Here is a 53,108-nt window from a genome sequence, read left to right as displayed (position 1 = left end):
CCTCCCCACCGGCCACGGCCTCAACGCCGCCACCGGCGAGTACGTCGACCTCATCGCCACCGGCATCATCGACCCGGTCAAGGTCACCCGCTCGGCGCTGCAGAACGCCGCCTCCATCGCCGGGCTGCTGCTCACCACCGAGGCCGTGGTGGCCAACTCCCCGGAACACGCCGCGGCCGACGCCGCCGCGGTGGACGCCGCCATGCACCAACAGGGTTTCTGAGCCCTCGCTCAGGACCGTCGGCGGCCGACCTCGGTGGGCCGCCGACGGTCTCCGATCGCCCCCTCACCTCGCCGCGGCGCGTCGGGCCGGCCGTGGCCACCGCTGCGCGGAAGCACTGACACCACAACTTGACGGTAGAATCAAGTTCGTGGTCACGCAACCACAACATGAACTAGCCACAACATGAACTAGCCACAATGCGAACTAGTCACAACGTGAACCATTCCTCGCACAGTGAATGGGGGCGAGTAGCGGTGCCCGAGGCAGCCGGCTGCCCGCGGCTGCGCGCCGACGCGCGCCGCAACATCGAGAAGCTGCGGCAGGCCGCGGCGGACGCCTTCTCGGAACACGGCCTGGACACCCCGCTCGAGGTGATCGCGAAGCTGGCGGGGGTGAGCGTTGGCACGATCTACAACCGCTTCGGCAGCCGTGACGCTCTGCTCGACGTGGTCGTCACCGAGCTCGCCGACCGTCTGGTCAACCGCGCCTTGGCCGCCACCGAGACGCGGCATGGCCCGTGGGAGAGGCTGCTGACCTTCGTCGAGACCACCTGCCAGAGCCAGGCCGCCGACCCGGCGTTCAACGATGCGATCTCGCGGCGCTATCCCAACGCCCCCGCGCTGAAGGCCGTGTGCGACCGGTCGCTGGCGTTCGCCGCCGAACTGGCAGCGGCGGCCCAGGCCGAGGGGACGCTGCGCGGCGACGTCGGCGCCGATGACATCGGCCGCATCTTTCAGGTCAACGGTGACCTCGTGCGCGCCGGCGAGGACCTCGGCCGCCGCCGCGTCCTCGCGCTGCTCGTCGAAGGCCTGCGCGCCCGCCCCGAGGCTGCGCCCCTACCTCTGTAGTCCGCGCCCCCGGCAGCCCGGCCGCCGCCGCTACGCCGCCGTGGCCTCGCGGGCGGCGGACTCGGCGTCCTCCAGCGCCTGCGCCCGGGACCTCTCCCCGAGCGGGGCCAGATGCTCCATGCCCGGAATCCGCGCCGCCAGCGTCAGGTCCGCGACGATGAACCGCGGCTCCATCTCGAAGATCACCGACAGGACCGACTCCAGGTAGTTCAGCACGTGCTCGTGCGGTGCCCGCGGCGTGCCCGGCGCGTAGGAGCCGCCGCGGCTCGTCACCACCGTCACCGGCGTGCCCTTGACCTTCGAGTCCGGCGCGATCCCGGTGCGGCCGATCAGGATCACCTGGTCCAGCCACGCCTTCAGGCTGGAGGGCACCGTGAAGTTGTACATCGGCGCCCCGATCACCACCGCGTCGGCGGCCTCCAGCTCCTCGATCAGCACGACCCGACGCGCGAACGCCGCCGCCTGCCCCTCGGTGTGCACGGCCGGGTCCACCGCACCGGCGGTGTAGGCGTCCTCGGTGATGTGCGGCACCGGCTCGGCGGCCAGGTCACGGTAGATCACAGTCCCGCCCGGATTCGCCTCCGACCATGCCCGGCGGAAGGCCGCCGTGACGGCGCGGGACGTGGATGCCTCGCCGGCGAACGCGGACGAGTCGATGTGCAGCAGGGTGGCCATCGCGAGCTCCAGGGCAACGAAGGGCAGGGGCCGGGCGCGCCCAGGCACACCCGGGGCGAGGTCCACGGGGCCCCATATCTTGAAGGCACCATCAACTTCCGCCGAAGTGTACGCCTAACTTGAAGGGGCCATCAAATTAGGCCCCTGCCCTGAGCGTGCCAGTCCCCTGGATCGGCCGCGTGAACATGGTCGAGAGCGGCTCGCTCGTGATCAGCGCCGTGGCTACGGCATGGTGACACCGGCGTCGACGGGCAGCGTGATGCCGGTGACGGCACGGGCGTCGTCCGAGACAAGCCAGACGATCGCGTTGCTGACGTCGGAGGCGTCCAGAATGTTGATCGGCAGCAGTCGCGGCGACACGTTCAGGATGGCCGCGTTGTCCGGGTCCGCGTAGAGCGCGGCGAACTGCTCGTTCATCACCATCGGCGTGGCGACGCCCATCGGGTGGACGGTATTGACCCGGATCCGGTGCGGCCCGAGCAGCTTCGCGTAGCCCCGCATCAGCCCGACGACGCCGTGCTTCGACGCACTGTAGCCCGCGACGCCACCGGTGCCGTCATGCAGGCCGGCAAGGCCCGCGGTCGAACTGGTGATGACGATCGAGCCGCCGTCGCCCTGGTCGACCATGGGCTGGGCCGCGACTCGGATGGTGTTGAAGACGCCGGTCAGCATGACACCCACGGCATCGCCCCAGTTCTGGGTCGCGTCGTCCAGGGTTTCGTTCGGCCGGGCGATGTGCAGGATGCCCGCGTTCGCCAGCACGATGTCGAGCCGGCCGAACTCGGCGATGGTCTCCTTGACGGCGGCGTCCAGGGCGTGGATGTCGCGGACGTCGGCCACGACGGCCTTGCACCGACCGCCGGCCGCCTTGACCTGCGCGACCGTCTCATCAAGATCGTCAGGGGTGGCCATGGCGTAGGGAACGGAATCGATCTGGGCCGCGATGTCGAGCGCCACGATGTCGGCGCCCTCCCTGGCGAGCGCGACGGCGTGCGAGCGTCCCTGGCCGCGCGCCGCACCGGTGATGAACGCGACCTTGCCCCGCAGCTTGCCGGTCTTCTCAGTCATTCCTGTGCCTTTCTACGGATACCGGACGCCTATCCCAGAAGTTGATAGAAAGTGGTGATCGAGGACAGGTTGGGCGCCGTGACGAGCGGACGGCGGCCACCGGGTCAGTCGGCGAGCGCGGTGAGGGCGTCGTGGTCGGCGGCGGCGGTGCCGAGACGCTCCAGCAGCGCCGAGGTGATGGCCGGATCAACCTTGATCGTGATGCCCCACAGGTAGAAGCCGTGCAGGATGCCCCGACGCAGGCACGGCCAGGCCTCGTCCCAGCTCGGCGCCGGGGCACCGTACGCGCGCAGGCGCTCCAGGTAGTGCGTGAGGAGGTCGCGCTCGCGGTTTCGGCGGTCGGCGACGGTCAGCACCGAGGCGAGGTGATAGCCGACGTCGATGTACCAGGGCCCGCGCTGCGCGAGCTGCCAGTCCAGGAACGAGGGCCGTCCGGCGCCGTCCAGGTAGAGATTGCCGACATGCGGGTCGCCGTGAATCACGTTCCACGGCTCGGCCTGGGCCGTCCACGCGGCAAGCTCGCGGTACCTCGCCACGAGCCGCTCGGCGTCGCGCACCTCGGCCGGCACGCCGGCGCCGATCCACGAGTCGAAGTTGCCCGCGATCTCGCGCACGCCGCGCACCGCCAGGTAGACCTCAAGCCGGCTGCGTAGCCAGTCGACCTCGGCGAGTGATGGTGCGGCCCAGGTGCGGGCGTGCAGGAGGGCCAGCTCGTCGAGACTGGCGGCGGCCTGGTCCGGGGTGTAGTCGCTCGTCCCATCGAGGAAGACCGCGCCCTGGGGCACCACGTCCTCGGTGATGATGATGTTCTGGCCCGTGGCGGGGTCGACGTCCGCGTAGACGCAGCGCAACGTCCGGATGCCCGTGTGGTCGGCGAGATCGCGATAGAAGCCCGCCTCGGGCACGCCAGCCGGGCTGGCCTGCCGGGCGACCTCGCCGAAATAGCCCTTGACGCAGAGGTTCGGGGAGAGTCCGACGGGAATCCCGCCAGCACTCTCGATCCGGAACCGGGCGTTGGTCGAGACCCGGCTGACCACCGGACCAGGGGTGACCGCGGTGATCCCGATCCCGGGGAAACGGGTTCCCAGCGCCCGGCTCAGCCAACCGGGCGAAAGCGCGCGATCGAGATCGGCGGGTAACCCGATCTCACGGTCGGTCGGTGTCGTCGGCACGATCGGTTCTCCCAGGTCAGGCAGTTCTTCCCAGTCGGGCAGTTCTTCCAGGTCAGGCACCTGAGGCCGCCGATTCCGGTCGGCGGGCCGATGCCGGTTGGCGGTAGGTGCCGAGGTAGGCGCTCTCAAGCTGCTCAGGGTGCGCCGCCAGCTCCGTTGCCGGGCCGCGCAGCACGATCCGGCCACGGTTCAGGACGGCCGCCTCGTCGGCGGCGCCCAGCGCCAGGCCCACGTGTTGCTCGACGAGGACGACCGCACAGCCATGGTCGGTGGCGATCCGGGTGATGGCCGCGAACAGCGACTCGACGATGAGCGGCGCGAGACCCATGCTCAGCTCGTCCACGAGCAGCACCCGCGGCTGCTGGATCAGCGCGCGGGCCAGCGCCAGCATCTGCTGCTCACCGCCGGACAGCGCGCCGGCCTGGACCCGCCAGCGCTTCTCCAGGTCGGGAAAGGCATCCAGCATCGCCCGCGGTCTCGGCCCTCGCCGTCGGGTGGCGACCCGGAGGTTCTCCTCGACCGTCAGGCTGGAGAACAGCGCCCGATTGTCGGGGACAAGCACGAGGCCGGCCACGTTCGCCGCCGTCGGGCGGCCGGGGCGCAGCGGCGTGCCGTCGACGCTGATCTCGCCGGCCTGCGCGCGCAGCAGCCCCGCGAGGGTCAACAGCAGCGTGCTCTTGCCGGCGCCGTTCGGCCCGAGCAGAGCGAGGACCTGGCCCGTGCCAAGCGTCAGGTCGACGTCGTGGAACACCGCCGTCGTCCCGCGGCCGCCCGCGAGCCCCTGGCAGGCGAGCCGGGGCCGGTCACCCGCGGCGGACGAGGCCGGGTTGGCCGTCGTGGTCAGGCTGGTCATGAGATCACCACCGTCGCATCCGGAAGCTGAGCGGTTCCGTCCACGCCCATCGCAGGCTCGCCCGCGCCACCCGCGCCACCCGCGTCACCCGCGCCACCCGCGCCACCCGCGCCGCCGGTGCCACCCGCGCCGCCGGTGCCGTGCACCTGGCCAAGGTAGGCATCCGCGACGGCGCGGCTCGACCGGATCTCGGCCGGACTGCCCGCGGCGATGACCTTCCCGAAGTCGAGCACGTAGATGTAGTCGCAGATGTCCAGCACCAGGGCGACGTCGTGGTCAACGAGGAGCACGCCGACGCCGCTTCCGGCGATCCCGCGGATGCGCTCCCCCAGCCAGCGCGACTCGCGGGTGTCGAGGCCGGCCGCCGGTTCATCGAGCAGCAGCACCGACGGGTCGGTGGCACAGCCGCGGGCGAGCGAGACGAGCTGGCGCTCGCCGTGGCTGAGCGCGGCGGCCGGCCGCTCGGCGCGGTCGGTGATACCGAGCAGGCGCAGCGCCGAGGCCAGCGGGTCGGAGTGCCGGTGCCGGCCGGAGATCGCCGCGCTGACGTTCTCCGCGACGGTGAGGTCTTCGTAGAGGTCGAGGGACTGGAAGGTACGGGCGAGGCCGCGGTGGACGCGGGCGTGCGACGGGATGTCCTCGATCGGCGCACCGCCCAGGACGACCGTCCCGCTGGCCCGGGTGAAGCCGGTGATGGCGTCGATGACGCTGGTCTTGCCGGCGCCGTTCGGGCCGATGAGTCCGACGACGGAGCCGGGCGCCACCCGCAGCGAGACGTCGGAGACGGCGCGGACACCGCCATAGCGCACGGTCAGGCCGCTGACCTCCAGCGGCACACCCGCGCGCGGGGAGGGAACCACGCCGGGCGAAGCCGTCAGGACCGTGGCGGCTTCCTGCTCGACATCAGCGGCGCCCGGCGCGGGTGCGGCCGCTCCCGCGGGCCGCCGTCCCGCCCGCCAGGTCGCGATCCGATCCGCGAGCTCGTGGCCGGCGCTGGCCAGGCCCTCGGGGTGCCCGATCAGCACGAGGATCACCGAGAGGCCCGACAGGACGGGGAACCACTGGCCGAGGTGCGCCCAGCGGTCGACCGCGAGGAAGGTGATGCCGGTGCCGGCCATGACACCCGCGTTGACGCCGCCGAAGACCGAGGTCACACCGGCCAGGTAGGCCGTCGACATGAGGCTCAGGCCGCCGATCGCGGTATAGGCGTCGTAGGTGACGACACCGTTGCGGTAGGCCAGAAGGCTTCCGCCGAGGCCGGCGATGAAGGAGGCAAGAGCGAAGCTTGCGACCTTGACGCGGACGACGTTGATGCCGATTCCGGCGGCCGACCGCTCGTTCGCCCGAACGGCCAGCATCTCGGCGCCGAGCCGACTGGTGCGCAGCCTGGCGACGCCGAGGGCGACCAGCACCAGGACGATCAGGCACAGCAGACCGAACTGCAGCCGCGGGAACGCGTGCCCGACACCGACGCTGAGGTCAAGACCGAAGATCTTCGGCTGCCGGACCTGGCCGCCGGCGGTGCTGACGAAATCGGTGTTGCGGAACCAGACCGCCTCGATCGCGTAGGCCAGCGCCAGGGTGACGATGCCCAGGGTCAGACCGCGTAGGCGTAGCGCGGGCAGGCCGATCACCACGCCGAGCACCGTCGCGACGAGGGCGGCCAGCAGCGGCGCGAACGGGAACGGGATGTGCCAGCTCGTCGTGAGGCCGCTCAGGGAGAAGGCCGCGGCACCGGCCAGGGCGAGCTGCGCGAGCGAGACCTGGCCCGCGTATCCCGTCACGACGACGAGCGACAGCCCGATGATCGCGGCGATGAAGCTGCCGATGACGGCGCCGCGCCAGGTGCCGTGCGTGACGAGCAGGGCGACAACGCCGAGGACGGTGCCGCTCACCGTCGGTACCAGCAGGGAGCGTGGTCGCGGCGCGCGGCCGAGCGGCTGGCGCACGAGTCCGCCGCGGGCCGGGATCCCCCGGCCCGAGATCAGCAGCGCGACCAGGATGACGAGCAGCGGGACGAGCTCGGAGGTGCCCGTCGTCGGCAGCCAGGTGTGCTTCGCTGCCAGCGAGACCGCCTCGGACTGCAGCATGCCGATGGCGAGGCCAGCCGCGACGGTCGGGACGAGGCTCTGGAAGTTGCCGACGACCGCCGCCGCGAGGGCAGGAACGACGAACAGCGTGTAGGTCGTGGGGACGAGCGGGCTCAGCGGGGCGATGAGAATTCCGGCCGTGCCCGCGACGACACCACTGATCATCCAGTTGAACAGGGCGATCCGGTCCGGGGACACCCCGCTCACGTAGGCGCCGGTCGCGGACTCGGCGGCGGCCCGGGTCGTGAGGCCGAACCGGGTGAAGCGAAACACGGCGGTCAGTACCAGCGTGAGCACCAGCACGGTCACGGCCAGATAGAACCGGTCGGACAGCAGCCGCACGGAACCGGCCTGCCAGCGATGCGCGGGGAAGATCGTCGAGACGGAGACCGGCGCGGTCCCGATCCGGATCGCCACCACCGACTGGATGACCACCAGGACGCCGAGCGACGCCACCGCCCTGGCGAGCGGCGGCGCCTCCCGCAGGGGCCGGAAGACCAGCAGGTACAGCAGAACTCCCAGCACCGCGCCGAAGACGAGCGCGAGGAGCAGCGCCGGCACGAAACCGACATCCCCGCCGATGCCGACCGACACCGGTGGTCCGGGGAGAAGGAGCAGTAACTCACCTTGGCGCAGATAGGCATAGACATAGGCGACGTAGAGGGCGACCGCGCCGGTCGCGAAGTTGATGACGCCCGAGCTCCGATAGGTGAGCACGAGGGCCAGCGCGAGAGCCGCGTACACACCTCCGTTGCCAAGCCCGAGCAGGAGCGCACCGACGTGTTCCATCACGATCTCCCGTTGTCCAGGTCAACGCCGCGGCCAGGCAGTGGTCGACGCGGCGGGGCTGGCGCGAACGCGCGGGCTGACTAGGTGGTGCCGCCGACGGTGTAGGCCGCCGGATTGCCCTTGCCGTCGAGCTTGCTGATCAGTCCGCCCTTGACGCAGGAGGCCGGGTCACCGGCGACCGCGGCACCGTTGCACTGGAACGTCAGCCCGCCCGCGCCCGGGAGCTCTGTGCGCGGCATCGCCTTGAGCGCCGCGGTGATGCTCGCCGGCGTGACGTCGCCCTTCAGGGCCGCTGTCCCGGCCTGCAGGCCGGAGAGAGCCGTGAAGATGCTGAGGCTGGCGTCGCGGGTCGTGTCGATGTCCTTGCCGTAGGTGCCCGCGACGGCGTTCCAGAGCTGGGTGGACGGGTTGTCCGTGCCGAGCGGGACGGTGGCCGCGATGCTGATGCCGTCCAGCACGCTGCCTGGGACGGAGGTACGGGTCGCGTCGCTGATGCACTGCGCGATGGCGGAGATCCCGCCGCTGAACCCGACGGCCTGCAGGCCCTTGAAGGCGCTGATGCAGAACGAGTCGTTTCCGAGGACGAACACGTCCCCACCGCTGTTCGCCACCTGCTGCATCTGCGGCGTCATGTCCGCGGCGCCGGGGGCGATGGCGAGCAACCTGTACCCGATGCCGGCCTTGCTGAACAGCGCAGGGGCCTTCTCCTGCAGCAGGCCCTTGGCCGCCGGCACGTCGATGACGACCGCGGTGATCTGCTTGGCCTTGTCCTTCTCCGCGAGCTGCAGCGGGAGGCCGATGAGCGCGAAGGTCGGGTCGGCGAGCACGAAGGTGTTCTTGCTGTCGGCGAGCATCGAGGCTGTGCTCACCGAGTAGAACACCGTCGGGATGTTCGCGTTGTGCAGGGGCGTCCAGGCGCTCTCCTGCGCGGACACGCCACCGATCACGACGGCGGCCACGTCCTGCTCGATCATCTGGTTGGCACAGTCCGTGGTCTTCGACACGTCGGACTGGGCCGCACAGGTCACCAGCTGGATCGGGTGCCCGGCGATGCCGGCCTTGTGATCGTTGAGGTAGCCGGCGGTGGCCCTGCCGGCGGTGAACTCGATCGACTGATCGACGATCGACGACTTGCCGTCGGAGATCAGCCCGATCTTCACGGGGGTGCCGGTCGCCTTCGACAGCGGGCCCAGCACGTTCGCGGCGGGCGTCGAGCTCGCGGTCGAACCGCCGCCGGCGCTGCCGCCACTGCCGCAGGCCGACAGGACGAGCAGGCTCGCCGCCAGTCCACCGGCCAGGGCACCTAATCGGACGGCCGAGCGTGGAGCCACCAGTCTGCGACCAGGAGCCTCGGCGCGGGAGCCGTACTTCCGCATGAGCGGATACCTCGATTCGTTGGTTTGTCGCGACCCTCATGATCAATTGTCGATTGATGACCAAGATCTCCCGCCCGGAGCATGGGTGGCGACGATCCGGCGGCCATGCGACGCGATGCCGGTGAGCTCCGCCGACAGCCGGGCGGAGTGGCTGTGAGGAGGATCGCAACACCATCTAGAGAAGTCAACGTTCTACTGAAAACGAGATTAGGTATTCCCAAGCCAGGAGCCGCGACTTACAGTCAGTCGGGCGGTCTCGGGATCAGCCCGGCGACGCAACGGGCCGAGGTCCCACCGCCGACGGCATGGCCGCGCATGGACCGCGCCCGATCGGACGCGGTCGTCATCGATCAGAGGGAGGAGGGTGCCGCATGGGAAAGGGTGCATTCGACGGCTTACGCGTGGTCGAGCTCGCCCAGTGGGTGTTCGTGCCGGTGGCCGGCGCGTTACTGGCCGACTGGGGAGCCGATGTCGTCCGGGTCGAACGGCTCGAGGGCGACCCTTATCGCGCGCTCGCGACCCAGGGCATCGGCACCGACGGTGGCGGCGTGAACCTCTCGGTCGCGCTCGCCAACCGAGGCAAGCGCTCGATCGCCCTCGACCTGCGCAGCGACGCCGGACGAGCGGCGCTCGACAAGCTGCTGGCGACCGCCGACGTCTTCCTCACCAACGTCCGGCCCGGCGCCCTAGCCCGCCTCGGCCTCGACGCGCAGGCGCTGACCGCCCGCTTCCCCCGCCTCGTCTACGCCCACGGCCACGGCTTCGGCGTGCGCGGGCCGAGCGCCGACCGGCAGGGCTATGACTCGTCGGCGTTCTGGGCCCAGGGCGGGATGGCCCACGTCCTGACCCCGCCGGACCGCGACATGCCGATCGGCCAGCGCGGCGCGATGGGCGACCGCAACGGCGCGATGGCGCTGGCCTTCGGGATCGCGACCGCGCTGCTGGGCCGCGAGCGGACCGGTGCGGGTTCCGTCGTCGATGTCTCCCTGCTGGCGACCGCGATGTGGACGCTGTCCTCCGACGTGCTCGCGGCGCTCGCCGGTGGCACGCCACGGGCGGCGAGCGGCCGGCAGGGGTATGTGAATCCCGTGGTGGGCGCGTACCGGACCAGCGACGGGCGACACATCCAACTCGTGTTCCTGGAGGCCGACCGCTACTGGGCCCCGTTCTGCGAGTTGATCGGCCGGGACGACCTGGCCGCTGACCCGCGCTTCGCCGACCTGCGGTCCAGGGCGACGCACAAGGACGCCTGCATCGACGAGCTCGAGGCCGAGTTCGCCAGGCGAACCTTCGCCGAGTGGAAGGAACTGCTCGCCCGGCTGGACGCACCCTGGGCGCCGATCCAGGCCATCGAGGAACTGTTGGCCGACGAGCAGGTGCTCGCCAACGACTACGTCGGTGAGGTCACCCTCGACGACGGCCCGACCTACCGGCTGCCGAACGTCCCCGTGCAGTTCGACGGAGCGCCGGCGCGGCTGCGGCGCGCGCCGGAGCACGGCGAGCACACCGAGGCGATCCTGCTCGACCTGGGCTACACCTGGGACGAGATCGCGGCGCTGCAGGATGCCGGGGCGATCCCGTGACCTCGCCGGCCGCACCGGCCGCACCGAGCCGGCCCCTTCCAGTCCCGGACGAGGTCTCGGCCACGTACTGGGAGGCGGCGGCCAGGCACGTACTGACCGTTGCCCGCTGCGGCACCTGCGCCACCTACGTCATCCCGCCCGACCAGATCTGCCCAGCGTGCGGCAGCTCCGACCCTGGGTTCGCCTTCGCGCCCGTGAGCGGGCGGGGTGTCGTGCGGTCGTGGACGGTCGTGCGGCAGGCGTTCCTGCCGGGGTTCGAGGTCCCGTTCGTGCTCGTCGACGTCGAGCTTGCCGTGCAGGCCGGGCTGCGCACGATCGGTCGCCTGGTGGACGGGGTGGACGCCCCGCTGGTGCTGGGCGCGGCGGTCGAGGTGGCATTCGAGGACGTCACGCCCGAGGTGTCCGTCCCCGCCTTCCGGCTGGCGGGAGTCGGGCCCGCGGGTACCGATCAGGCGGGCACCGGTCAGGCGGGCGCACCGTGAGCGGCCGGATGGCCGCAAGCGGCCAGGTCGCGATCGTCGGCTACGCGCACAGCGACATCCGTCGACACGCACCGCGGCCGCTCGGCGCGCTCACCGTCGACACCGCCCGTGCCGCCATCGCGGACGCCGGACTCGCGCCAGCCGACGTGGACGGGTTCGTGGCGGCCTCGCTGTTCCCGACGTCCGGTGCCCATGCCATCGAGGACGGCGTGAGCACCGTGACGGCGCAGTGGCTCGCGGGCCACATCGGCACCGAGGTGCGCTACACGGCGGGCTTCCAGGGCATCGGGCAGCTACCCGGGGCCGTGGCACTCGCCGTCGGCGCCCTCACCACCGGCGCGGCCGAGTACGTGCTGCTGCACCGGGCGCTGCACAACCCGCCCGGCAGCTACCACGGCAACCCGATGACCCGCGTCGGTGGCCCGCTGCAGTGGACGGCGCCGCAGGGCTTCTTCGGCCCACTGTCGATGATCGCCTTCCCGTACAACGAGTATCTCCAGCGCTACGGCGCCAGCCGGGAGACGACCGCGCTCGTCGTGGCCGAGGCGCGCAAGAACGGCGCCCGCATCCCGTGGTCGGTCTGGCACGACCGGCCGCTCAGCGTCGAGGAGTACCTGGCGGCGCCGATGCTCAGCGACCCGATCTGCCGATACGACTGCGACATGCCCGTCGACGGGGTTGCCGCGTTCGTCCTCACGACCGCGGAACGGGCGATGGACCTGCCCAACAGGCCGGTCCACATCGCGGGGTACGCCTCGGCCACGACGCCGGCCCACCGACTGCCGCTGCACTGGCCGCTGGACGACATCATGGCCGCCGGCACCGGCCTCGCCGGCCGGCTGTGGGACGCCACCGGGATCCGGCCTGACCAGGTCGACCTGCCCCAGATGTATGACGGCTTCTCGCCGTTCGTCTACTTCTGGCTCGAATCGCTCGGTATCTGCCCGGTGGGCGAGGCGCACCGTCTGGTCGAGGCCGGCGGGATCGACAGCGACAAACCCGACGCGTTGCCGGTGCTCTCCGGCGGCGGGGCTCTGGGCACCGGTCGCATGCACGGCGTCCCCCAGATGCTCGAGTGCTATCTGCAGCTGTCCGGCCGCGCGGGAGAGCGTCAGCGCGAGCGCGCGACGGTGGGCGTCGCCTGCCAGTCCTCGCCCCACTTCGGCGGCGCGGTCGTCTACACGTCCGATCCGGTCTGACCCGAACTCGGGCGGGCGGGTTCTCGACACCTGCCCCCGCGCACGCCGACCAGCCCAGCACCGCCGGTGGACGTTGACGCGGCCGGAGCAGGAAGACCGGTGCCGGAAGGGCCGGGACAGGGCCGAGACAGGAAGGAGCGAGCCCTCGTGACAGAGATCCTCGCCGAACGCACCTCGTACATCGCTGGTGCCTGGGCCGACGGCGGCCAACCGTTCGACGTCGAAAACCCGGCCGACGAGACGACCGTCGCGAGTGTCGCGGCGGCGTCACCCGCGGATGTCGAGCGGGCCATCCTCGCGGCACGCGACAGCTTCGACCACGGTGTCTGGGCGGACACCCCGGCGGCCGAGCGGGCCACCGTGCTACGCGCGATGATCGACGAGCTGGAACGCGCCCACGAGCGGCTCGTCGCCACGATGATCGCCGAGGCGGGGCAGCCGACCCTGTTCGCCGAGTTCGCGCAGTACGCGGCCGGGATCACGCTCGCGCGCGGCACGATCGACCTGTATCTGTCGCTGCCGCACGAGGAGGCCAACCCGGTCCCCCTCGACGAGCTGATCCGCGGCGGGGTCAGGGCCAGCATCCGTCGGTTCGAGCCGGTCGGCGTCGTCTCGGCGATCACGCCGTACAACGGCGCGATCATCATGGCGTTCCAGAAGCTGCTGCCGGCGCTCATGGCCGGCAACTCGGTGGTGCTGCGACCTAGCCCGCTGACGCCGATCTCGTCGCTGGTCTTCGGAAGTGCCGCGCACGCGGTGGGCCTGCCGGCCGGCGTGCTGAGCATCGTCATCGAGGACGGCTCGGCCGGCGCCGAGCTGATGACCAGCCACCCCGCGGTCGACATGGTGTCGTTCACCGGCTCGACGGCGGTGGGCCGCGGCATCCTCGCCCAGGCCGCGCCGACGGTGAAGCACGTGGCGCTGGAGCTGGGCGGCAAATCGGCGCAGATCTACCTGCCGGACGCGGTCGAGAAGGTCGGCGCGGGCGCCGCGGCGGTGGTCGCGCTGACGGCGGGCCAGGCCTGCGTCGCCGCGACCCGGATGATCGTGCCCGCCGACCGCAAGGACGAAGTCGTCGAGATCGTCTCCCGGACGTACGGCGCGTTGAAGGTCGGCGCCCCGACCGACCCCGCGTCGACGATGGGGCCGCTCATCAACGACGCGGCCCGCGCCCGGTGCGCCCGCGTCATCGCGGCGGCGGAGCGGCACGGCGCCAAGATCGCCCAGGGTGGCGGCCGGCCCGCGGGCCTCGGCGCCGGCTACTACGTCGAGCCGACGGTGCTCGACCTGCCGGACAACAGCAACCCGGCCGCGCAGGAGGAGATCTTCGGCCCGGTCATCAGCGTGCTGGGCTACCGCGACCTCGACGACGCGGTGCGCATCGCCAACGACAGTCCCTACGGTCTGTCCGGCCAGGTCTACGGCGCCGACGTCACCGCGGCGACGGCCGTCGCCCGCCGGCTGCGGACCGGCGCGGTGAACGTGAACGCCGGTCTGTTCAGCGCCTATGCGCCGAGCGGTGGCTACAAGCAGAGCGGCCTCGGCCGCGAACGCGGGCCCGACGGAATTCGATCCTTCCAGGAGATCAAGCATATCTCCGTCGGTGATCTCCGCTGAGAGCGCCGGTTTCGCGATCCGATCGATCCACAGGAGGAAGTGTGACCTCGAACCTGAACCTCGACTGGCTGATCTCTGTTGACGACCACGTGCTGGAGCCGCCGCATCTGTGGGTCGAGCGCGTCGCGGCCAAGGATCGCGACCGCGCCCCGCACATGGAGGTCGACAGCACGGGCATGGACTACTGGGTCTACGACGGCAGGAAGTTCCCGTCGTCCGGCCTGTCCGCCGTCGTCGGCAGGTCCAAGGAGGAGTTCTCCCCGGAACCGCTGGCCTACAAGGACATGCGCCCGGGATGCTACGACGCCGCCGAGCGCATCAAGGACATGAACCAGGCCGGGGTCCTCGCCTCGTTGTGCTTCCCGACCCTGCCCCGGTTCTGCGGGCAGATGTTCTACGAGGCGTCCGACCGCGAGTTCGGCCTGGAGTGCCTGAAGATCTACAACGACTGGATGCTCGAGGAATGGTGCGGTGCGGCGCCCGGCCGCTACATTCCACTCACCCTGATCCCATTGTGGGACCCGCAGCTCGCGGTCGCGGAAATGGAGCGCTGCGCGGCGAAGGGCTCGACCTCGTTCGCGTTCTCCGAGAACCCCGAGCCGCTGGGCCTGCCGACGATTCACGACCCGTCCGGCTACTGGGAGCCGGTGCTGGCCGCGGCCAACGACCTGCGGATGGTCGTCTCGATGCATGTTGGCTCGTCGTCGCAGGTACCGAAGATCGCCTCGAACACACCCTTCCTGGCAAACCTGACCTGGGGCGCGATGCGCACCTCCGGCACGATGCTGTCCTGGCTGTTCTCCGGGCATCTTCAGCGCCACCCGAATCTGAAGATCGCCCTGTCGGAGGGTGAGGTCGGCTGGATGCCCTACTACCTGGAGCGGGCCGAGCAGGTTCTCGACAAGCAGCGCTACTGGATCCAGCGCGGAGCCTTCTTCGCCGACCACCAGGCCGTGACCAACGCCGACCTCGACACCCTCGACATCCGCCAGCTCTTCCGCGATCACATCTACGGCTGCTTCATCGAGGACCACCACGGCATCGCCAGCCTGGCAGAAATCGGCGAGGACAACATCATGTGCGAGACGGACTACCCGCACTCCGACTCGACCTGGCCGAACTGCATCCAGACCGTCAAGGGCATCATCAGCCACCTGCCGGAGGAGACCCAGTACAAGCTGCTGCGCGGCAACGCGGAGAAGCTCTACCGCTTCACCCCGGCCGAACCCCCTGTTCTGGCCGGCGTCTGACATGGCCGGCAACGACACCGTCACGGTTGTTGATCCCACGGGTGCGCTGAGCTTGGCCCGAGACAAGGAACAGACGTGACCGCCACCCACCTCCTGGACCGAGAGCGCGTCCGGAAGTTGTTCGACCTGCGCAGCAGCTACAACCTCGCCACCGGCGGCGACTACGGGTCGGATCCCAACCCCGTCTGGCACGAACTGCGCGAGCGGGCACCCGTCCATCCGGGCACGGTCCACGAGCTGACCGGCTACCAGGGCGACGCCTTCTTTCACGGCCTTCCCGAGTCGGACAGGCCGCACTTCTCCACCTTCAGCTTCGCCGTCTGCGACGAGGTCTACCGCAACGAGAAGCTGTTCTCCTCGTCCACGGACCTCGGCACCCAGGGCGACATCGGCGTCGGCACGAGCCTGCTGACAATGGGCGGCAACCGCCACCGCCGCTATCGCGCGCTGGTCCAGCCGTCCTTCGTGCCGGCGAAGGCCAAATGGTGGGGCGTGAACTGGATCGAACAGACCGTCGCCCTCCTCGTCGACAGCTTCGAGAACGACGGCCGCGCCGAGCTCAACGTCGATTTCTGCGCGGCCATCCCGGTGTTGACGATCACCAGCAGCTTCGGTGTCCCCGTCGAGCAGGCGCTGGACCTCCGCGAGGTCCTGATGGAAACACCGAAGGTCATCGAAAGGATCGCCCCGATCGTCGCGGCGCGCCGGGCGGAGCCCAAGGACGACCTGATCAGCATCCTCGTCGCAGCCGAGGTGGTTGACGAGGATGGCACCAGGCACCACCTGTCCGACGCGGAGATCTACTCCTTCGCCGTCCTGCTCCTGCTCGCCGGTTCCGGCACCACCTGGAAGCAGATGGGCATCACCCTGACCGCCCTGCTGTCGCGGCCCGAGGCGCTGGCCGAGGTCAGGGAGGACCGCACACTCCTGAAAGCGGCCATCGAGGAGTCGTTGCGCTGGTGCCCGACCGACCCGATGTTCTCCCGCTGGGTCACCGCGGACGTCGACTTCCACGGCGTGCACCTGCCGAAGGGCTCGGTCATCCATCTCTGTATCGGCGCCGCGAACCGGGACCCGGCGCGCTGGGAGCGCCCGGACGAGTTCGACATCCACCGGCCGATGAAACGGTCGCTCGGCTTCGGCGGTGGCCCGCACATCTGCCTGGGCATGCACGTCGCCCGGGCGGAGATCACGACCGGCGTCAACGCTCTGCTCGACCGGCTACCGAACCTACGACTCGACCCCGACGCCGCGCAGCCGCAGCTGATCGGAATGTACGAACGCGGCGCGACCGAAATCCCCGTGCTGTTCGGCTGACCGCATTCCGTCCCGAGACGAGACGGTCGGCCGATTCCACCCGGACCGGCAGCCGATTCCACCCGGACCAGCAGAAGGGCTCGCACGATGAGTACACCGAGCTACCAGGCCCCCGATCTCCTGCTCGTGGGCGACGAGCACGTGCAGCGCTATCGCGAGACGGACGGCGAGGTCGGCTACCGCTGGAACGGCGTGACCACGCTGCTGCTCACCACGACCGGGCGCAAGTCCGGCCAGCCCCGCACCACCGCGCTCATCTTCGCCAGGGACGGCGACGATTTTCTGGTCGTGGCGTCGATGGGTGGCGCTCCGAAGCACCCGCTGTGGTACCGGAATCTGCTGGCGGACCCGAACGCCGAGATCCAGGTCCGCGGCGAGAAGTTCAAGGTCCGCGCGTCGACGGCGTCGGACGAGGACAAGCCGCGGCTGTGGGGAATCGTCGCTCGGGCCTGGCCCAACTACAACACCTATCAGACCCGCACCGAGCGGCCTATCCCCGTCGTGGTCCTGTCGCCGGTCTGAGCGCGGGTAGTCTGCTGCCATGGCCTGGGCCGAACGCGCCGCCGACCGATCCCCGGTGGTGAACCGCTCACGATCACGGAGCGTGCAACAGGCGGGGGACATCATCGCGGCCGCCCGTCGCCTGACCGTCACCAAGGGTGCCTCCTTCACGACGCAGGAACTGGTGAAGGAGGCGGGCGTGGCCATGCAGACCTTCTACCGGCATTTCGCGGGAAAGGACCAGCTGCTGCTGGCCGTACTCGGGGATCTCGTCGCGGAGAGCGCGGCGCGCTACGAGGAGGCCGCCCGCGAGCTGCCCGACCCGGTGTCACGGCTGCGGTACTACCTCACGCGGACCGTGTCCGGGCTGTCCAAGGACGTGCCGGGCGGCCGTTTCGTGACCTCGGAGCACTGGCGGCTACGCGAGCGCTATCCGGACGAGGTCGCGGAGGCCGATCATCCATTCGTCGACCTGATCGAGCGGGAGCTGCGCGACGCGCAGGACGCGGGCCTGCTGCCCCCGAGCGACTCCGCGCGCGACGCGCAGATGATCTCACTCGTCACCATGTCGGTCTTCCACCACTATTCGTTCGCGCACGGGCCCTGGGCGCCGGAGGACCTCGGCGAATACCTCTGGGAGTTCTGCCTCGGAGGTATCTGCCGCTCGGACATTCCGCGGCTGCGGGCGACCCTCGAGGGCCTGCGCCAGGCGCCCTCGGACAGCCAGTCCTTCTAGACCACGCAATCCGCCGGCGCAACCCCGCCGGCGCAACCCCGCTGACGCAGCCCCGCCAACCCAACCCGTCGGCCGTCCGCCCGGCACAACCCGCGCGACGCTGCCCGCGCGGCCCAGACCCTTTCTCGGGTCGGCGTCCGCGCTCGCTGGCGCGCGCTCCGGAGCATGGTCCGATCCCTCGCGCCCGGCGGGCGGGAGGGCCGCGAGGAGAGCGCATGTCCGCACAGCGATGGCCGGCCCGAAAGATCCCCGCCGACGTGACCGCCGCGTGGCGGCGCGAGGGCCACTGGGACGACGCGGCCTTCAGCGCGACGATCGACCAGTCGCTACGCGACCACGCCACGCAGGAGTTCCACGTCCACTCCGCCGAGCGGCCCTGGTCGGGAACCTTCGGTGAGCTGCGGGAACGCGCGCTCGCCGTCGCGGGCGGTCTCGCCGCACGTGGGGTGCGTCCCGGTGACACGGTCGCCTTCCAGCTGCCCAACTGGGCCGAGGCCGCCGTCGCCTTCTACGCGACCTCGTTCCTCGGCGCCGTCGTCGTGCCCATCGTCCACTTCTACGGCGTCAAGGAGGTCTCGTACATCCTGCGCCGCACCGAGGTGGTCGCCTTCGTGACCGCGGCGCGGTTCGGCCGCCGCGATTTCCTCGCCGATCTCCCGACCGTCCTGGCCGCCGCGCCGTCGGTCACCGTGGTCGCCGTCGTCGGAGCCGAGGATGAGCCGCTGCCCGCGAACGCCATCCCGTTCGACGCCCTCGCGGACGGCCCGACGCTCGCCGAACCGGCCACGACCGACCCGGACAGCCCGGTCGTCGTCGCCTACACCTCGGGCACGACCTCGGACCCGAAGGGCGTCGTGCACTCCCACAACACGCTCGGCGCGGAGCTGCGTCAGCTCGTCGGCATGGACGCCTCCGGCGGCCGCAACACGCTCACCGGCGCCCCCGTCGGCCATTTCATGGGCATGCTCAACTCGATGCTCATGCCTGCCATGTACGACAGGCCGGTGCATCTCGTCGACGTCTGGGACCCGGCCACGGTGCTGTCTCTGATGCGTACCTGGAAGCTCTCCGCCGGGTCCGGCTCGACCTTCTTCCTGACGAGCCTGCTGGACCATCCCGACTGCACCGCCGAGCACCTGGCCCTGATCGGCTACGTCGGCCTCGGCGGGTCGGCCGTTCCCGTGGCCGTCGGCGAACGAGCGACCCAGGCCGGCATCTCCCTGCTGCGCAGCTACGGCTCGACCGAGCATCCGTCGATCACAGGCTCCCTGCACACGCACGATGCCCGGTCGCGGCTGCGCACGGACGGGCGGCCGATGTCCGGAGTCGAGATCAAACTGCTCGACGACGACGGCAGGCCCGTACCCACCGGGACTCCCGGCGAGATCTGGTCCCGCGGGCCGGACTGCGCCATCGGCTACACCGACCCGGTGCTGACCGAGCGTGCCTTCGACGCCGAAGGCTGGTATCGCACCGAGGACATCGGCGTGCTCGACGAGACCGGTTGCCTGACCATCACCGATCGCAAGAAGGACATCGTCATCCGCGGCGGCGAGAACATCAGCGCGGCCGAGGTCGAGGAGCTCCTGCTCCAGGTCGTGCCCGCGCTGCTCGAGGTCGCCGTCATCGCGGTGCCGGACGACCGGTTCGGCGAGAAGGTCGGCGCGGTGCTGCGGATGGCGCCGGGCACGCCCGCTCCCGGCCTCGACGAGATCCGCGCATCGTTGCTCGGTGCCGGCCTCGGCCGCCAGAAGGTCCCGGAGTACCTGGAAGCCGTGGCGGACTTCCCCCGGACGTCCACGGCCAAAATCATCAAGGCCGAGCTGCGCCGCCGGGCCGCCGCCCGCCTGGCCCCGTAGGGACGCCCGGCCGGCGCAGCGCCGCCACAACCATGATGGTCACGATCTGTGACGGCCATCCCGAGACCGCGAGAGCTCAAGATCCAAAGAGGTTGCTGTGGGGGCATTCGTGTCTGGTTTGCCCCCAGGGCGACCTGGGTAGCGGATCTTGCCTTGCGGCCGGCTGCGGGGTGTAGCGATCACGGGATTCGGTGAGGACGAACTCGCCCGCACCGCCCTGCCGCGTCGTGTCGGTCTCGGTCACGGGGATGCCGGCATCACGGGAGCTCTGGCAGGTATCGCCCCGGTGCGCGTGCGTGCGGGCGCGCGGCGGACGTCAGTAAGTGGGGAATCGGACGCCCTCTGTTTCCCAGGTCGTTGCCGTCTGTGTACTGACGATGACGCTGGCTATCCCTACTCTGATCTTCGCTCGCACCACGGCCCCCGACACCCGTCGGTGGATTCCCTCCGGAGGTCCGCCCGTGTCCCTTGCCCAGACCCTCCGGCGCCCGCGCAACGCTCTGAGCGTGCTAGGCGCCACTCTCGCGCTGGCCGCCGCGTCCATCGGCGTATGGACGGCGCAGCCCGCGCACGCCGCGTCGCTACCCGCACCCGACCACGTCATCGTCGTGATGCTGGAGAACCACGCCTATTCGCAGGTGATCGGCAGCTCAAGCGCTCCCTACATCAACTCCCTGGCGACCGGTGGCGCGAAACTCACCGCCTCCTACGCCATCACCCATCCGAGCCAGCCCAACTACATGGCGATCTTCTCCGGGGGAACCCAGGGCATTACCGGCGACGCCTGCTACACCCCTGGCTTCAGCAGCGCCGCCAACCTCGGCTCCGAGCTGATCGCCGCCGGCAGGACCTGGGGCAGCTACAACGAGGGGCTGCCGTCCGCCGGCTCCACGGTCTGCACCAACAGCAGCACGAAGTACGCACGCAAGCACAACCCCTGGTTCGGGTTCAGCAACGTGCCCACGAGCACCGCCAAGACCTTCGCCCAGTTCCCGACGGACTACACGACCCTGCCGAAGATCTCGTTCGTCGTCCCGAACCTGTGCAATGACATGCACGACTGCTCGGTGAGCACGGGTGACACCTGGCTGCAGAACAACCTCAGCGCCTACGCCACCTGGGCGACGACACACAACAGCCTGCTGATCGTGACCTTCGACGAGGACAACAGTTTCAGCGGCAACCACATCCCGACGGTCATCTACGGGCAGCACGTCACCGCGGGCAGCTCGTCGGCAACCACCTACAACCACTACAACGTGCTGCGCACCCTGGAGGACCTGGCCGGGCTGACCACGCACGCGGGCAGTGCCGCGAGCGCGTCGGACATCACCGGCATCTGGAGTTAGCCGCCCGTGTACCTCGCGGATGCGCCTGCCATCCCCGTTCCTGCTGGCCCGGGCACCGACCCGGGCCAGCAGGCCGCCGCCCACGCCAGGCGACGACTGCTCCCCCGATCCCTGACGTACACGGTCCTCGTGCTGGGAACGGTCAGCTTCATCACCGACGTCTCGTCCGAGATGGTCACGGCTGTCCTCCCGCTCTACCTGGTGACCGAGCTGGGTCTGTCCCCCCTGGGGTTCGGCCTGTTGGACGGCATCTACAACGGCGTCAGCGCCCTGGTTCGCCTCGTCGGAGGCCATGCCGCCGACCGCGGTGGGCGGTACAAGGCAGTGGCCGCCATCGGCTACGGGCTGTCCGCTCTGTGCAAGCCCGCGCTGCTGCTCGCGCACGGGATCGCGTCGATCGGCATGGTGCTCGCGGCCGACCGGACCGGCAAGGGGCTGCGGACCGCGCCGCGCGACGCGATGATCTCGCTCGCCGCACCGGCCGAGACGCAGGCCCGCTCGTTCGGCATCCACCGGGCGATGGACACCGCGGGCGCGCTGCTGGGCCCGGTCATCGCCTTCTACGTGATGCGCGCCGCGGTCGACGGTTTCGACGCCCTGTTCATGGTGAGCTTCTGCATCGCCACGACGGGCGTCGTGGTCCTGCTGCTGTTCGCCCCGGGCCGCGCGGCCATCTCGCGAACGGCCATCTCGCAAACGGCCACGGCGCGTCCGGCCAGGTCCGCACCGGTCGAGGACACCGACCGTACCAAGAACGCCGACCGTACCAAGAACGCCAGCGAGATGACGGTCGCCGCGGACGCGGCGGCCGTGCGTACGCCACAGGAGGTCCACATCTCCCTGCGGGTCGCGTTCGGCCTGCTGCGCCGCCCCGAGGTGCGCCGGCTGGCGGTCTGCGCGCTGCTCCTCGGCCTCGCGACCATCAGCGACTCCTTCGTCTACCTGATCGTGGCGCACGACGGCGGAATATCGGACGGCAGCTTCCCGCTGCTGCCGGTCGGCACGTCCGCGGGCTTCCTGCTGCTCGCGGTCCCGCTCGGGCTGGCCGCGGACCGGTTCGGGCGCTGGCGGGTCTTCCTCGCCGGGCATGTCGGGCTGCTGGCGGCCTACGGGATCCTGCTCACCCGGGTGCACGGCGTCGCGCCGCTGGTCATCGTGCTGTTCCTGCACGGTGCCTTCTACGCCGCGACGGACGGCGTACTCATGGCCGCCGCCGCGAGCGCCGTCCCCGCGGCGCTGCGCTCCAGTGGCCTGGCCCTGGTGCAGACCGGCCAGGCGAACGCCCGGTTCGCCTGCTCGCTGCTGTTCGGCGCCGCCTGGTCGGCCTGGGGTGATCAGGCGGCGCTGGGCGCCGCGACGGTCACCCTCGCGGTCTGCGTCGGCGCGAGCGCGGTGCTGCGCCCCCTGCGGGACACCGGGACCAGCTCCTCGACCGCGGCACAGCCCGTGCGGGATGTGCCGGCATGAGGAACCGCGCCCGGTTGCTCGTGCTGTTCCTGACCGTCCTGGTGCTGGGCGCCGTGTCCATCGGCTGGGTGCGGTATGCCGCCGCGCGCGAGGCGCGCAAGGACCGCCAGCAGGACGGCGGTCCGCCGATGACCTCCGGCCAGGTCACGCTGGCCGCGGGCGCGAGCCGGCGGCTGGTCTTCCGCAGCATGCTCTGGGGCCCGCACCGCGACGAGCTGGCGTCGGTCCCGGCGAACGACGCGGCCGGCCCACGCACCGCCTCGAAGGTTTCCTGCCTGCGTTTCTATGCCGCCGCCGGTACCGGCGTCTGCCTGCGGCGGCTGCCGGGAACACTGGCGGAGAAGTACCAGGCGGTGGTTCTCGACGTGAACCTGCACGAGCGCCGGCACTTCACCGTGAACGGCATTCCCACCCGGGCGCGGGTATCGCCGAGCGGCCGGATGGTGGCCTGGACGGTGTTCGTCAGCGGCGACTCCTACGGGGGCACCCAGTTCTCCACCCGCACATCGATTCTCGACACGAGCACCTGGACACTCGTGCGGTCACTGGAGGACTATCAGGTGATCATGAACGGCAAGGTGCACCACAGCGTCGACGACAACTTCTGGGGCGTCACCTTCGCCGATGACGACCATTTCTACGCGACACTCGGCACCCACGCAAAGACGTACCTCGTGCGCGGGGATGTCCGGGCCCGCACCGTGACCACCCTGCGCGAGAACGTCGAGTGCCCGTCGCTGTCGCCCGACGGGACCAGGCTGGCGTTCAAGAAGCGGGTGGCGGGAGCATCCCCGGACGCTCCGTGGCGCGAGTACGTTCTCGATCTGCGCACCCTGCGCGAGACTCCGCTCGGCGAGCACCGCAGCGTGGACGACCAGGCCGTCTGGCTCGACGACGACACCCTCGTCTACGCCCTCGCGGGGGACTACGGCGCGGATCTGTGGACGATCCCGGCTGACGGGAGCGGCAGCCCGGCCCGACTGATGACCGCGGCGCTCGCGCCCGCCGTGATCGGCTGACCTCGCGCCGCTTCGACCGCGGCGCCCAGAACGTAGCCGCCAGGCCGGGCATGGACGTCGGAGCACTCCCGGCTGCCTTCGGTCGACCAACCATCTCGAGCCTGCGGCGCACGTAAGCTGGCATCGGCGCGCCGGGAAGTCTGGTCGGCACAGAAGCCTGGTTGATGAGGTCCTATCTGTTGGGTCTTGTCAGACCAGAGCTTCGGTTGGCGTGAGACCAGACAGAGTGGAGGGCACCGGCGTGGGGATCGTGCTCGCCCTCGTCATCCTCGCCACCGTCGTCGCGACGTTTGCGCGCCGGCTGTCGGTACCGGCGCCATCCCTGCTGGTCGTCGCCGGTGTGCTGGTAGGCCTGCTACCTGGGGTGCCGCAGGTGCGGGTCGCGCCGGACGTGGTGAGCGTCGTCGTGCTCCCGCCGCTGCTGTACGCCGCGGCCGAGGAACTGTCCTGGCGCGACCTGCGTGCGGTACAGCGCCCGGTGACTATCCTCGCTCTCGGGCTCGTCGTAGCCTCGGCCGCGGCCGTCGGGCTGCTCGCGCTGGCGGTCACTCCGCTGTCGGCGGACATGGCCTTCGTCCTCGGCGCGGTGCTCGCCAGCACGGATCCCGTCGCGGTCTCCGCACTGGGTCGCCGGCTGGCGTTGCCACCTCGGGTACAGGCGCTGGTCCAGGCCGAGAGCCTCTTCAACGACGCCACCAGCCTCGTGCTCTTCCGCGTCGCCGTCGGTATCGCGGTCACCTCAGGTGCGATCTCCTGGGTGCATGTGGTCGGGGAGTTCGTCTGGCTTGCGGGCGGCGGAGCGGTGGTGGGCGCGCTGGTCGCCGCCGGCGTCACCCTGATCCGCCGACGGACCGAGGACCCCGTACTCGAGACCGTGATCGCTCTCGTCACCCCCTACACCTGCTATCTACTGGCAGAGCGGCTAGCAGCCTCTGGGATAAGCGCCGTCGTGGTCGCCGGTGTCATCCTCGGCACGCAGACCGCTGACATCACCACCAGCCGCATCCGGCTGCAGCTGCACGCCGTGTACGGCACCGTCGTGTTCCTGTTGGAAAGCGTCGTGTTCGCGCTGATCGGGCTCCAGCTACCGACGTTGATCCGGGACCTGTCCAGGGCCGGAACGTGGTGGCCACTGGCCGCGCTGGCCATCAGCGGCACCCTTCTTGCCATCCGCGCTGTATGGGTGTTTCCGTTGTCCGCGGCCATGCAGCGGCGCCGGGGTACCCGCCCGTCCTGGCGGGTACCCCTCGTCGTGTCCTGGGCTGGCGCCCGTGGCGTCCTCCCCCTGGCCGCCGCCCTCTCGATACCGCTCACGGACCATGCCGGTCACCCCTTGCAGGACCGCGAACTCGTTCTCCTGCTGACCGCCACCGTCATCGTCATGACCCTCACCGTCCAGGGCTTCACCCTCGCCCCGCTGGTACGCCGAACCGGTATCGCCCTCACATCCCACGACACCATCCTGGAAGGCCTCCGGACCCGGCTGCAGATCACCTACGTCGCCCTGGAACGCCTGGACCAGATGACCGACCTGGAGGTAGCGCCAGAGGTCGTGATCGCCCGGCTCCATCGGGAGCTGACGAGCCGGATCGACCAGCTTGAGGCCGGCAGGCACAACGGACGTCCCGATCCGACCGCGGACTCCTACCGGTGGCTGCGCCGCGACCTCATCGCCGTGGAGAGCGCCGAGCTGAACCGGCTCTACGAAACCGGACACATCAGCGATACCACCCGCCGAAACATCCAGCACGCACTCGACCTGGAGGACACCGGACTAGGCGACGACTGATGAGACCCGGGCGACGTCGTGGTCGCCGAGGGGCCTACTTACGTCACGGCGATCAACACGTTCGTCAGATGACTACACAAGTATGGGTCGGCCCGGGTTGGGGGCCGCATGCCGCCGGCCGATCCCATACCTGGCGATGACCGGCCCCCCGGAGGCAGGGCCGGTCATCGCGGAGCCGGCTATCGCGGCAGGCGGTTGACCGCGGCGATGACGGCGTTGACCGATGCGGTGAGCACGGAGGTGTCCTGGCCGGCGCCCCAGCTATCCGTTCCGTTCCGGCTGACCTGGACGTAGGCCGTCGCGAGGCTGGTCCCGCCGCGCTCCATGGTGTGTTCGCTGTAGGCGACGATCTCCGCCTCGACACCGACCCCAACGAGCAGGGCTGTCAGCGCCGCGAGCGGACCGTTTCCGGTCGCCCTGGCACTCGTCCCAGTGCCGGAGATCGACAGTTCGGCCACGAACTCGTGCTCGCCCGCGGCTGTCTCGGTGGTCCGCCAGGCGAGCAGCACGACCGGCCCGTCGTACCCGGGAGCCAGGTAGCGGGTCTGGAACATCTCCCACAGTTCCTTGGGCGCGAGCTCTCGGCCGTCGCGGTCGGCGGTCTGCTGTGCGGCCCGGGCAAAGTCGACCTGCAGGTTCCTGGGGAGTTTCAGGCCGTGGTGCAGGTTCAGCAGGTGTGCGATGCCGCCCTTGCCGGACTGGCTGTTCACCCGGATCAGTGCCTCGTAGGTGCGCCCGACGTCCGCCGGGTCGATCGGCAGGTACGGCACGGCCCACGGAGCCCGGCCCGCCGGCGCTGAGAGCTCAGCGGCGCGGGCTGCGTGATGCGCAAGTCCTTTGCTGATCGCGTCCTGGTGGGTGCCGGAGAAGGCTGTGTACGCCAGCTCGCCGCCGTAGGGGTGCCGGGGATGAATCGGCATCCGGTTGCAGTGCTCGACAGTGTCCCGGATGACGTCGATGTCCGAGAAGTCGATCATCGGGTTGATGCCCTGGGAGTAGAGGTTGAGGGCGAGGGTGACCAGGTCGACGTTGCCGGTGCGCTCGCCGTTGCCGAACAGGCAGCCCTCGACGCGTTGCGCGCCGGCGAGCAGTGCCAGCTCCGCGCACGCGACCCCGGTGCCGCGGTCGTTGTGCGGGTGGACGGAGAGGATCACTGAGTCCCGCCGGTCCAGGTTGCGGTGCATGTACTCGATCTGGTCGGCGTAGATGTTCGGCGTGGAGATCTCGACCGTCGCCGGCAGATTGTGGATGACCGGCCGTTGCGGACAGGCGTCCCACAGTTCGGTGAAGGTGTTGCAGATCTCCAGCGCGAAGTCGGGTTCGGTCGCGTTGAAGACCTCGGGGGAGAACTGGAAGCGGACGTCCGGGCAGTGCGGTGCCTCGGCGAGCCGGGCCATGTGCCCGGCGGCGTCGCTGGCCAGCGCCAGCAGGTCCGCGCGGTCGCGACCGAGGACGACCTGCCGCCAGACCGGGGCCGTCGCGACGTAGAGGTGGACCACGACCCGAGGCATCCCGCCGGTGCTCGGTATCCCGGCGATCGACTCGAAGGTCCGTTCGATGAGGTCGCGCCGTGCCGGCGTGAACACCACCACCGTGACGTCCGGTGGGACGGCGTCGTCCTCGACCAGATGCCGGACGAAGTCGAAGTCGGTCTGGCTGGCCGAGGGATAGCCGATCTCGATCTCCTTGAAGCCCATGGCGACGAAGAGATCGAACATGGTTCGCTTGCGTGGCGTGTCCATGGGTTCGCGCAGGGCCTGGTTGCCGTCCCGCAGGTCCACCGGAACCCACAACGGCGCGGTGTCGACGCGGCGCGTCGGCCAGCCCCGGGCGGACGGGTCGACGCCGGGCAGGTTCACCCGCTCGTGGACGGGCTCGTACCGCTGGTGGGGCATGGAGCTGGGGCGCTGCGGATTCCAGGCGGGCGCGTGGGTCGGCCTGGTGCCCCGGGGCCGGATCAGCGTGGGAAAGCTGACCGCGGTGGCGAGGGAGGCGGGGGCTGCCCCGGCGGGGGCTGAGGAGGTGTCGGCGGGCGGCGCCGAGGCAGGCAGCCTGGAGGAATGAACGGACATGGGAGTGGTCGGCCTTCCGGCTCGGTCATACCTGGTCGACCGGCAGCACGACATTCCACCGCGGCGGGGTGCCGGTCATGTCAGGCCCCGCCGCGGCGGAGAAGAAGCAGCCACACGCCCAGCGTCACGGGCGTAGCATACTCCAGGTCTCAGCTTCTCCGACAACCTGTGGGGTCCGATGGCGCTCGGCGCGTTGCATCCGACGTCTCTGGTCGACCAGGCGACTCAGCGCCTGCGTGAGCAGATCACCGGCGGCGAGTGGCCGGTCGGCACTCGCCTGCCTGGGGAGACCTCGCTCGCCGCGGTGCTCGGAGTGGGGCGATCCACTGTGCGGGAGGCATTGCGCGCGCTCGCCGGGGCGGGGCTGGTGCAGTCCCGGCAGGGATCCGGCGTCTTCGTCATCGCCCTGGAATCGGCGCAGGACTGGCGGGAGGTGCTGCGCCGCGCCGCGGTCGCGGACGTCTACGAGGTGCGGATGCTGATGGAGGTGCAGGCGGTGCGGCTCGCCGCGCAGCGGCGCACCGATGTGGAGATGAGTGCTCTGTGGGCAGCCCTCGACCGGCGGCGGGAGGCGGCGGCCGGTGGCGACGACGAGGCCTTCGTCGACGCCGACATCCGCTTGCACGCGGCCGTGGTCGCGGCCGCGCGCAACCCCGTGCTCGACGGCCTGTTCACCGAGTTTCTTCCCACTCTGCGCCGAGGGCTCATCGAGCTGGTTGAGCTTCTGGATCTTCGCGCCGCCGAGGTCAACCACGGCGACGCCGCGCACGCCGCCCTCGTCGAGGCCGTGGCTGCCGGCGACGGCGACCGCGCCAGCGAGATCCTGCGCGCCGAGCTGGACCAGACGCTGGCCCTGCTCCGAGCGCCGACAGCCTAAGGCTCGTTGCCGGTCCCGCCGGTCTCCGGGGTTGCGGGGGCTTCGAACTCGTCGTTTTCCTCGTCCGGAGAGCGCACGACCTCACCGTCCCGGATCTCGCCCCGCCAGGAACCGGTGGCCTCGCCGCGAAGCATGACGAAACGACGGAAGTTCTTCAGATCCAGTCGGGCCCGGCGCCCACCGGCGCGCCACAGGTTCCCGGTCTTCTCGAAGAATCCGCTGGGGTAGTACTCCATCGCCAGCATCACACGTGTCAGGTCGTCGGCAAGAGGATGGAAGGTGATAGCGCCCTTCGTTGAGCCCTTCGCTCCCTCGGAGGTCCAGGCGACCCGGCGGTCGGGAATCTGCTCGGTGACCTTCGCCTGCCAGCTGCGCCTGGACCGGAAGACCTTGACCCGCCAGTTCTGCTCGGTCTCGTTCTTGACCTCGACCGCCTCGACGCCTTTCATGAACTTGGCGAACTCCGGGAACTGCGTCCACTGGTCGTACGTGACGGACACCGGAACGCCGATGTCCACCGTCTCCTCGATGTTGGTCGCCTTGGGCGGGCCGGCCTTCCCGCCGTCTTTCGCCGCACCGAGGGCCCCTTTGACCTTGCCCTTGACGTTCGACAGGACCGTCCCCGCGGCGGCCTTCAGCGGAGACTGGCCCTCGGCCAGCCTCCCGGCGCCCTGAGCGATCGAGGACAACTTCCCGCCGGATTCTCCGAGACCGTTGAGCTTGTCCGTGCCTGAGGTGAGTCGCTCACCGATCTGACTGGTCATCCGGCTGCCTACCGCCTTCGCCAGGTCCCCTGCCTGGTCAGCCAGCCTCCTGGTCGCCGGACTGTGCATGAGGGTGCCCATCAGGCTGTCCGGATGCTCCGTTGTTCGCGTCATCGCGAACCTCCACCGCTAGATCCCTGCGTCGCGTGCTCGAGTGGCTCGCGGCGCGCATCCTGGCGTGGCCCGGCGGACCTGCCCGGGACCCGGCGTCCGGCGCCGGATTCCGGCTCGCCCTCGTCGCGGCGGGCACTGTGCGCCCCAGAGCCGACGATGCCTGCGGCGGTCTTTTCAGCGGTCCTGGCCGTCTGGCCGACAGCCTCGGTGCCCTCTCGGACGGCCTCGGTGCCCTCTCGGACGGCCTCGGTGCCGTCTCGGACGGCCTTCTCCGGGTCATGCAATGCCGATGTCAGGCGTTCCGTGCGTCCCGCCAGCGCGCCGGAGAGCCGATCGAGCTGCGCCTCGTACACTGCCATCGCGGCGCGACGGCCAGCTTCCGTGGCCGGGCCCCTGAACTGGTTGATCAGCTTTTCGCCTTCCGTGGAACGCGTCAGCCGCACCATCTGGTCGCGCAGCAGATCCTTCGCGTGGTAGTTGTGGCCTGACAGCCACAGCCCCAGGCTGATGGCCGCTTTGGCCTTCCTGGTCCGGCCGAGAACATAACCTCCCACGAGTGCCAGGCCACATTTGACGTTGCTCATCGGGGCTCCTGTCCTTCCTTGTCGTTCCCGCCCCAGCCCCAGCGGCCCGACCCGTCGAAGGTGTCGCCGCCTGTGGCGGCCGGTTGGGCATCGGTGAGTACCCGGTCGGGAAAGTCGACGAAGTCGACCGCGGGCAGCGGTCCGACGTACTCGATGGTCAGGTGCGGAAGCGCCGCCCGGACCCGGTCCACGGCAGTATCGAAATCGGCCAGCGCCTCGGCGGGGACGAGGAACGCCCAGCTGAGAAGGGGGTCCTCGGGCCCGCCGTGGTGCCGGCGCGGTCGGTCGGCATGGGTCAGCGGGCACAGCGCGTCCAGGATCTCCCGCGCCTGCTCCGTGCGCCGAGCGACGACGAGTTCCGCGATCTGCTGGCCCAGCTGGAGCCGACCGTCCAGGTCCTGCGGGGGCGGGGCGTGGGCCAGCGAGGTGGCACCCACCGTCTCCGCGAGCTCGCTCTCCTCCGCCTCACCGACATCGAGATGCAGCTCGACCAGACCTTCGATCGCGTCCAGTCTTTCAGGGAGGCTGTCACGGACGGGTTCGAGCACCTCGGCCCGGACGGCGCTGTCGTCCGGGGCGACAGTTCCCAGCCGCACCGGCAGCACCGGACCGTCCGCGAGCAGCCCCTGCAGGATCTCGAGGTGCCTGACCGCCTCCTGCTCCCCGATCTCCCCGATGTCCGCCGTCGCGCTGACGACCGCGGCGAGTGGCCCCGAACGCACCAATCGCAGCGGAGCCCGCGGGCTGCCGATACCGAGCTGAACGCCCGGGCCCGGTAGGAGATGTCCGGCCCGGACGATGCCGTAGAGCACTACAGGCATAGCTCATCCCTCCCGGCCGCCGCGGCGGCCGGCCGGCGCGTACCGCCCGGCAGGCAGCCCCCGCCCGTCGTCGCTGTGGTTGTGGTGACCGCGGGAGGACGGGGATCCGCGTAGTGCCTCGGCAACGTCATCGGCGGTTTCCAGGGCCGTTTCCTTCAAACCCCCGAGGGCTCCCTTGGCCCGGTGCCGCGACGAGCTGTCCGTGACCTCGCGCATGAGCCCCGGCAGCCCGGCGACCTGCTCCTTGGGCTGGATGTCCAGCCGGTTCACCGCTTCAGCGAAGCGGAGATAGGTGTCGACACTGGCGATCACGATGCGCGCGTCGATGGTGAGGATCTCGATACCCACCAGCGCGACGCGTACGTAGGCGTCGATGACGATGCCCTTGTCGAGGACGACGTCGAGGACGTCGGCCAGCCCGCTTGGCCTGGGTGCCCGTCCCACGGAATAGTTGGCGACGGTCATGGCGCTGTCCTCGCCTTCTCCCGGATGCCGCGCCCCCGGCTGGTCACAGTCGGCGCGTCCGCATTCGTGTCCGGGATCGCTGGCCTGGTCGGGGCTTTTCCCCAGCCGGGCCCGTCGGTGTCCGCCGCCAGGAGCTGACCCGCCCGCGTGACGGCGGCTTCGGTTTCCTGGGCAGTCAGGCCCAGCGAGTCACGGACCCGCACCAGGCTGGCGCGGATCTCCAACAGGGCGCACCCGAGGTCGTCGATCTGCGCGTCGGTCAGCCCCCCGCCCTCCATCCGGCGGATGGCCTGTCGCTCGAGCACCTCCCGCAGCAGCTCCAGCACGACGACCACGAGCTGGCCCAGCCCGCGTCCCACCTCCTGCGGATCCGCGTCGAGCCGCAGGCGCGGACCGCGCTCCGCGGCGGCGACGCCCGGTGATGACCGCCTCCTCCCACCGCGCCTGGCGGTCATGGCCGGATCCCACCGGTGCCTTCGAGGGCCGTCTGGACGCCGACCAGAAGCAGGCGGAGGTCGACCCGCAGGAGGTCCACGCCCGCGAGTGCGACGACCACATCGCCGCTGACGACCGCGCCGGTGTCGACCAGCCTGTCCAACAGGTCGGCGAGCGGCTGCGCCGAGCTTCGGGCCGGCCGTCCTCCTCCGCGGCCCTGGAGCCGCCGACCGGCGTCGGCGTCGGCGTCGGCGTCCCGACGCTGAGGCATCGGGACGTATCGCTGATCAGCCACGCCCCTCACCTGTTTCGCGCACAGCCTCTTCAGCCGCGGCATCGTTACCCGCGCGTCCTCCGTAGGGGACGGCGGACCGGGCGGACAAGACCGATTCCGCTGCCATGCCGTCCACCGCCCCCGTGCTTTCCGCGGTGGAGCCTGACCCGGTCCTCCCTTCGCCACCCAGCGTCAGGTGGACGAAGGAATAGGGCGGCCACGGCCCTGTCACCACCGCCGCGCACCCGACGCGCTCAAGTGGCGGACCCAGCCGCTCCGCCGCGTCGAGAAACTCCTCCTCGTCGTCACGGTCCACGAGGTAGGCGCAGTCGAAGACCCGGTCGGGCCGGCCGGGGCGGCGGGCCACGTCACGCGCGTGGGCGAGCAGCTCCCGGTGCGCCCGCTCGACGAGCCGGGCCGTCTCCTTTCGCTGTCGCTCCTGCTCGCGTAGCTCGTCCCGGCGGGCCGAGAGGTAGGCCGCACCCGCCCCCGGATCGGCGCCGCCGCTCGGACCGGCCGGGTTGCTCCAGGACGCGCCGGTCGAGGCGCCGACGCCTGACGGGCCGGCGACGCCCTCCGCCCGGCCGACCTCCTCCGCCCGAGTTTCGGCCTGTCCCGCGGCGTCGATCCGAAAGCCCCACTCGCGCGCATCGTGGAGCGCGGCGAGCGCGCGTGGTAGTTCGGCATCGGGGTCGTCGAGGATGTCGGCGGCCTCCCGCTCGCCGGGCAGGACGGTGCCGAAGCGAAGCGGCAGGACGGCGCCGCGGTCCTGCAGGTCGCGCAGTACCTGATCGTGACCACGGGCCAGGGTGGCGAGAGGACCGGCCTCCGACAGGTCCTCTTCGAGATCATGCAGCAGGTCCGGATCGATGTCCGAGACCACGAGCGAGACCCGGTCACGGGTGACCGCGCCTACCCGCGTCCCTTCGGCAAGGCCTGGCAGGTCCGAGATATCGGTACCGGCCGAGACGATGCCGTAGGCGTAAAGCGCCGGTGCCCGCTCCACCCCCCCGAGCGGCCGGCCGTCACGCAGGCCTGGGCCCAGCCCTCGACCCGAACCCGAACCCGGACCCGGACCCGGATCCGGATCATCGCGGTGATCCAGCGACGGGCCGTCGTGGCGGTGGTCTCCCCGGTCTCGCAGCCGGTCCTCGCGGCCTGGCGGGCTTTCATGACGTCCCTGCGGGCGACGTCCCTGTTGGACCGTTCCCGACGACATGTCCGCCCCTACGGATGGCGCTGCGGTCATCGCCGCCCGTTCGCAGGCTGCTCTGGTGATCTCTCGCGCCAGGAGTTGCACGAGCTGCCCGCGCGCAACCTCGCGGGCTTCGGTGACGGCTTCGGTGATGATGCCGGGCGCGAGCCTCGCCGCCAGATCATCGAGGCTGCCGAAGTCAGCGTCCGCGGTCGCCATCACGCCTCCGTTCCGCATCCCGCACCCAGAACGGTCGGCGGTCGTCGTCCCGTGACGGGAACCACCGCGTTTGGTCCTGCCTCGCCGGGCCGTCGCGGCGGCTGGCCACCTCCGCCTCAGTCCGGCTCCGGCCGGCCAGCCACGCCTGGGACTCGACGACGCTTTCCTCCCCGGGCGCGAGGCGTTCCCGTTCCGAGCTCTCGAGCACGGCGAGCCTGGAGCGCAGGTCCTCGTTCTCCGCATGCAACGCCTGGATGGTCTCCGTCCGTAACTCCCGCTCCTGCGCCTGTTCCAGTGATCGTGCCTCACGGCTGTAGAAAGGATCCGTGGTCCACCAGTCCAGACCCATTTCGCGTGCAGTGTCAGCCGACGCAATGAAAAGTCGGAGTTTGAGGGTGAGAAGCTCGACGTCGAGAACACTGATCACTATGTCCCCGACGATCACGACTCCCTTGTCGAGAACTCGCTCCAGAACGTCGGCGAGCGAGTCCGAGCGGGGCCTGCTCAGTGCGCGCACCCGCGGGGGACCGCCGAGGGAACCGTGATCGATCGTCATGACTCACGTTCTTTCGAATCGGTCGTGTGAGGCTCGGCTCACGCGGCGTCGTGGCACACACTCAGTCGGTGGCACCGCGCACGAACCTGCGAAGCCGCTCATAACCCACCAGGCCACCGCTTTCGTCGACATCGAGCCGGTAGGTGGCGAGCACACTGGTCGTCGACGGGATGCGTTCGAGTTCGGTCAGATCGACCAGCAATGACCAACCCGAATCCGTCCGTCGAGCCCCGGTCACCCGCTCGGGCTCCTGTCCCACCAGACTCCCGAACTCGGCGAGCGACCGGCCGACGACAGCGACGATTCCGCCGTGTCCGGTTATCTGGGATTTATCCCTGCTATCCGGTTTATCTCTGCTAACCACCGAGTCGCTGCTTGGCATGACTCCTACAGGTGTTTTTTCGGCCGCCCCTGGCTCGTGGGTGGCGGGCCGGCGAAAATCCTACGCGTGCCGCCCGTGCCCCCGCCGAAGCCGCCGCAAACCTGGTGCCGACCCCGCACGCATCCTCAGTGGTACTCAGTGTGGATATACATCGGTATTTCATGGTCTTGACCCCGCGGCTGCGCCTCCGGTCCTCGTCGCGCCCGCCCCAAACGCGCGTCCCGTTGTGGCCACGGCACTGCCGTTGATCCCGGATCAGGGAACCAGCGGCGAAGCGTCGGTGTCCAGCACAGGGGAGAGGCCGAGCTTTTCTTTGATCCGCTTTTCGATCTCGTTGGCCAGATCAGGATTGTCGCGCAGGAATGACCGTACGTTTTCCTTGCCCTGGCCGAGCTGGTCGCCGTCGTAGGTGTACCAGGCACCGGACCCGCGGATGATGCCGTGGCGTTTTGTGGTCTGACGATCGCCGGCTGGCCGAGTTTCGGCACGTATTCGGCATGGGCCATGGTCAACAGGGTGGTGGGACCACGGCAGCGCCTGCCTCGAACGAGCCCGGCCTGGCTGCTGGCTGGTCAGTCTCGCCGTCGTCGCCCGGCCCCTTGGGGTAGCCCAGACCGCGGGGGCAAGCCATCATGGACGAAGATGGACTTTGGTAAGGCGCTCATCGGCGGGGAGGCTGTTCATGGACGCGGCGGCGTGGCTCCACCCCGAGCCGCACGAGTGGGTCGATGAACCCGACGCGGACATGAAGCGCGCGATCGACGAGGCCCACGAGGACGTCGAGGCGGGCCGTACGGTCTTCTGCCTGTCCGACGCCGCGTTCGACGCCCTTCTGGACGAACTGGACCAGTTGGCCGCCGAGGAGCACCCGAAGGCAAGCTGAGCGGCCTCGTACCTCTCGCGGGCTTCGGATGATCGAAGCACTATCGTGACGGCGTGCCCACGTACGAGCAGGTGGCCCGCTTCGTGGCGGAGTACGCGCGGCTGACCTCCGAGCAGCGGCGAGCGTTTCGCCGTGCGGTCGTGCTGTTCCGCGAAGGCCTGGAGACCGGTCAGTTCCACCCGAGCCTCGGGGTGAAGGGCTTCCGCTCGGAGCCGGGCGTGTTCGAACTGCGCTGGGCGAAGGACGGCCGGGCGCTCTGGGAGCACGGCGACCCCGCGCCGGGCCGGGACGGTCCCCATGTGCACTGGTTGCGGATCGGGACTCACGACATCTACAAGAGTCGATAGCCCTGTTTATGGCCTGCCCGCAGCGGACGAGGCATCCGTGCGGTCGGAAGCTTGCAGGGTTACGCGTCTGTGCGTCGGCGCTACCTCACGCAAGGCATGGCACCACACGACATCTACCGCGGAGGGCATCCGCAGCCGCGGTTAGACCGGATTTGGCCGCCATCGGTTTGGGATTGGCCTCGCGGGACGACCACGACACACAATATGCCCGTGCGGCCTGACACCTCGGGAGGCGCGTGGCTCGGGTCCGCGTCGCTGCGTAAGGATTTCCCTCGTACGAATCGAACCGATCTCTCCCATGTCCCAAGGAGGCTCCCTTGACCGACACGAACACCTACGCGTACGTCGACGCTGACACCCTCGACGTTCGGATCATCCGTGGTGAGGCTGACACGGAAGGCACCATCGTCGGCCGCCTCGACGCCGCCGACCTCCCCGCCCTCGGCGAGCCCGCCGGCAAGCTGCTCGCGACCCTCGGCGTCCGCCCCGTCAGCGACTGGCGCGATGTTGAGGGTGGCCTGTTCGCCGTCGTCGAGGAGACCGCGGCGGTGCCGACGGCCGGCTGACCGGCGACCACGAGCGCCCCGGTCTGGGTCCAGGCCGGGGTTTCTCTTTGCCCGGATAAGACGGGTGAGGGCGGCGCGCGCGATCAGGCGGCGAGCGGGATGTCTTCCACCTGGTAGTAGATGGGAAGTCGCCGTCGGGTCGGTGTCCGAGCCGGGTGAGGAGGGTTCGCAGCGGCGGATCGCTGATTGCATCGATCAGTGCACGGGTGAGGCGTTCGCCGCCGAGTACGTGGATGTCTCGGGAGTGAAAGCGGCGCGGCGCGGGGTCGACGGGCTCGGCCAGACCAAGCCGGTTCGTGGCGGCGGCGAGAGGGGTACGAGGTGCACACCGGCGAAGGCGCCGCTGTCGCGTAGCTGTAGCACCTGGTCGCAGGCCGCTTCGACCCCGGCCGCCTGGTCCCGTTCGACTGCTTGGACGAGGTCGTCGGGGATGTCGATGTCGGGAATCGTTGCGGCGAGGCGGCGGGCCATCCCGGCGCTCGCGAGGACCATCACGCCGGCGTAGACCGGCAGTTCGACCGGATGGGCGTCGCGCCAGCGCAGTAGAGCGTCTACCGAGTAGCTGACCTGTACGAACAGGAAGTCGGCCGCTCGTTTCCAGGTGGGCAGTGGCCGTAGGCCGGCGGCGGCTCCGACCCGGAACGCTGGCATGTCGGCGAAGACCGGATCCTCGCTGGCCGCGCGGGTTTCGTCGATCATGGACGTCGTCCTCATCCCAGAAGCGGCCGGCCGGGGTCCACCTGGGAATCACCCGCTTTGCGGCGATCTACCGTCAGAGCCTGACCGCAGCGATCGAGGCACGCGAAGTCGGCCGTCACCATGAGTCGCCCAGACCGTGACGCCTGAGGCGGATGCAACGTCTGTCGACGGAGAACAGCAGGTCTGGTCTGCCTGCATCACGGGAGAACCGGATCCCGCCTCCGGTGACTGTTGGTAGAAAGATCCGCGTCGGCCGTCAGGTCCAGTTTCCTGCCGAAGTGGGCTTCGAACCCGCGCATGTCACTGCTGGCGGGTGCCGGGCCCCAGAAGGAACGAACAGTCACGGAGCGCAGCGAAAAACGCTGGTGGACCTCGTATCGTTACCTAGATTCCGTCAACCACGCTAAATATTTACTTTTGGTAGCCGATCTACTACTCTCGGGTGCCCCCAACGGGATTCGAACCCGTGCTACCGCCTTGAAAGGGCGACGTCCTGGGCCGCTAGACGATGGGGGCCGAGGCGACGATCACGGCTCCGGGTGGGCCTGGGCTCAACCCGGTGATCGATCGTCACAAACACTGTCAGCATAGGGGATGGCCTGGGTGGACGACAAACCCGTGTCCGGATCGGCCCTCCTGCCTGCGGTGCCGTCCGATGGGCGGAACAGGCGGGACGAGGGTCGGCCCAGCGGTAGCGGGCGTGGAACACCGCGCGGACGGGCCGACCACTGATCGCGATTGTGTGCCGCGATGCCGGCTCGAGCGGCGCCGGCCCGGTGGGTACGCACAGCGACGCCGGGCCGGCTGGCAGGCCTGGCGGGAAGCCGGTCGGGCGCGCGCATCAGGCCGTAGTAGCGCAGAACGCCGCGGGGAAGATCGAAGCTGGCCAGCAGGCGGCGAGCCAGAAGGCGTACAGCGGCGAGCCGTGGCGTGGCGGCCATCGCCATCCGGCGCCTCGGCCAGCACCTTCACCCGCCGAAGTCACAATCCGTGGCGGCGATCTGGGGGTGGTGGAGGGGTGGAGATCCAAAGAGGTCGTTGTGGGGGTGTTCGTGTCCGATTTGCCCCCCACGGCGACCTGTTTGGCCGGATCTTGCTCCGCCGCCCCGCGCGGAAGGTGACGATCCTGGGGTCCGGGCGGTCGCGGCGGCGGGATCCGAAGCGGAGGCTCAGCTACGCCGGCCAAGCGCCGGCCAAGCGCCGGCCGACGTGATGCTCAGCGGCGTGGAGCCCGGCGTGCGCATGGTGCCTGCCGTGCGGCCTGGCAGGTGATGGCCGCGATCGCCCGGGCCGAAACCGGCCATGCGGCGAACGCGGGATGAGACCGGCGGTCGGTCAACAGACCGTCCGCCGGTTCCCCAAAAGGTCCACCCTGCGCCCTCCCGGTGCTCAGGTGGTCCTCACGCGTGTGACGTTCGGCGCGCGAAGAGCCGGATCCCGGCCGACTACGTCCCACCGCAGTGGCCGATCATCCACGCCCGGACGCACAGCGCACAGCGGCCAGGCCGCACATGCGTGGCGCGGGCAGCGTCTCCAGCCGTCCCGTCACACGTCTGTTGCTCGCGTGATCTAGATATCGCCTCCCAGACTCGGAACGCCCTTCAGCAGAGCGCGCACCTCGGCCTCCCGGTACCGGCGGTGCCCACCGAGGGTCCGAATGGATGTCAGCTTGCCGGCCTTCGCCCACCGGGTAACGGTCTTCGGGTCAACCCGAAACATGGTCGCTACCTCGGCAGGGGTCAGCAACGGCTCAGCATCCGGCGTACGTGTCGTCATTGTGTTGGCCTCCCGTCACAGAGCGTCGCTCCGTCCCATACAGATCGTGCATCCTTCGGGGGCATTTCGGACATGGCACGTCAGGACCATCTGCTGACTAGTCACAGCTCGTCCGAAGCGGACGGCGACTCTGTGTTAACTCAATGCGTCGATCAGCTTGCGGATTCCCGTGCTTGCAGGGGTCTCCAGCGGACAAGCACCCGCTCGTACGCCTCAACCGCCAAATCTGTTCGCCCTCGGCGTAACGCACCGACAGCCTCAACGATGTCCTCTACGGAGCTGTCGCGCCGAAGCATGTCATCGTCGAGCAGGTCAACTAGCCCGTCGTAGTCCAGTTCGACCCTGCTCTGCGGATGGAAGGACCCCAGCCAACGGGCCAGATCGCCGACGCCCTCCACCGTGGGCGCCTCGGTGGACGCCGCTCGCAGCGTCTCCAGCGCCTCGACCGCGCGCGCCGCCCTGCGCCGGGCCAGGCTCATCGTGGTCCGGTAGATCATCGACCGTTCGGCGGTGTCCCCGGTGACCAGCGACCGCTCGGCCGGGTCGAACAGCAGGAACCACGACGGCGGCACCATCCAGGTGCTGGTCTGGACATGCGTCTTCAACGCCGGACGGCGGGATTTCCAGCGGTCCAGCTCCACCTCGGCCGGGTCGGTGATCCGCCGGGGAAGGAACGCCTCGGCGACGCGGTCGGGCATCATGGCGCGGAACTCCAGGGCCGCCTGCCACACGCGTAGCTGCGTCGACCAGGGGCAGACGAACATCAGCCCGTCGATCCACTGGACGAACGCCGACTCGTCGGTGACGTCCAGCGTCGGCTGGACGGCTGCGAGCAGCGACACGACCCGCTCGCGGCGGCTGCCAGCCCGACGCGACGGCGGGCCGGCAGCCGCATAACGCTGCCAGCGGCCCCGTTCAGCGACCGGGAAGGCCGCCAGCGGCTCGTACACACGCAGCGAGGACGCGGGCGACACGATGGGCATGTCAGCTCTCCGCAACCGCCGCCGCGGCGCTCACCACGGGCGGACTCGACCGACACCGGGGCGCCGCGGACGACACCCACGCGGATGCCCTGGAACCTGGCATGCCCCGATCCTGGCATGTCCGCGGGCACCCCGTCCGGCCTACCGGCGCCGTAGGGTGCGCGATGGGCCGCAGGACCGCCATACCGCGCCGCGCCGGCCGATGGTACGGGCTGCCGACCCGTCAGGCCGACCCGTCAGGAGGTGCGTCATGCCGTCGCTGCTCGACCCGTCGCTGTTCGACCGGATCTCGGAGCACGAACAGGTGCTGCTGTGTTCGGATCCCGCCAGCGGCCTGCGCGCGATCATCGCGATCTACTCCACCGCCCTCGGGCCCGCCCTCGGCGGCACCCGGTTCCACCCCTACGTCGACGTCGAGGGGGCGCCCGCCGACGAACAGGCGCTCGCCGACGCGCTCGCCCTGTCCCGGGCGATGGCCTACAAGGCGGCGTGCGCGGGCCTGGACCTCGGCGGCGGCAAGGCGGTCATCATCGGCGACCCGGAACGGGACAAGTCCGAACCCCTGCTGCGCGCCTACGGCCGCCATGTCGCCTCGCTCGGCGGACGCTATGTGACCGCCTGTGACGTCGGCACGTACGTGGACGACATGGACGTCATCGCCCGCGAGACCCGCTGGGTGACCGGCCGCTCCCCCGAGCACGGCGGCTCGGGGGACTCCGGCGTCCTGACCGCCTTCGGCGTCTTCGAGGGGATGCGGGCCGCCGCCCGGCACCGGTGGGGGACGGCGAGCCTGACCGGGCGGCTGGTCGCCGTCAGCGGGGTGGGCAAGGTCGGCCGACGGCTGGTGGGGCACCTGCTGGCGGACGGCGCCTCGGTGGTCGCCGCCGACGTCGACCCGGCGGCGCTCGCCCGGACGCGCGCCCAGTTCCCCGCCGCGCGCACCGTCGAGGACCCGGCCGCACTGCTCGACCTGGACCTCGATGTCTACGCCCCGTGCGCCCTCGGCGGCGCCCTGGACGCCACGACGGTGGCCCGGCTGCGGGCGGCGATTGTCTGCGGCGGGGCCAACAACCAGCTCGCGACCCGGGAGACCGGCGCCGACCTCACCAAGGCCGGGGTCCTCTACGCGCCGGACTTCGTCGTCAACGCCGGCGGGCTCATCCAGGTCGCCGACGAGATCGAGGGGTACTCCCCCGACCGGGCCCGTGCCCGCGCCGCCCGCATCTTCGACACGACCACCGCCGTGTTCCGGCTTGCGGACGAGGAGGGCCTCACTCCGGTCGAGGCGGCCGAACGGATCGCCGAGCGTCGGATGACCCAGGTCGGCCGGCTTCGCCGCTTTCTGGTGCCCTGAGGCCTCTTCGCGCCCGACTCCCGCGGGCATCCGGCGCGGCGATCCCAGGGATCGTCTCGGACCCGGACCGGCCGGCTGCCAGGATGGCCTGGACTCGCGTCCCGGACGCGGGATGAGCTCGGCCGCCCCCCAGCCGGCCTCCTGGGACGGACTCCAGGCCGCGACCGGCCGCGTCCGGCGCTTCGGGACCGTCCCGCACTCCCGGCGAACGTGACGGTTGCCACATCCTGGGCGGTTCCGGGAGACCTGGGCCAGGCCGCCGAGCGGCCCCGATCCCCCTCGCGAGCCGCAGGACAGGCAGCTTCACGAAGTGCTTCCGATCGTGGACATCTTGTCCGAGGACAGGCAAGTGTCGGGTTGGCGTGCCGAGAGGCCTCCGATCCCTGTAGTCTCGGGAAGCACGAGACAGTGAGAGCACCGGGGCGGGTCCCCGTCGTCATGTTCGAGGGGGTCGAGCCATGGGGCGCGGCCGAGCTAAGGCCAAGCAGACGAAAGTCGCCCGCGAGCTCAAGTACAACTCGCCCAATATGGATCTCGACCGATTGAAGGCGGATCTGGGCGCGGGCTCGACGCGCGAGAGCAACAGCGACGAAGCGCATGCTGATGACGATTACGGCTATGACGCCTACGCAGACGACGAGGACGATCGCCACTCCTCGCGTTGACAGCGTCACGTTGGTAACCGTCCCGCCGCGGATGGCTCACTGCGGTGTCGTCGTGGCAGGTGGTGGTCGCCCAGGCCTAGGTCAGGGCGACTGCTGACATGCCGTGCTGCCCCCTGGCAAGGGTCAGGGCGCTGCGCCGGACTGCCGCACGGGCATCCCCGCCGGTGGTCCAGGTCCGTGGCGCCCGGAACAACGGCCTGCGCCAGGTCCGTGGTGTCGGTGTGCTCGCGCCAGGTGCGGCATTCCGTCCGGGCACCGGCCGGCTCCTGCCAGGTGCGGCACTCCTCAGGTGCGGCACTCCTTGAGTGGGCGCACGGTTCGAGCACGGGCAGCGCCTGAGCGAGCTCCGTGCGGGCGGCACCTTCCCGCGCCGGGGGCGACCGCGCTTTCGGCGTCGGCCCTCCTGGCCCGATCGTGCCAGCACCTCATCACTACCCGCACGGCTCAAATCACCTGAAGCACTCACAACAGGCGGGCACGGCGCGGCCCGGAATGCAGCGCCGGCCGCGTCCGCTCAGGTGACGGGGTGGTCGCTGATCAGCCGGGCACCGAGGCCGCCGCCCGCGTCGTCCGGAAGGTCCTCGTCCGGAAGGTTCGCCGGCAGTTCGTCGACGCGGCCGATGATCCAGGCGGGCACGTCCCGCTCGGCGAGCAGCGCGAGCGCGTCGTCCACGGTGGACGCGGGCAGCACAGCCACCATGCCTACGCCCTGGTTGAACGTCTGTTCCATATCCGACCGGGCGACCTCGCCGCGCTGCGCGAGCAGACCGAACAACGGCGGCGGTGACCAGGTCGCCCGGTCGAGGCTGGCGAGCAGGCCGGGGGGGATGACCCGGGCGGTGTTGGCAGCCAGCCCACCGCCGGTGATGTGGGCAAAGGCGTGCACCTCGACGGTTGCGGCCAGGGCCAGGCAGTCCCGCGCGTAGACGCGGGTCGGGGTCAGCAGCGCCTCGCCGAGTGTGACCCCCAGAGTCGGGACATAGGACCTCAGCTCGGCGCGTGCGGCAGCGGAGACCCCTCCGGGCTGGACAGAATCAGCGGGACCGCACACGATGTGCCGCACGAGCGAGAAGCCGTTGGAGTGAATGCCGGATGAGGCCATCGCGACGACCACGTCCCCGGGCTGGACTCGCTCCGGCCCCAGCACGGCGTCGGCCTCCACGACCCCGACCCCCGTCGCGGCCAGGTCGTAGTCGTCGTCACCCATGACGCCCGGATGCTCGGCCGTCTCGCCACCGACCAGCGCCGCCCCGGCCTGCTCGCAGCCCGTCGCGATCCCGGCGACGATCCGGGCGATCCGCTCGGGCACCAGGCGGCCGCAGGCGATGTAGTCCAGCAGGAACAGTGGCTCGGCGCCGCAGACGACGAGGTCGTCCACGACCATCGCGACCAGGTCGATGCCGACCGTGTCGTGCACGTCGAGCGCACGCGCAATCGCGATCTTGGTGCCGACCCCGTCGGTGGACGAGGCGAGCAGTGGACGCCGGTAGCGGCTCGTGTCGAGCGCGAACAGCCCGGCGAATCCGCCAAGCCCGCCGACCACCTCGGGTCGGGTGGCCCGGGCGACCGACCCGCGCATCAGCTCCACCGCCCGGTCGCCCGCGGCAACGTCGACTCCGGCCGCCCGGTAGGACACCTGCTCCCCCGTGCTCACGCGTGCCTCGCTTCGGCCAGATGTGTCTGGCGGTCCCGGTCCCGGGCGGCCCCCTCGACCGGATCGCCCTCTTCCGAGCCGGGGGAGGCCGGATCGTCCACACGGCCGTGGCCGCCAGCCCGTGGTGCATCAGGGCGCGGCCCGGCGGCCAGCGGGGCGGCGGGGCGGCGGTCGTCCGGGGTGAGGTCCGCCTCGTGACCGTCGGGGGACGGGTCGGCGCCATTCATGCCGAGGGTGACCTCCCGGCGCATCGCCTCGGCGATCAGATCCGCGGTGGTCTGCGCGGCGCCACCGGGCTCCAAGCGGTGCTTGCCGAGTTTGTCCGACTCGGCGAGCGGCACCGGGTAGATGCCGTCGAAGCAAGCCCGGCACAGGGACCGCGCCGGCTGATGGGATGCGGCCACCAGCCCGTCCAGCGAGACGTAGGCGAGCGAGTCGGCGCCGAGCGAGGCACGGATCTCGTCCACCCCGGCACCGCTGGCGATCAGCTCGGCCCGGGTGGCGAAGTCGATGCCGTAGAAGCAGGGCCAGCGCACCGGCGGCGAGGAGATGCGGATGTGCACCTCGGCGGCGCCGGCCTCACGCAGCATCCGGACCAGTGCCCGCTGGGTGTTGCCCCGCACGATCGAGTCGTCGACGACGACGAGGCGACGGCCCTCGATCACCTCACGCAGCGGGTTCAGCTTCAGCCGGATGCCCCGCTGCCGGATCGTCTGGGACGGCTGGATGAACGTGCGTCCCACGTAGGAGTTCTTCACCAGCCCCTCACCGAAGGGGATGCCGGCCTGCTCGGCGTAGCCGACGGCTGCGGGCACCCCCGACTGCGGCACCGGGATGACCAGGTCGGCCTCGACCGGCGCCTCCCGGGCCAGCTGACGGCCCACGTCGACCCGCACGGCATGCACTGACCGGCCGGAGATCGCCGTGTCCGGACGGGCGAGGTAGACGTACTCGAACAGGCACAGGTGCGGGTCGGCCCGAGCGAACGTGCGCGAGCGCACCCCCAAAGCATCAATGATGATCATTTCGCCGGGTTCGACCTCGCGCACGAACGTCGCGCCGACGATGTCGAGGGCGGCGGTCTCACTGGCGACGATCCAGGCCCCATCCGGATGGTCGTCGAGCCGACCGAGCACAAGGGGATGGATGCCGTGCGCGTCCCGGGCGGCATACAGGGTCGAGGCATCCGCGAAGACCAGGGAGAACGCGCCGGCCAGCCGCGGCAGCACGGCCATCGCCGCGTCGACGAGCGTGGGCCCCGGGTGATCCGCGAGCATCGCGGTGATCAGGTCGGAGTCGGTGGTCGCGCGCAGCCGGTCCCGCTCGGCGCCGAACTCGCGGGCCAGCTGGACGATGTTGGTCAGGTTGCCGTTGTGGCCGAGCGCCACCGGGCCGCCGAACCGAGCGGTCCGGTAGGACGGCTGGGCGTTCTCCCACGTGGACGAGCCCGTCGTCGAGTAGCGGGTGTGCCCGACCGCGAGATGGCCGCCGGACAGGCTCGACAGCGTCCTCTCGTCGAAGACCTGCGCGACGAGCCCCAGCTCCTTGAACACCACCACCGTGCGGCCGTCTCCGACCGCGATACCAGCCGCCTCCTGACCCCGGTGCTGGAGTGCATACAATCCGTAGTATGTGAGGTTCGCTACGTCTTCTCCCGGCGCCCAGACGCCGAAGACGCCGCAGGCGTCCCGGGGCCCGGGATCGTCGGAGAGGTCGGGCAGCGCCTCACCGCCGGGACATGCCTCGTCATCGGGACCGGAGCGGGCGGCGACGTCTGGCACCAGGACTCCTCGACTGGTCAGTGACACCGGAGAGCAACATCCGAGCAACACACCGGATCGCGTGTGCGCCAGCCCGTCCACCGGTGGGGAGGCGGGACGGACCGGAACCGGCCCCTGCCATGCCGGCTGCCTCGCCCGGCGACTTCCGCCATCCACGCTAGCAGCGACCTCCCACATCGGCCCTTGCTACGCGTTTGTCTGCTGTCAGCCATCCGTCGGGTGCCGTACGTACGGTGCGAAGGCGCTTGCGGCCGAACGCGGCTGTCGGCCGGACGTGGGCGACCCGATACCCGCCACAACCGGCATAGAAGCGGTCAGCGTCACAGCCAGACGCACGCTGAAACTACGGATGCACCATGAATGTGAGAGAAAATCACAACAATCAATGTGTCACAGTAGCGGAAGATGGGGGGAAATATCGGATCGTTCACCGCTCGCCGTGATCCGGCCGTCGGCGACGGCGTCGGCGAAGTCGACCCGTCCGGTGCACACCAGCAGGAACGGCACCGGCCCGGCCTCGACCACGTTCGGCGGAGTGCCGCGGGTGTGCCGGGGGCCCTCGACGACCTGCACCGCGGCAAACGGCGGTACCCGTAGCTCCACCGCGTGTCCCGGCACCCGCGCGGCGAACAGCTCGGCGATCAGCCTGGTCGCGACCCGCAGCGCCGGCCGTGACGGTGTGACCCCCAGATCCAGCCCATGCACCACCGCCTCCACCACCCGGGTCCGCAGAAACTCACCGAGCATCATCGGCCCGCCAGGTGTCACGACCAGCCGGTCCACGCCCGCCTCGCCGTCAGGCGGCCCCCCACCACCGTCATGCGGCTCCCCACCACTCGCCGCCGCGGCGCCAGAGGCTGCCCCGTCACGCGCCACCCGACCGCTCGCGGCAGCCCGGTCCGGAGCCACCGCACCACGCGTCGGCCCGATCAGCCCGGCGAGGGCCGCCTGCGCTCGTGACACTTCGGTCGCGAGATGATCGCGTTCCATACCGGAGCCGGAGACCGGGCCGGAGCCGGAGACCGATGCCGACAGCTCCCGCGCGACGTCAGCGATTGACTCAGCGCGCGCGCCCGTTCCGGTCAGGTAGTCGATCGCCGACACCGGACGCGTCTGCGGCCTCCCCGCCCCAGCGGAACCGCCCCGCCTCCCGCGGCCATCCGTCGGCGTGAGCGCCTCTATCAGGGCACCCGCTGACCGGGCCACGTGCATGACCAGGTCGCCCACTGTCCAACCGGGCAGTCCGCTCGCCTTGGCGAACGAGTCGGCAGGCAGGGCGTTCACCGCGCCGACGACCAACAGCCACTGGGCCACGACCGCGTCGGCGAGTTCGGGCACCACGCCGGACACGTCCCGGAGGCCTCGAGCAGCCCGGCCGCGAGACGAAGAGCCAGCACGGGACGGGGTCACCACATCACTCCACTCCACTCACCCAGGTGTCCATCGACGCTCACCTCACCCATCCCACCCCGAACGCGCCCAGATCTCAAGATCGCCACCTTCCGCACTGGACGGCCGGGCAAGATCCGGCTAACCAGGTCGCCGGGGGGGCAAATCGGACACGAACACGCCCACAACGACCTCTTTGGATCTTGTCCCGGTCTGGCTCGGGGGGCGCCGACCCGCCCGGCAAGCCCGGCGGTGGGGTGTGGTCACGGGGAAGACGAGGATGGAGGCGTGTCCCCGATCCCCGCAGGCCCTGCGTCCGAGAACACCGGGTCCGAGAACACCGGGCCCGAGTGCCACGGACCCGACGGCACTGGGTCCGAGAGCCATGGGCCCGGCCGTCGTGGATCCAGCCCTGACCGCGACGGCCCCAATGGCCACGAAGCCGACCGCCACGAGCCCAACCACCAGGACTCGGCGACCGCGATGGGGGCAAAGTGACCACCGAGACCCAGGGAGCCCGCATGCGCGAGGCCGACACGACCCAGATCATCGAGCTCTCGGCCGACAGGTACGAGACGGATGCGATCCGGCGGCGGGTGCTGGATGCCTGGGCGGCCTCGCCGGCGCGCTTCCGGGAGGACGCCAACGCGGAGGAGGACGCGGCGCTCGGCGCCTACCGTGACCGTCTGGTCGTGGAACTGTTGCAGAACGCCCTCGACGCGGCCACCGAGGCCGGGGTGCCGGCACGGGTTCGCCTGCGGTTGACGACCTCGCCGACCGCCTCGGGTGCCTCCCACGCGCCGGCGTGGGAGATGGGGCCCGGGGGACTGCTGGAGATCGCGAACACCGGAGCGTTGCTGTCGGCAGCCGGGGTCGAGGCGCTTTCCACCCTGCGCGCCTCCGCCAAGCGAGATGCGACGGCGACGGCGATCGGCCGTTTCGGCGCCGGGTTCGCCGCCGTCCTCGCCGTGACCGACGAACCGTCGATCGTTTCGCGCAGCGGTACCGGTCCGGTGGCGACCGGCGTCGCCTGGTCGAAACGCCGGGTCATCGAGGCGGTGATGGCCCGGGCAGAGGCGAGTGCCGAGGCCGAACAGGGCAACGTAACGTTTGACTACGTAACGAATAGCGACGCTACGAATTTCGGCGCCCACCTCGTCGGTGGCGCCGCGGAGCGCGACGCTGGGATCGGTGGGGTTCGGGCCGGAGACGATCGAATCGGCGGGGGCCGGACGGAAACACGGGCGGTCGGCGCCGGGGCGGCGGCCGGCCCGCGGACGCCGCTGGCTGAGGAGCTGGCTCGCCGGGACGGCGCCGTACCGATCCTCCGGCTGCCCTTCGCGATCACCGCCCCACCGCCACCCGATGGTTATGACACCGTGGTCCGGCTGCCGCTGCGCGACGCCAGTGCCGCGGCGTTCGCCCGCGAGCTGCTCACCGCGCTCGACCCGACACTCCCGCTGGTGCTCGGCGGCCCGGGTGACGTCATCGTCGACATCGACGATGACGTACGAACCCTGACCTGTCGATGGGTTCGCGGCGGCCCGAGCGACCGACCTGATTCGGACGGCCACGACCAGGGGGCCGGCGATCCGGGCGTCCGCGATCCAGCGAGCAACGAACCAGTCGGTGCCGATCCGAATGTCGACGACCCGGGCGTCGACGATCCAGGCATCGTGGAGCGGGTCGAGATCGCCGATCTGGACGGCGAACGTTGGCGTGGGATCACCCGGCGCGGCAGCATCCCGGCGCGGCTGCTCGCCGACCGCCCGGTGGAGGAGCGTGGCCGGACCTCATTCACCGCCAGGGTGATGGTGCCCGACCGCGGCTGGCCGTCGGGCGTGCCGCAGGTGGTCCGCGCCCCCCAACCCACCGATGAACCGCTGTCCCTGCCGATTCTGGCCAGTGTCGAACTGCCACTCGACCCGTCGCGGCGGCACACGATCCCTGGTCCGCTACGCGACCGGCTGATCGACGAGCTCGCCGCGACCGTGGTGGCGTTGGCTCGCCGCCTCGGCGCCGGTGCGGGCACCGACGACGACGGTGCGTCCGCGCCCGGCCCGCTGGCCGCCCTGGCCCTGGTCCCGACCGGTCTGCCGCAGGGCGAGGTCGACGGCCGGCTGCGGGACGGCCTACTGCGCCTGCTGCCGGACACCGCGCTCTTCCCCGGTGCCCGGCGCGGCCGGGACTGCCTGGTGGGCGATCTCGGCTCGGCGACCGAGCCGGTCACCGCCCTGCTGACCGAGCCCGCCGGCGTCGCTGCGGAGGGCACCGAACCCGTCAACGTCGAATCCACCAACGCCGCACCCCTTGACCTCGCGCTCACCGACATCACACCCGCTGACATCGCACCCATCAGTGACAAGCCGGACGGTGCGCGCTCGGCGGTTCCCGGTCTGCTGCCGGCGGTCTACGCGTCGCGGCGCTGGCGCACGGCGCTGGATCTGCTGGGCGTCCGGCGGGTGGACAGCGCCGCACTGGTGGATCTGCTCACCGGTCTGACCCGGCCGCCGCAGTGGTGGGGGCGGCTGTACCCACTGCTGGTGGATGCGCCCGACCGTGACGCGCTGGGCGCGTTGCCCGTGCCTCTCGCCGAACTCCCCGACGACGACCTCCCCGGCTCGGCCACCAAGGCCGCCGGCCCCGCCGACCCCGCCGGCCTGGGCACGCGGATGGTCACCGGCCCGCGGGGGACGCTGCTGCCCACGGCAGACCTCGACGTCGTCGCGCTCATCCGCTCGGGTCTGCCGCTGCGGGTGATCCACCCTGACGCGTGCGCCGGGTCGGCCCGCGACGCGCTGCGCACCCTGGGCGCGGGCGAGGGCACTCCGGCCGGGGTGCTGCGCGACCCGGCGGTGCGCGAGGCGGTTCTCGACGCCGATCCCGACGATCATCCGGATGATCTCCTGGCCCTGGCGGGAGCGGTGCTCGCGCTTGTCCGCGACGCCGGGGAGGAGGGCTCGGCCGGTCTCGTCTGGCTCGAGGATCTGCTGCTGCCGACGGCGGACGACCGCCTCGACCCGCCTGACGATGACGACGAGCCTGCCCTGCCCCGCGAGTTCGCTGCGGCCGGCGAGCTGCTCATCGGCGGCGGGCCGCTGGACCAGGTGCTCGCCGAGGAGGCACCGTTCGCGACACTTGATCCCGCCATCGTCCGGGCCTGGCCGACGGAGGTACTGGAACGGGTCGGCGTCCTGCACGCCTTTGGCGTTCTGCATGCCTACGACCTGCCCCTCGACGCGGACGAACAGATCCTGCTCGACCTCCATGACAGCGACGTATGGGTCGACGATGTCGCCGACGGCGACCATGGCGCCGCCGCCTCGGCCTTGGCCGCGGCGTCCGACAACCTGCGCCGTCCACCGGCCGGCGGCCCGCCCGCGCCAGCGATGATCGGCGTCTTCGCGGCCGTCCGTGATCTCGAGCTCGTCGACGAGGAGGCCTGGCCGCAGGCGCTTGCCCAGCTCGCCCAGCCGCCGCTGCGGGAGGTCGTGTTCACGCCGGAACCGTCGTATACCCGCTGGTGGCTGGCTCGGCACGCCGTCCTGCCGGTGGCCGGAGGTGACCTGCTGCCACCCCGTGAGCTGCTGCTGCCGGGGGCTGACCCGCTGCTCACCGGCCTGTTCGCGCCGGTCGCGCCGCTGCCGGGGGTGGACGACGCGTTCCTGCGTCACCTTGGCGCCCGGCAGACCCTCGACGACGTCCTCGGTGATCTGGGCGCGGTCATGGACCTGCTCGACCGGCTCGGCGACGACGAACGGGATGTCCCGTGGCCGGCGGCACGCGTCCTTTACATCGCCGCCGTCGATGCCGTCGCCAGGATGCTCGCCGCACCCGACCGGACCGCCGGCGCCGACCGGTTCGATCCTCCGCTGACGGTGCGCACCGCGCGGGGCGTGCTGCCCGGCGACCAGGCCATCGTCGTGGACGCGCCGGACATGCTGGGTCTGCTCGCCGGACGCGGGGCCCTGCGCCTGCCGCTGGACCGGGCGGCCGAGGCGGCGCACGTCCTCGGCGTGCCGCTGGCCGGCGAAGTGGTCGGCGGCGAAGTGGTCGGCGGCGAGGCCGCTGGGGGCGGGGTGGTGGCCGACGCCGCGCGCCAGGGCGAACTCGCGCACGCGCCGGACGGCACGCCGTACCACGTGCACCGCCCATTGCTCGTCACGGACCTGTCCGGACGGCCGGTCCAGGCACCCTGGCGGGTGGTCGGAGGCATCGGCGGAGAGATCCACGTCGACGCCGAGGCGGGGCCGGACGCGCTGGCCCGGGCGCTGGCCTGGCGCAGTGGGCAGTGGGACCGACGCCATGCGCTCGCCGCGGAACTGCGCGACCCGGCTGGGGCGACCTACCGCGCCGCGGAGGACGACCTCGACGAAACCTGATCCGACTGATCGGGTCCGGCCCCGGGGCCGGCGGACCGCAGGCGATGACGCCGCCGGATGACGACCCACAGGCCCAACAGGCCCAGACCGAATCCGCACAGCGCCGTCGCCAACCACCACAGATGGCCGTCGTCGCGCAGATCCCCGACCATGAACGACAGGACGACCGCGGCGATCCCCCACAGCACCGTGCCGACGGCCACCGAGGCGACGCCGTCGTAGGGCAGCGGCTCAGGGGGTTCCGGGTCCGCCGGCGTACCGCTCTGCGCCGCACCCGCTCGAGCGGTGCCCGGCTGCACCGCGTTCGGCGCCGCCACGCCCCGCCCCGCAGCCTCGTCCCTGGTCGGACCGCTTGTGGGCAGGCCGGACGAGGCCGGGTCGCTGGTGGCCGGATCGCTGCTGGCGGACGCGCTCACTTCGGCGAGGGTACCCGATCGGGGTTACGCGATCACAAGACAGCAATGTTTGCCACGTGAATCAAGTCACATCCAATCTCCCTGGCGGCGATCGATAACGTGTGCTTCCGTTGCTCTTGTGTTGAAGCGGCTGATGCTGGTCACCCGGAGCTATATCGATCTGCTCCGCGTCGCCTCGGCTGCCTGTCCGGCCGGCTGATTCCCCGCCGGCCCTCCTCGGTTCGGCTCCGTCGCCCTCGCGGCCCGGAGTCGACTGTCGACCGCCGACGCGCTTTCCCGGCCGACGTCTCCGCGCGCCGCATCCGCCGCTCCCGCCCTGGCCAGTTCTGAACTGCCGGCCCGTGCTGTCGGTCCGCCTCACCGGTCCCGAGCCGACGCCCGCAGGTCGACAGCACCCCGTCACGGACGCTCTCCCCCTCGATGACCCGGAACCGATGATCGTGGATCCGGTCCAGCCGACCTTGGGGAGGACAGCATCCGGGACCCGGAAACGGCGGGGCATCGCGGTACATGCGGGCAGGGCTTGTCCGGCCCTCTGACCGCCCTCCGGCCCGTCGTCATCCGACTTCGGTGGCCGGAACACCGCCACTGACCGAAAGGCCAGCATGCCCCCGCAGAGCACTGCCCTGCCACACCGGACCCCCCGCCTCGCGACGTCCGTTCCGCCGCGTCCGGCGGACGCGGCCACGACCCTGCACCGTCAGCCCGTGTCCAGGCTGCCGATCCAGTCACGGATCGGTGTCGCACCCTCCCGGCCCGCGCAGCCGGCTCGCATCACCCAGCCCACCCGAACCGCCCAGCCCATCCGCACGACGCAGCCCATCCGCACCGTGCAGCCCGTCCCCACGCCGCCCCGTCGGGGCCTGTGGACCGACCGCAGCGCCTGGCTCGCCACCGTGGACGGGCGGGCGCTGGCACTGACCTACCTGGAGTTCGAGGTGCTGGACTTCTTCGTCCACCACCCGGGCACGGCCCACAGCCGTCAGGCACTGCTGTCCTCGGTATGGGGGCACCGTCCGGACGACCAGACGGCACCCGACCCGCGTACCGTCGATGTTCTCGTCACCCGGCTGCGCCGCAAGCTGGGTCCCGAGTACCGCTTTCGCATCGAGACCGTCCGCCGCGTCGGATACCGCTACCGTCCACTCGAGCCCGTCATCGGGTAGGCCGTCCCACGCCGAGCCCGGTCGGTCGGCCGGGGCGCCCTGCCGGCTGGTTCGGGATCGACGCGCGGGGTGGGCGCCCCGCGCACAGCGGGTCAGCCGCCGCGGCTGGCGGGTCAGCGGGGGTGCAGGGGCCAGGCGGCCTGTTCCACATAGGTGGGCGCGTGACCCGGCGAGCTGTCGACGCTGCTGATCAGCGACAGGCGGTCGATCGTCCAGGGCAACGTCCCGATGGTCTCTCGCAGTGTCATGGCCAGGGGGGCAAGGTCCTCCCGCCGGCTCGCCCGGGCCCGGGCGAGGGTCAGGTGGGCTCGCAGTGGACGGGTGTCCGCCGATGTGGCGCCGGCCCGCCGCGCCGCCCGCCGCACCCCGGCCGCCAGCGCCGTCAGTGCCCCGTCATCCGCCGAGCGGGGCCGGCGGGGCTGATCGAGCCGATCCGCCGCGGCGGGCTCGCCTGCCGCGGCGGGCTGGTCCGCCAGGACGGGCTGGTCCGCCGAGGTGGGCGGGCGGACGCCGGCCCACAGGATGCGGTTGTCGAAATGGCCGCCGCCGGTCACCACCACGAGGATCGGCGGGTGCCGGCGGGCCACCCGGGCAAGCCGGGCGTCAAGCTCGGGACGGATCTCGTCCGCCACCGGCCCGAGGAACGCCAGCGTCACATGCCACCAGGCGGGAGTGGACCACCGCAGCTGTGGCGCCGCCCGCCGAGCGGGCTCGATGGCCGCCGCCAACGCCTCGACTACCGGCTTTGGCGCGAGCGCGGCCACGAAGAGTCGGTGCACCTGGACAGAATGACACGGCGGCGACATTGGCTTGGGTCAGCCTGGCTACGGAAAGGTGCCGAAGGGTAGGTACGGATTGAGGGCCGAAATCCTTCAACAGTCTTCTGCGGGATTCGGCATGATCCGGGATCATGGGGTGCTGACGGACATGAGGGGCCCTGGATCGGGGGCGGGGGGGGGGGGGGGGGGGGGGGGGGGGGGGGGGGGGGGGGGGGGGGGGGGGGGGGGGGGGGGGGGGGGCGGGGGGG

Annotated in this window: 46 protein-coding genes, 1 tRNA gene and 2 pseudogenes; 23 read left to right on the top strand and 26 right to left on the bottom strand. The window is 70.8% G+C overall.

Annotated features, from left to right (window positions below; genetic code table 11):
* A partial coding sequence (locus tag MXD95_RS10970; protein ID WP_285223596.1) for a TCP-1/cpn60 chaperonin family protein occupies positions 1 to 223 on the top strand: 223 nt, incomplete at its 5' end.
* Between the two features lie 254 nt (positions 224 to 477).
* Positions 478 to 1,071, top strand: coding sequence for a TetR/AcrR family transcriptional regulator (locus tag MXD95_RS10965; protein ID WP_250640476.1), 594 nt, complete (start codon positions 478 to 480; stop codon positions 1,069 to 1,071).
* Between the two features lie 30 nt (positions 1,072 to 1,101).
* On the opposite strand, the gene MXD95_RS10960 is transcribed toward MXD95_RS10965, so the two are convergent.
* The 6 genes from MXD95_RS10960 to MXD95_RS10935 form a co-directional block, all read right to left on the bottom strand.
* The gene (locus MXD95_RS10960) at positions 1,102 to 1,812 is read right to left on the bottom strand and encodes an FMN-dependent NADH-azoreductase (protein ID WP_250640475.1); all 711 of its coding nucleotides are present in this window, start codon (positions 1,810 to 1,812) and stop codon (positions 1,102 to 1,104) included.
* 156 nt (positions 1,813 to 1,968) lie between these two features.
* A complete protein-coding gene (locus tag MXD95_RS10955; RefSeq protein WP_250640474.1) occupies positions 1,969 to 2,814 on the bottom strand; it encodes a mycofactocin-coupled SDR family oxidoreductase in 846 nt (281 codons plus the stop codon).
* A gap of 104 nt (positions 2,815 to 2,918) precedes the next feature.
* Positions 2,919 to 4,010 (bottom strand): phosphotransferase, encoded by a 1,092-nt coding sequence (locus tag MXD95_RS10950; protein WP_250640478.1) that lies wholly within the window; start codon positions 4,008 to 4,010, stop codon positions 2,919 to 2,921.
* Between the two features lie 28 nt (positions 4,011 to 4,038).
* Positions 4,039 to 4,839: an ABC transporter ATP-binding protein gene (locus MXD95_RS10945; protein ID WP_250640472.1), complete on the bottom strand. Its 801-nt coding sequence runs from the start codon at positions 4,837 to 4,839 to the stop codon at positions 4,039 to 4,041.
* On the bottom strand, positions 4,836 to 7,718 hold the full coding sequence (locus MXD95_RS10940; protein WP_250640471.1) for a branched-chain amino acid ABC transporter permease/ATP-binding protein: 2,883 nt from the start codon (positions 7,716 to 7,718) through the stop codon (positions 4,836 to 4,838). Before MXD95_RS10940 ends, MXD95_RS10945 begins: the two co-directional genes overlap by 4 nt.
* Before the next feature lie 80 nt (positions 7,719 to 7,798).
* Positions 7,799 to 9,094: an ABC transporter substrate-binding protein gene (locus MXD95_RS10935; RefSeq protein WP_250640469.1), complete on the bottom strand. Its 1,296-nt coding sequence runs from the start codon at positions 9,092 to 9,094 to the stop codon at positions 7,799 to 7,801.
* A gap of 371 nt (positions 9,095 to 9,465) precedes the next feature.
* Here MXD95_RS10935 and MXD95_RS10930 point away from each other — a divergent pair, with 371 nt between their 5' ends.
* The 13 genes from MXD95_RS10930 to MXD95_RS10870 all read left to right on the top strand — a co-directional run bounded on the left by MXD95_RS10930 (position 9,466) and on the right by MXD95_RS10870 (position 25,262).
* The gene (locus MXD95_RS10930) at positions 9,466 to 10,677 is read left to right on the top strand and encodes a CaiB/BaiF CoA transferase family protein (protein WP_250640467.1); all 1,212 of its coding nucleotides are present in this window, start codon (positions 9,466 to 9,468) and stop codon (positions 10,675 to 10,677) included.
* Positions 10,674 to 11,159 carry a Zn-ribbon domain-containing OB-fold protein gene (locus MXD95_RS10925; protein WP_250640464.1) on the top strand — a complete coding sequence of 162 codons (486 nt, stop codon included), beginning with the start codon at positions 10,674 to 10,676 and terminating at the stop codon, positions 11,157 to 11,159. The genes MXD95_RS10930 and MXD95_RS10925 overlap by 4 nt, the downstream gene beginning before the upstream one ends.
* On the top strand, positions 11,156 to 12,358 hold the full coding sequence (locus MXD95_RS10920) for a thiolase family protein (RefSeq protein WP_250640462.1): 1,203 nt from the start codon (positions 11,156 to 11,158) through the stop codon (positions 12,356 to 12,358). The genes MXD95_RS10925 and MXD95_RS10920 overlap by 4 nt, the downstream gene beginning before the upstream one ends.
* Before the next feature lie 147 nt (positions 12,359 to 12,505).
* The gene (locus MXD95_RS10915) at positions 12,506 to 13,975 is read left to right on the top strand and encodes an aldehyde dehydrogenase family protein (protein WP_250640461.1); all 1,470 of its coding nucleotides are present in this window, start codon (positions 12,506 to 12,508) and stop codon (positions 13,973 to 13,975) included.
* A 41-nt stretch (positions 13,976 to 14,016) separates the two neighbouring features.
* The gene (locus tag MXD95_RS10910) at positions 14,017 to 15,225 is read left to right on the top strand and encodes an amidohydrolase family protein (RefSeq protein WP_250640460.1); all 1,209 of its coding nucleotides are present in this window, start codon (positions 14,017 to 14,019) and stop codon (positions 15,223 to 15,225) included.
* A gap of 75 nt (positions 15,226 to 15,300) precedes the next feature.
* Entirely contained in the window at positions 15,301 to 16,542 is a 1,242-nt protein-coding gene (locus MXD95_RS10905; RefSeq protein ID WP_250640459.1) for a cytochrome P450, read from the top strand.
* Positions 16,543 to 16,629: 87 nt separating this feature from the next.
* Positions 16,630 to 17,064 carry a nitroreductase family deazaflavin-dependent oxidoreductase gene (locus MXD95_RS10900; RefSeq protein ID WP_250640458.1) on the top strand — a complete coding sequence of 145 codons (435 nt, stop codon included), beginning with the start codon at positions 16,630 to 16,632 and terminating at the stop codon, positions 17,062 to 17,064.
* An 82-nt stretch (positions 17,065 to 17,146) separates the two neighbouring features.
* A complete protein-coding gene (locus tag MXD95_RS10895) occupies positions 17,147 to 17,779 on the top strand; it encodes a TetR/AcrR family transcriptional regulator (RefSeq protein ID WP_250640457.1) in 633 nt (210 codons plus the stop codon).
* Between the two features lie 215 nt (positions 17,780 to 17,994).
* Positions 17,995 to 19,638, top strand: coding sequence for an AMP-binding protein (locus tag MXD95_RS10890; RefSeq protein WP_250640452.1), 1,644 nt, complete (start codon positions 17,995 to 17,997; stop codon positions 19,636 to 19,638).
* 506 nt (positions 19,639 to 20,144) lie between these two features.
* Positions 20,145 to 20,987, top strand: a complete 843-nt coding sequence (locus MXD95_RS10885; RefSeq protein ID WP_250640451.1) for an alkaline phosphatase family protein — start codon at positions 20,145 to 20,147, stop codon at positions 20,985 to 20,987.
* A 6-nt stretch (positions 20,988 to 20,993) separates the two neighbouring features.
* A complete protein-coding gene (locus tag MXD95_RS10880) occupies positions 20,994 to 22,454 on the top strand; it encodes an MFS transporter (RefSeq protein WP_250640450.1) in 1,461 nt (486 codons plus the stop codon).
* On the top strand, positions 22,451 to 23,473 hold the full coding sequence (locus MXD95_RS10875; protein WP_250640449.1) for a TolB family protein: 1,023 nt from the start codon (positions 22,451 to 22,453) through the stop codon (positions 23,471 to 23,473). Before MXD95_RS10880 ends, MXD95_RS10875 begins: the two co-directional genes overlap by 4 nt.
* A 211-nt stretch (positions 23,474 to 23,684) precedes the next feature.
* Entirely contained in the window at positions 23,685 to 25,262 is a 1,578-nt protein-coding gene (locus MXD95_RS10870) for a Na+/H+ antiporter (RefSeq protein ID WP_250640448.1), read from the top strand.
* 179 nt (positions 25,263 to 25,441) lie between these two features.
* Here the strand turns inward: MXD95_RS10870 and MXD95_RS10865 are convergent, their stop codons facing one another.
* A complete protein-coding gene (locus MXD95_RS10865) occupies positions 25,442 to 27,157 on the bottom strand; it encodes a 2-isopropylmalate synthase (protein WP_250640447.1) in 1,716 nt (571 codons plus the stop codon).
* Between the two features lie 355 nt (positions 27,158 to 27,512).
* On the opposite strand from MXD95_RS10865, the gene MXD95_RS10855 reads away from it, so the two are divergent.
* Positions 27,513 to 28,211, top strand: coding sequence for a FadR/GntR family transcriptional regulator (locus tag MXD95_RS10855; protein ID WP_250640446.1), 699 nt, complete (start codon positions 27,513 to 27,515; stop codon positions 28,209 to 28,211).
* On the opposite strand, the gene MXD95_RS10850 is transcribed toward MXD95_RS10855, so the two are convergent.
* The 10 genes and pseudogenes from MXD95_RS10850 to MXD95_RS10805 form a co-directional block, all read right to left on the bottom strand.
* Positions 28,208 to 29,089 carry an SRPBCC family protein gene (locus MXD95_RS10850; RefSeq protein ID WP_250640445.1) on the bottom strand — a complete coding sequence of 294 codons (882 nt, stop codon included), beginning with the start codon at positions 29,087 to 29,089 and terminating at the stop codon, positions 28,208 to 28,210. The genes MXD95_RS10855 and MXD95_RS10850 overlap by 4 nt on opposite strands.
* The gene (locus tag MXD95_RS10845; RefSeq protein ID WP_250640444.1) at positions 29,086 to 29,673 is read right to left on the bottom strand and encodes a hypothetical protein; all 588 of its coding nucleotides are present in this window, start codon (positions 29,671 to 29,673) and stop codon (positions 29,086 to 29,088) included. The genes MXD95_RS10850 and MXD95_RS10845 overlap by 4 nt, the downstream gene beginning before the upstream one ends.
* A complete protein-coding gene (locus MXD95_RS10840; protein WP_250640443.1) occupies positions 29,670 to 30,494 on the bottom strand; it encodes a GvpL/GvpF family gas vesicle protein in 825 nt (274 codons plus the stop codon). Before MXD95_RS10840 ends, MXD95_RS10845 begins: the two co-directional genes overlap by 4 nt.
* A gap of 3 nt (positions 30,495 to 30,497) precedes the next feature.
* On the bottom strand, positions 30,498 to 30,959 hold the full coding sequence (locus MXD95_RS10835) for a gas vesicle structural protein GvpA (protein WP_250640442.1): 462 nt from the start codon (positions 30,957 to 30,959) through the stop codon (positions 30,498 to 30,500).
* Positions 30,956 to 31,414: a gas vesicle protein K gene (locus MXD95_RS10830; protein WP_250640441.1), complete on the bottom strand. Its 459-nt coding sequence runs from the start codon at positions 31,412 to 31,414 to the stop codon at positions 30,956 to 30,958. The genes MXD95_RS10835 and MXD95_RS10830 overlap by 4 nt, the downstream gene beginning before the upstream one ends.
* The gene (gvpJ, locus tag MXD95_RS10825) at positions 31,411 to 31,689 is read right to left on the bottom strand and encodes a gas vesicle protein GvpJ (RefSeq protein WP_250640440.1); all 279 of its coding nucleotides are present in this window, start codon (positions 31,687 to 31,689) and stop codon (positions 31,411 to 31,413) included. Before gvpJ ends, MXD95_RS10830 begins: the two co-directional genes overlap by 4 nt.
* Positions 31,682 to 33,082 (bottom strand): GvpL/GvpF family gas vesicle protein, encoded by a 1,401-nt coding sequence (locus MXD95_RS10820; RefSeq protein ID WP_250640439.1) that lies wholly within the window; start codon positions 33,080 to 33,082, stop codon positions 31,682 to 31,684. Before MXD95_RS10820 ends, gvpJ begins: the two co-directional genes overlap by 8 nt.
* Positions 33,063 to 33,638 carry a gas vesicle protein gene (locus MXD95_RS10815; RefSeq protein ID WP_250640438.1) on the bottom strand — a complete coding sequence of 192 codons (576 nt, stop codon included), beginning with the start codon at positions 33,636 to 33,638 and terminating at the stop codon, positions 33,063 to 33,065. Before MXD95_RS10815 ends, MXD95_RS10820 begins: the two co-directional genes overlap by 20 nt.
* 61 nt (positions 33,639 to 33,699) lie before the next feature.
* Positions 33,700 to 34,020, bottom strand: coding sequence for a gas vesicle protein GvpO (gene gvpO / locus MXD95_RS28490; protein ID WP_285223595.1), 321 nt, complete (start codon positions 34,018 to 34,020; stop codon positions 33,700 to 33,702).
* Between the two features lie 255 nt (positions 34,021 to 34,275).
* Positions 34,276 to 34,464 (bottom strand): annotated as a pseudogene (locus MXD95_RS10805) (recombinase RecA); the annotation flags it as partial.
* A 238-nt stretch (positions 34,465 to 34,702) separates the two neighbouring features.
* Between MXD95_RS10805 and MXD95_RS10800 the strand changes: the two are divergent.
* The 3 genes from MXD95_RS10800 to MXD95_RS10790 all read left to right on the top strand — a co-directional run bounded on the left by MXD95_RS10800 (position 34,703) and on the right by MXD95_RS10790 (position 35,816).
* Positions 34,703 to 34,903 (top strand): hypothetical protein, encoded by a 201-nt coding sequence (locus tag MXD95_RS10800; RefSeq protein WP_250640436.1) that lies wholly within the window; start codon positions 34,703 to 34,705, stop codon positions 34,901 to 34,903.
* A 53-nt stretch (positions 34,904 to 34,956) separates the two neighbouring features.
* Positions 34,957 to 35,250, top strand: coding sequence for a hypothetical protein (locus tag MXD95_RS10795; RefSeq protein ID WP_250640435.1), 294 nt, complete (start codon positions 34,957 to 34,959; stop codon positions 35,248 to 35,250).
* 317 nt (positions 35,251 to 35,567) lie between these two features.
* The gene (locus tag MXD95_RS10790; RefSeq protein WP_250640434.1) at positions 35,568 to 35,816 is read left to right on the top strand and encodes a hypothetical protein; all 249 of its coding nucleotides are present in this window, start codon (positions 35,568 to 35,570) and stop codon (positions 35,814 to 35,816) included.
* A 306-nt stretch (positions 35,817 to 36,122) separates the two neighbouring features.
* Here the strand turns inward: MXD95_RS10790 and MXD95_RS10785 are convergent.
* From MXD95_RS10785 to MXD95_RS10770, 4 genes and pseudogenes are all read right to left on the bottom strand, one after another.
* Positions 36,123 to 36,515: pseudogene (locus tag MXD95_RS10785) on the bottom strand (methylenetetrahydrofolate reductase); the annotation flags it as partial.
* 443 nt (positions 36,516 to 36,958) lie between these two features.
* Positions 36,959 to 37,031 (bottom strand) — tRNA-Glu (locus MXD95_RS10780).
* A 1,053-nt stretch (positions 37,032 to 38,084) separates the two neighbouring features.
* Positions 38,085 to 38,291, bottom strand: a complete 207-nt coding sequence (gene bldC / locus MXD95_RS10775) for a developmental transcriptional regulator BldC (RefSeq protein WP_163548267.1) — start codon at positions 38,289 to 38,291, stop codon at positions 38,085 to 38,087.
* Positions 38,292 to 38,443: 152 nt separating this feature from the next.
* The gene (locus MXD95_RS10770) at positions 38,444 to 39,274 is read right to left on the bottom strand and encodes a DUF8083 family protein (protein ID WP_250640433.1); all 831 of its coding nucleotides are present in this window, start codon (positions 39,272 to 39,274) and stop codon (positions 38,444 to 38,446) included.
* Positions 39,275 to 39,524: 250 nt separating this feature from the next.
* On the opposite strand from MXD95_RS10770, the gene MXD95_RS10765 reads away from it, so the two are divergent.
* A complete protein-coding gene (locus MXD95_RS10765) occupies positions 39,525 to 40,628 on the top strand; it encodes a Glu/Leu/Phe/Val family dehydrogenase (protein ID WP_250640432.1) in 1,104 nt (367 codons plus the stop codon).
* A gap of 458 nt (positions 40,629 to 41,086) precedes the next feature.
* A complete protein-coding gene (locus MXD95_RS10760) occupies positions 41,087 to 41,293 on the top strand; it encodes a DUF3073 domain-containing protein (protein WP_250640431.1) in 207 nt (68 codons plus the stop codon).
* Between the two features lie 514 nt (positions 41,294 to 41,807).
* On the opposite strand, the gene purM is transcribed toward MXD95_RS10760, so the two are convergent.
* The 3 genes from purM to MXD95_RS10745 all read right to left on the bottom strand — a co-directional run bounded on the left by purM (position 41,808) and on the right by MXD95_RS10745 (position 46,078).
* Complete coding sequence (purM, locus tag MXD95_RS10755) at positions 41,808 to 42,947, bottom strand: phosphoribosylformylglycinamidine cyclo-ligase (RefSeq protein ID WP_250640430.1); 1,140 nt, start codon at positions 42,945 to 42,947, stop codon at positions 41,808 to 41,810.
* Entirely contained in the window at positions 42,944 to 44,728 is a 1,785-nt protein-coding gene (gene purF, locus MXD95_RS10750) for an amidophosphoribosyltransferase (protein ID WP_250640429.1), read from the bottom strand. The genes purM and purF overlap by 4 nt, the downstream gene beginning before the upstream one ends.
* Positions 44,729 to 45,118: 390 nt before the next feature.
* On the bottom strand, positions 45,119 to 46,078 hold the full coding sequence (locus tag MXD95_RS10745; RefSeq protein WP_250640428.1) for a sterol carrier family protein: 960 nt from the start codon (positions 46,076 to 46,078) through the stop codon (positions 45,119 to 45,121).
* Between the two features lie 560 nt (positions 46,079 to 46,638).
* Here MXD95_RS10745 and MXD95_RS10740 point away from each other — a divergent pair.
* Positions 46,639 to 50,499, top strand: a complete 3,861-nt coding sequence (locus MXD95_RS10740) for a sacsin N-terminal ATP-binding-like domain-containing protein (RefSeq protein ID WP_250640477.1) — start codon at positions 46,639 to 46,641, stop codon at positions 50,497 to 50,499.
* On the opposite strand, the gene MXD95_RS10735 is transcribed toward MXD95_RS10740, so the two are convergent.
* Positions 50,463 to 50,915: a DUF2530 domain-containing protein gene (locus MXD95_RS10735; protein WP_250640427.1), complete on the bottom strand. Its 453-nt coding sequence runs from the start codon at positions 50,913 to 50,915 to the stop codon at positions 50,463 to 50,465. The two genes, MXD95_RS10740 and MXD95_RS10735, sit on opposite strands and share 37 nt — an antisense overlap.
* Positions 50,916 to 51,520: 605 nt before the next feature.
* On the opposite strand from MXD95_RS10735, the gene MXD95_RS10730 reads away from it, so the two are divergent.
* Complete coding sequence (locus MXD95_RS10730; RefSeq protein WP_250640426.1) at positions 51,521 to 52,081, top strand: winged helix-turn-helix domain-containing protein; 561 nt, start codon at positions 51,521 to 51,523, stop codon at positions 52,079 to 52,081.
* A 113-nt stretch (positions 52,082 to 52,194) separates the two neighbouring features.
* Here MXD95_RS10730 and MXD95_RS10725 read toward each other — a convergent pair whose 3' ends face one another.
* Positions 52,195 to 52,845: a 2'-5' RNA ligase family protein gene (locus MXD95_RS10725; protein ID WP_250640425.1), complete on the bottom strand. Its 651-nt coding sequence runs from the start codon at positions 52,843 to 52,845 to the stop codon at positions 52,195 to 52,197.
* Positions 52,846 to 53,108 lie beyond the last annotated feature (263 nt).

This window comes from Frankia sp. AiPa1 (assembly GCF_023243075.1).
Lineage (GTDB): Bacteria > Actinomycetota > Actinomycetes > Frankiales > Frankiaceae > Frankia.
Note: the sequence above shows the minus strand (reverse complement) of the source record. Positions and strands in the feature narration are given on the sequence as shown.

Bases quoted from the DNA above. Each gene is read 5' to 3' on its own strand.
- MXD95_RS10955 (WP_250640474.1), bottom strand. From the start codon at position 2,814: ATGACTGAGAAGACCGGCAAGCTGCGGGGCAAGGTCGCGTTCATCACC.
- MXD95_RS10945 (WP_250640472.1), bottom strand. From the start codon at position 4,839: ATGACCAGCCTGACCACGACGGCCAACCCGGCCTCGTCCGCCGCGGGT.
- MXD95_RS10940 (WP_250640471.1), bottom strand. From the start codon at position 7,718: ATGGAACACGTCGGTGCGCTCCTGCTCGGGCTTGGCAACGGAGGTGTG.
- MXD95_RS10935 (WP_250640469.1), bottom strand. From the start codon at position 9,094: ATGCGGAAGTACGGCTCCCGCGCCGAGGCTCCTGGTCGCAGACTGGTG.
- MXD95_RS10930 (WP_250640467.1), top strand. From the start codon at position 9,466: ATGGGAAAGGGTGCATTCGACGGCTTACGCGTGGTCGAGCTCGCCCAG.
- MXD95_RS10900 (WP_250640458.1), top strand. From the start codon at position 16,630: ATGAGTACACCGAGCTACCAGGCCCCCGATCTCCTGCTCGTGGGCGAC.
- MXD95_RS10890 (WP_250640452.1), top strand. From the start codon at position 17,995: ATGTCCGCACAGCGATGGCCGGCCCGAAAGATCCCCGCCGACGTGACC.
- MXD95_RS10875 (WP_250640449.1), top strand. From the start codon at position 22,451: ATGAGGAACCGCGCCCGGTTGCTCGTGCTGTTCCTGACCGTCCTGGTG.
- MXD95_RS10865 (WP_250640447.1), bottom strand. From the start codon at position 27,157: ATGCCCCACCAGCGGTACGAGCCCGTCCACGAGCGGGTGAACCTGCCC.
- MXD95_RS10855 (WP_250640446.1), top strand. From the start codon at position 27,513: ATGGCGCTCGGCGCGTTGCATCCGACGTCTCTGGTCGACCAGGCGACT.
- MXD95_RS10850 (WP_250640445.1), bottom strand. From the start codon at position 29,089: ATGACGCGAACAACGGAGCATCCGGACAGCCTGATGGGCACCCTCATG.
- MXD95_RS10845 (WP_250640444.1), bottom strand. From the start codon at position 29,673: ATGAGCAACGTCAAATGTGGCCTGGCACTCGTGGGAGGTTATGTTCTC.
- MXD95_RS10840 (WP_250640443.1), bottom strand. From the start codon at position 30,494: ATGCCTGTAGTGCTCTACGGCATCGTCCGGGCCGGACATCTCCTACCG.
- MXD95_RS10835 (WP_250640442.1), bottom strand. From the start codon at position 30,959: ATGACCGTCGCCAACTATTCCGTGGGACGGGCACCCAGGCCAAGCGGG.
- MXD95_RS10830 (WP_250640441.1), bottom strand. From the start codon at position 31,414: ATGACCGCCAGGCGCGGTGGGAGGAGGCGGTCATCACCGGGCGTCGCC.
- MXD95_RS10820 (WP_250640439.1), bottom strand. From the start codon at position 33,082: ATGGCGACCGCGGACGCTGACTTCGGCAGCCTCGATGATCTGGCGGCG.
- MXD95_RS10815 (WP_250640438.1), bottom strand. From the start codon at position 33,638: ATGACGATCGATCACGGTTCCCTCGGCGGTCCCCCGCGGGTGCGCGCA.
- gvpO (WP_285223595.1), bottom strand. From the start codon at position 34,020: ATGCCAAGCAGCGACTCGGTGGTTAGCAGAGATAAACCGGATAGCAGG.
- MXD95_RS10800 (WP_250640436.1), top strand. From the start codon at position 34,703: ATGGACGCGGCGGCGTGGCTCCACCCCGAGCCGCACGAGTGGGTCGAT.
- bldC (WP_163548267.1), bottom strand. From the start codon at position 38,291: ATGACGACACGTACGCCGGATGCTGAGCCGTTGCTGACCCCTGCCGAG.
- MXD95_RS10770 (WP_250640433.1), bottom strand. From the start codon at position 39,274: ATGCCCATCGTGTCGCCCGCGTCCTCGCTGCGTGTGTACGAGCCGCTG.
- MXD95_RS10765 (WP_250640432.1), top strand. From the start codon at position 39,525: ATGCCGTCGCTGCTCGACCCGTCGCTGTTCGACCGGATCTCGGAGCAC.
- MXD95_RS10760 (WP_250640431.1), top strand. From the start codon at position 41,087: ATGGGGCGCGGCCGAGCTAAGGCCAAGCAGACGAAAGTCGCCCGCGAG.
- MXD95_RS10740 (WP_250640477.1), top strand. From the start codon at position 46,639: ATGCGCGAGGCCGACACGACCCAGATCATCGAGCTCTCGGCCGACAGG.
- MXD95_RS10730 (WP_250640426.1), top strand. From the start codon at position 51,521: ATGCCCCCGCAGAGCACTGCCCTGCCACACCGGACCCCCCGCCTCGCG.